Annotated in this window: 37 protein-coding genes, 1 tRNA gene, 2 pseudogenes and 1 riboswitch; of the genes and pseudogenes, 14 read left to right on the top strand and 26 right to left on the bottom strand. The window is 62.4% G+C overall.

Going from position 1 to position 40,577, the window contains the following annotated elements; all coding sequences use genetic code 11:
- The 3 genes and pseudogenes from EII23_RS07685 to EII23_RS07675 form a co-directional block, all read left to right on the top strand.
- Positions 1-149, top strand: a pseudogene (locus tag EII23_RS07685) (IS5/IS1182 family transposase); the annotation flags it as partial.
- A gap of 208 nt (positions 150-357) precedes the next feature.
- Positions 358-1,770: a Na+/H+ antiporter NhaC family protein gene (locus EII23_RS07680; protein ID WP_124792805.1), complete on the top strand. Its 1,413-nt coding sequence runs from the start codon at positions 358-360 to the stop codon at positions 1,768-1,770.
- Positions 1,771-2,023: 253 nt separating this feature from the next.
- The gene (locus EII23_RS07675; protein ID WP_124792804.1) at positions 2,024-2,683 is read left to right on the top strand and encodes a GntR family transcriptional regulator; all 660 of its coding nucleotides are present in this window, start codon (positions 2,024-2,026) and stop codon (positions 2,681-2,683) included.
- A gap of 97 nt (positions 2,684-2,780) precedes the next feature.
- Here EII23_RS07675 and EII23_RS07670 read toward each other — a convergent pair whose 3' ends face one another.
- The gene (locus EII23_RS07670) at positions 2,781-4,082 is read right to left on the bottom strand and encodes a TOBE domain-containing protein (RefSeq protein WP_260424639.1); all 1,302 of its coding nucleotides are present in this window, start codon (positions 4,080-4,082) and stop codon (positions 2,781-2,783) included.
- Between EII23_RS07670 and modA the strand changes: the two genes are divergently transcribed.
- The 5 genes from modA to EII23_RS07645 all read left to right on the top strand — a co-directional run bounded on the left by modA (position 4,081) and on the right by EII23_RS07645 (position 7,920).
- A complete protein-coding gene (modA, locus tag EII23_RS07665; RefSeq protein ID WP_124792803.1) occupies positions 4,081-4,833 on the top strand; it encodes a molybdate ABC transporter substrate-binding protein in 753 nt (250 codons plus the stop codon). The two genes, EII23_RS07670 and modA, sit on opposite strands and share 2 nt — an antisense overlap.
- A 135-nt stretch (positions 4,834-4,968) precedes the next feature.
- Positions 4,969-5,649: a molybdate ABC transporter permease subunit gene (gene modB / locus EII23_RS07660; RefSeq protein WP_124792802.1), complete on the top strand. Its 681-nt coding sequence runs from the start codon at positions 4,969-4,971 to the stop codon at positions 5,647-5,649.
- Positions 5,646-6,419 carry an ATP-binding cassette domain-containing protein gene (locus tag EII23_RS13580; protein WP_124792801.1) on the top strand — a complete coding sequence of 258 codons (774 nt, stop codon included), beginning with the start codon at positions 5,646-5,648 and terminating at the stop codon, positions 6,417-6,419. Before modB ends, EII23_RS13580 begins: the two co-directional genes overlap by 4 nt.
- A 69-nt stretch (positions 6,420-6,488) precedes the next feature.
- Positions 6,489-7,334, top strand: coding sequence for a fumarate hydratase (locus EII23_RS07650; protein WP_124792800.1), 846 nt, complete (start codon positions 6,489-6,491; stop codon positions 7,332-7,334).
- 25 nt (positions 7,335-7,359) lie between these two features.
- Positions 7,360-7,920, top strand: coding sequence for a Fe-S-containing hydro-lyase (locus tag EII23_RS07645; RefSeq protein WP_124792799.1), 561 nt, complete (start codon positions 7,360-7,362; stop codon positions 7,918-7,920).
- Positions 7,921-8,000: 80 nt separating this feature from the next.
- On the opposite strand, the gene EII23_RS07640 is transcribed toward EII23_RS07645, so the two are convergent.
- The 4 genes from EII23_RS07640 to hisI form a co-directional block, all read right to left on the bottom strand.
- A complete protein-coding gene (locus EII23_RS07640) occupies positions 8,001-8,870 on the bottom strand; it encodes a hypothetical protein (RefSeq protein ID WP_124792798.1) in 870 nt (289 codons plus the stop codon).
- Positions 8,871-9,033: 163 nt separating this feature from the next.
- Positions 9,034-9,813, bottom strand: coding sequence for a YkgJ family cysteine cluster protein (locus tag EII23_RS07635; RefSeq protein WP_124792797.1), 780 nt, complete (start codon positions 9,811-9,813; stop codon positions 9,034-9,036).
- A gap of 59 nt (positions 9,814-9,872) precedes the next feature.
- Complete coding sequence (gene hisG / locus EII23_RS07630) at positions 9,873-10,766, bottom strand: ATP phosphoribosyltransferase (RefSeq protein ID WP_124792796.1); 894 nt, start codon at positions 10,764-10,766, stop codon at positions 9,873-9,875.
- A gap of 11 nt (positions 10,767-10,777) precedes the next feature.
- Positions 10,778-11,170, bottom strand: a complete 393-nt coding sequence (gene hisI, locus EII23_RS07625) for a phosphoribosyl-AMP cyclohydrolase (RefSeq protein ID WP_124792807.1) — start codon at positions 11,168-11,170, stop codon at positions 10,778-10,780.
- A gap of 314 nt (positions 11,171-11,484) precedes the next feature.
- On the opposite strand from hisI, the gene EII23_RS07620 reads away from it, so the two are divergent.
- From EII23_RS07620 to EII23_RS07610, 3 genes are all read left to right on the top strand, one after another.
- Positions 11,485-13,119, top strand: coding sequence for a DEAD/DEAH box helicase (locus EII23_RS07620; RefSeq protein ID WP_124792795.1), 1,635 nt, complete (start codon positions 11,485-11,487; stop codon positions 13,117-13,119).
- Positions 13,120-13,185: 66 nt separating this feature from the next.
- A complete protein-coding gene (locus tag EII23_RS07615; protein ID WP_124792794.1) occupies positions 13,186-13,686 on the top strand; it encodes a hypothetical protein in 501 nt (166 codons plus the stop codon).
- 40 nt (positions 13,687-13,726) lie between these two features.
- The gene (locus tag EII23_RS07610) at positions 13,727-14,686 is read left to right on the top strand and encodes a bifunctional riboflavin kinase/FAD synthetase (RefSeq protein ID WP_124792793.1); all 960 of its coding nucleotides are present in this window, start codon (positions 13,727-13,729) and stop codon (positions 14,684-14,686) included.
- A gap of 16 nt (positions 14,687-14,702) precedes the next feature.
- On the opposite strand, the gene EII23_RS07605 is transcribed toward EII23_RS07610, so the two are convergent.
- The 12 genes from EII23_RS07605 to EII23_RS07550 form a co-directional block, all read right to left on the bottom strand.
- Complete coding sequence (locus tag EII23_RS07605) at positions 14,703-16,100, bottom strand: SLC13 family permease (protein ID WP_124792792.1); 1,398 nt, start codon at positions 16,098-16,100, stop codon at positions 14,703-14,705.
- Complete coding sequence (gene tsaB / locus EII23_RS07600; protein WP_124792791.1) at positions 16,094-16,960, bottom strand: tRNA (adenosine(37)-N6)-threonylcarbamoyltransferase complex dimerization subunit type 1 TsaB; 867 nt, start codon at positions 16,958-16,960, stop codon at positions 16,094-16,096. The genes EII23_RS07605 and tsaB overlap by 7 nt, the downstream gene beginning before the upstream one ends.
- 34 nt (positions 16,961-16,994) lie before the next feature.
- Positions 16,995-18,095, bottom strand: coding sequence for an RIP metalloprotease RseP (gene rseP / locus EII23_RS07595; RefSeq protein WP_124792790.1), 1,101 nt, complete (start codon positions 18,093-18,095; stop codon positions 16,995-16,997).
- Positions 18,089-19,432: a 1-deoxy-D-xylulose-5-phosphate reductoisomerase gene (gene dxr / locus EII23_RS07590; RefSeq protein WP_124792789.1), complete on the bottom strand. Its 1,344-nt coding sequence runs from the start codon at positions 19,430-19,432 to the stop codon at positions 18,089-18,091. The genes rseP and dxr overlap by 7 nt, the downstream gene beginning before the upstream one ends.
- A gap of 110 nt (positions 19,433-19,542) precedes the next feature.
- Positions 19,543-20,361 carry a phosphatidate cytidylyltransferase gene (locus EII23_RS07585; RefSeq protein ID WP_124792788.1) on the bottom strand — a complete coding sequence of 273 codons (819 nt, stop codon included), beginning with the start codon at positions 20,359-20,361 and terminating at the stop codon, positions 19,543-19,545.
- Entirely contained in the window at positions 20,339-21,073 is a 735-nt protein-coding gene (uppS, locus tag EII23_RS07580; RefSeq protein ID WP_124792787.1) for a polyprenyl diphosphate synthase, read from the bottom strand. The genes EII23_RS07585 and uppS overlap by 23 nt, the downstream gene beginning before the upstream one ends.
- Before the next feature lie 25 nt (positions 21,074-21,098).
- Positions 21,099-21,659, bottom strand: a complete 561-nt coding sequence (gene frr / locus EII23_RS07575) for a ribosome recycling factor (protein ID WP_124792786.1) — start codon at positions 21,657-21,659, stop codon at positions 21,099-21,101.
- 20 nt (positions 21,660-21,679) lie between these two features.
- The gene (gene pyrH, locus EII23_RS07570) at positions 21,680-22,393 is read right to left on the bottom strand and encodes a UMP kinase (RefSeq protein WP_124792785.1); all 714 of its coding nucleotides are present in this window, start codon (positions 22,391-22,393) and stop codon (positions 21,680-21,682) included.
- 128 nt (positions 22,394-22,521) lie between these two features.
- Complete coding sequence (locus tag EII23_RS07565; protein WP_124792784.1) at positions 22,522-22,851, bottom strand: DUF4911 domain-containing protein; 330 nt, start codon at positions 22,849-22,851, stop codon at positions 22,522-22,524.
- Positions 22,851-23,198 carry an AzlD domain-containing protein gene (locus EII23_RS07560; RefSeq protein ID WP_124792783.1) on the bottom strand — a complete coding sequence of 116 codons (348 nt, stop codon included), beginning with the start codon at positions 23,196-23,198 and terminating at the stop codon, positions 22,851-22,853. The genes EII23_RS07565 and EII23_RS07560 overlap by 1 nt, the downstream gene beginning before the upstream one ends.
- Positions 23,195-23,923 carry an AzlC family ABC transporter permease gene (locus EII23_RS07555; RefSeq protein ID WP_124792782.1) on the bottom strand — a complete coding sequence of 243 codons (729 nt, stop codon included), beginning with the start codon at positions 23,921-23,923 and terminating at the stop codon, positions 23,195-23,197. Before EII23_RS07555 ends, EII23_RS07560 begins: the two co-directional genes overlap by 4 nt.
- Positions 23,924-23,938: 15 nt before the next feature.
- Positions 23,939-24,241: a hypothetical protein gene (locus EII23_RS07550; protein ID WP_124792781.1), complete on the bottom strand. Its 303-nt coding sequence runs from the start codon at positions 24,239-24,241 to the stop codon at positions 23,939-23,941.
- 119 nt (positions 24,242-24,360) lie between these two features.
- Between EII23_RS07550 and mutL the strand changes: the two genes are divergently transcribed.
- Positions 24,361-26,421 (top strand): DNA mismatch repair endonuclease MutL, encoded by a 2,061-nt coding sequence (gene mutL, locus EII23_RS07545; protein WP_124792780.1) that lies wholly within the window; start codon positions 24,361-24,363, stop codon positions 26,419-26,421.
- Between the two features lie 3 nt (positions 26,422-26,424).
- Here the strand turns inward: mutL and EII23_RS07540 are convergent, their stop codons facing one another.
- From EII23_RS07540 to EII23_RS07530, 3 genes are all read right to left on the bottom strand, one after another.
- The gene (locus EII23_RS07540; RefSeq protein ID WP_124792779.1) at positions 26,425-27,441 is read right to left on the bottom strand and encodes a transporter substrate-binding domain-containing protein; all 1,017 of its coding nucleotides are present in this window, start codon (positions 27,439-27,441) and stop codon (positions 26,425-26,427) included.
- Between the two features lie 207 nt (positions 27,442-27,648).
- Positions 27,649-29,154, bottom strand: a complete 1,506-nt coding sequence (locus tag EII23_RS07535) for an APC family permease (RefSeq protein WP_124792778.1) — start codon at positions 29,152-29,154, stop codon at positions 27,649-27,651.
- A 430-nt stretch (positions 29,155-29,584) separates the two neighbouring features.
- Positions 29,585-31,297: a 30S ribosomal protein S1 gene (locus EII23_RS07530; protein WP_124792777.1), complete on the bottom strand. Its 1,713-nt coding sequence runs from the start codon at positions 31,295-31,297 to the stop codon at positions 29,585-29,587.
- Between the two features lie 136 nt (positions 31,298-31,433).
- A riboswitch (cobalamin riboswitch) is annotated at positions 31,434-31,672 on the top strand.
- A 25-nt stretch (positions 31,673-31,697) separates the two neighbouring features.
- On the opposite strand from EII23_RS07530, the gene EII23_RS07525 reads away from it, so the two are divergent.
- A complete protein-coding gene (locus EII23_RS07525) occupies positions 31,698-32,606 on the top strand; it encodes a sirohydrochlorin cobaltochelatase (protein ID WP_185702336.1) in 909 nt (302 codons plus the stop codon).
- Between the two features lie 66 nt (positions 32,607-32,672).
- Here the strand turns inward: EII23_RS07525 and EII23_RS07520 are convergent, their stop codons facing one another.
- Positions 32,673-33,956 carry a phenylacetate--CoA ligase family protein gene (locus tag EII23_RS07520; RefSeq protein ID WP_124792775.1) on the bottom strand — a complete coding sequence of 428 codons (1,284 nt, stop codon included), beginning with the start codon at positions 33,954-33,956 and terminating at the stop codon, positions 32,673-32,675.
- 247 nt (positions 33,957-34,203) lie between these two features.
- Here EII23_RS07520 and EII23_RS07515 point away from each other — a divergent pair.
- Positions 34,204-34,298, top strand: a tRNA-Ser gene (locus tag EII23_RS07515).
- A gap of 145 nt (positions 34,299-34,443) precedes the next feature.
- On the opposite strand, the gene EII23_RS07510 is transcribed toward EII23_RS07515, so the two are convergent.
- From EII23_RS07510 to EII23_RS07490, 5 genes and pseudogenes are all read right to left on the bottom strand, one after another.
- On the bottom strand, positions 34,444-35,541 hold the full coding sequence (locus tag EII23_RS07510; RefSeq protein WP_124792774.1) for a bifunctional oligoribonuclease/PAP phosphatase NrnA: 1,098 nt from the start codon (positions 35,539-35,541) through the stop codon (positions 34,444-34,446).
- A gap of 22 nt (positions 35,542-35,563) precedes the next feature.
- On the bottom strand, positions 35,564-36,376 hold the full coding sequence (gene cbiR, locus EII23_RS07505) for a cobamide remodeling phosphodiesterase CbiR (RefSeq protein ID WP_260424638.1): 813 nt from the start codon (positions 36,374-36,376) through the stop codon (positions 35,564-35,566).
- On the bottom strand, positions 36,373-37,302 hold the full coding sequence (locus EII23_RS07500) for a sulfotransferase family protein (protein ID WP_185702335.1): 930 nt from the start codon (positions 37,300-37,302) through the stop codon (positions 36,373-36,375). The genes cbiR and EII23_RS07500 overlap by 4 nt, the downstream gene beginning before the upstream one ends.
- On the bottom strand, positions 37,295-40,225 hold the full coding sequence (locus tag EII23_RS07495) for an insulinase family protein (protein WP_124792773.1): 2,931 nt from the start codon (positions 40,223-40,225) through the stop codon (positions 37,295-37,297). Before EII23_RS07495 ends, EII23_RS07500 begins: the two co-directional genes overlap by 8 nt.
- A gap of 240 nt (positions 40,226-40,465) precedes the next feature.
- Positions 40,466-40,577, bottom strand: a pseudogene (locus tag EII23_RS07490) (IS5/IS1182 family transposase); the annotation flags it as partial.

The raw sequence follows: 40,577 nt of genomic DNA, 5'->3' as shown, positions 1-40,577 counted from the left end.
AGCTTTACAAGGCCCGGCACCTGATAGAGAACGCGTTCCTCCATTTGAAGCGATGGCGCGGCATTGCGACCCGATACGCGAAAAATGCAGCCTCATTCCTGGCCGCTATTCAGATCAGATGTATCTTTTTATGGGCCTCAATCTCGTGACGACACTATCCAGGGGAACGTGAACACGCACCAGGAAGATTAGGGATAATTCCGGAGTTGCCACGGGCCTTGCAGCCAAGATACTTTTTGGGGCGTATCGCTCACAAGGACCGCGCCAACTCCTGACGATAACCACGCCGCCTGGCTTGCTACGAAAAGTGCGAAAACTTCTGGACACTACCGTAATATGAAGCGAATAGAGGTAATCATGAAAGATGGAACATTGCGTATGTATGGAGGCGCATGGGGTGGACTGATTCCTCTGGTTATCCTGGTTGCAGGACTTGTCTGGCTTTCTGTCGAAGGCCGTGGCGGCACGAAACCTTTCTGGGCTTGTGTTTGGCTGGCCCTTGCTGGGGGGCTTTTCTGCGCGCGTGACAAGAAGGAATATTGTGAAGCGGCCATGCGCGGCATGGCTGACAAGACAGGTATTGTCATTGTGACGGCGTGGTTGTTTGCCGGTGTTTTTGGCAAACTCATGGCTGCAGGTGGTCTTGTCAACGGGCTTTTATGGATAGGAATGAGCACGGGAGCCCACGGGGCCGTATTTACCCTGTGCGTTTTTCTGGCGGCCATGCTTTTTTCCCTGGGCACGGGCACCAGCACGGGAACATGCATAGCTCTGACGCCCGTGCTCTATCCGGCCGGGTACTTTCTTGGTTCCGATCCGGTCATGCTCGGGCTGGCCATTCTGTCCGGTGCGGCCTTCGGGGACAATCTCGCTCCCATTTCCGACACGACCATTGTTTCGGCCTATACGCAGGGGGCGAGCATGCGCGATGTCGTGCGCTCCCGGTTTCCACTGTCCATGAGTGCCGCTGTCCTGGCTGGTGCGGTGTTTCTTCTCTTCGGTGGAGGGAGCGGGGCGGGTACGCTGCCCGAGATACAGGCAGACCTGAATCCTCTGGGAGCACTCATGCTGATGGCGCTGGTTGTTGTGGTGGCAGCGGCCCTGCGCGGACGTCATATCATTGAGGCGCTGATCTACGGCAACCTGTCCGGAGCGTTGATCGGCTTCTGCACAGGGACGCTCAAGCCTGCGGATCTTTTTTCTGTTCCCGCCAAGGCGGGCGGATCCACGGGTATTATCCAGGCGGGCATTGACGGCGTTGTGGGCGCCATCGTTTTTGCCGTTCTCATTCTGGCCGTGACGCAGATTCTTGTGGAATGCGGCGTTATGGGAAAAATTCTTGATTTCGCGCACAAAAGTGTGGTGACCACAGTGCGGCAGGCCGAACTCTTCATCGTCGGCGTGACGATTGCCGCATCCATACCCATTTCCGCCAATGCTCCGGCCGAACTTCTGGTGGGGCCGAGCCTGGTGCGCCCCATGGGTGAAAAATTCCGTCTGGCACCCGCGCGCAGAGCCAACCTCATGGACTGCGCGGTATGCACCATCTTTTTTCTTTTGCCTTGGCATATTGTTGTGGCCGCTTGGTATGCGGCTTTGAACTCCGCTGCGGAGAGTTACGGCATACCGGCTCCTCCCATCAGCTCCGCGCTCTGTAATCCCTATTCCTGGGCCTTGCTGGGGGTACTGCTCCTTTCTGTCATGACGGGATGGAACCGTCGGTTTGCTGGCCCCGAGGAAATGCCTGCCGAGGCAAAAGTGCAGGCTTGAATCCTTTGTTTTCGGCAACAAGATTGCCCGGAGACGTAGTTGGATTCCAAGATGGGCAAGGCCTGGAGATGCAGCAACCGGGTCTTGCCCATTACTGGCAGGAGGCAGCGAGGTCTGACCAGATTGCGGTTCGCAACAGCGTGGCCAACTCTGGTCTGCCCCGTTTCAGCATTGCCGGTCTCGCCGGGCAACCCGTTGACTTTGGCCGTGTCCGGGCCTACCTACAAGGAGTAGAAACGGAGGTTGCACCCCTTTGCATCAGGTTCAGACCTATGCCGAACAGGCCATCAGTTATATCAAGCAATGTCTGCTGGACGGAACTCTTGCTCCCGGCGATCCTGTTCGTGAAGTGGAGATTGCCGAGCATCTTGGCATCAGTCGGGGGCCGGTGCGCGAAGCCTTGCAGTCCTTGCAGCAGCAGGGACTGGTGACGGGTGTGCCGCAAAAGGCGCGCTTTATCCGCCATCTGACGCCCAAGGAAATTGAGGACAGTTATTGTTTGGGCGGAACCCTGGAGGGGGCGTGCATCGTACAGTCTCTGGCATTGTGGGGCGAGGCGGCCCTGACCGGACTGGAAGAAATTCTGCACGAGATGGAACGCCAGAGCCGCACGGCCAGAGGGCTCTCGGAGATGAGCGATATTGACGAGGCCTTTCACAATGCCCTGCTGTCGCGTTGCGACAACAGGCTGATGGTCAACACCGCGCGCAATTCCTGTGCGCATCTTTCCAAATTTCTGTACTACAACTGCTGGAATACCCTTTTTTCACCGCAGGAATTTCATGAGCGGCATTGCGTGATTTTCAGGGCGGTGTGCAGCAAAAATCCCCAACGTATCGAGGCCACCCTGCGAGAGCACTATGCCGAGTCGGGACGCCGCCTTGGCAAGGTCTGCGGTCTGCACAAGGAATAAACAGCCACCGGGCGATATCCCGCCATTGTCCCACATGTGCAACGTACTTTGCCGCCGGGGACAAAACCTCTGCCGCGCGGCTTTGCCGTCCGGCGGGTCACTCCAGATTGAGGATGACGGAAAACGCCTTGAAAAACACCGTGACCTTTTGCCCCGGGCTCAGGTTCAGCGGTTCTTCCCGGTTTTTGCCGTGCAGGACGCACACTTGGCTGCCGTCGGGCAGGGCCACCAGAATTTCCGCCGCCAGTTCGTCCTCGCGCACCCGTTCCACCACCCCGCTGAAGCAGTTTTCCGCCGGGGGAGATGTGTTGGAGGCGAGCTCTCCCTCCTGAATCAGCACCCAGGGAGCCTTGACGCTGGCATTGACCAGCTTGCCCTCCTCAAGGGCAAGGGCTTTGAAGCTTTCGTCAGTGATCAGGGCGACAACGGGCAGGTTGCCCGCAGTGCGCAGCGTCACTTCCACCAGCAGGCCGCTGCCGCGCAGACGCACGATGCGGCCCTGAAAAATATTGCGCGCGCTGGTTTTCATGGGGCGTTCCTTTTGTAATTGTTCGCGCAGCAGGCGCTGGGCTTCCTTGCGGTCGCAACGCACAATGCCCGCCTGGCCGGGAGCCTCGTTGCGGCCCAGAAAAATGTCGATCACCGGCAGCGGCAGGCCCTGGCGGCTCATTTCCAGCGCCCGGTTGCGGCGCAGGGCACGGGCGCTCAGCAAACCCGCCGGTATGCCGCAGGCAGCGGCACACTGATACAGGTAGCGGCGCACATAGCTGGAGTCGCAGCGCAGAAATTCGCCTTCTGCGGGAAAAAGCGCGGGATCTTCCAGCACGCGCAGCAGACGGCGGCTCACGGTCAGGGGCAGCGGCACTTCACGTGGCTGCGCTTCGTCGGTTCCGGGCACACGGACGATGCCCTCCCGCAAATCCAGATGCGCGCGTCTGACAGAAAATACCTCCACCAGGCGCAGCCCGGCGTAGCGCAGCAGCATGAAAATGAGCCACATGCGCAGGCGCGGCTGTTTTTCGCGGGGCCTTGCGGCTTTTTCCGCATGTTCCCAGAGCCAGGATTCCGCCGCCAGAAGCTCGCTCCGGCTCAGGCCGCCCGCATTCTGCAACAATGCCTTGGAGTCATGGCGCATGAGTCTCTGCCGCAGCCAAGCCCGGTCCGAGGAGGAAAGAGTGCGCAAAAGCGCGGCCATATGTTCGCGATGTCCGTTTTTCTGCATGGTCTTGTACCGTGTCTTTTCCCTGTATACAGAAAAATTCTGCAAAAGCACAACGGTCACGGTTTTTGCAAAAATGAGGACATGTTTGTGGCGGCACAGGGCCAAGGAGTATGCTTCTTTCGGGTGTCCTGTACCGCCCGTTTTCGCCACAAACCCGCATTTTTGGGAGGTATGCATGAAAAAGAGATTTTTTCCCCGGTTGGTGATGGCCCTGACCTGTGCTCTCCTGCTGCATCTTCCCGCGCACGCGGCAGAAGTGACCGTTTCCGCCGCAGCCAGTCTGACCAATGCCTTTACCGAACTCAAAAATCTGTTCGAGAAGCAGTACGAAGGGCTGAAGATCAACGTGAATTTTGCCGCCTCCAATCCGCTGCTCAAGCAGATGCAGGAGGGTGCGCCCGTGGACGTGTTTGCCTCTGCCGATCAGGCCACCATGAACAAGGCCGTGGAGGCCGGGCTGGTGGATGCGGCCACCCGCAAGGATTTTGCCCGCAATACGCTGGTGCTCATCGTGCCCGCCGGATCCGGAAAGCCGGGCAAACTGGCAGACATTTCCTCTCTGGGGCGGATTGCCGTGGGCAATCCCGACTCCGTGCCCGCAGGCCGCTATGCGCGGGAAGCTCTGACTTCCGCCGGACTCTGGGACGGCCTGCAAGCCCGCCTTGTCATGGGCAACAGTGTGCGGCAGGTGCTGGACTATGTGGCCCGCGGCGAGGTGGACGCGGGTTTTGTTTACGGAACCGATGCCAGGCAGATGGCCGACAAGGTTGACGTGGTCATGGTGGCGGAAGGGCATGCGCCCGTGACCTATCCCGTGGCTGTGGCCCGTACCGGCAGGAATGCCGTCATGGGCCAAGCTTTTGTGGACTTTGTGCTCTCGGGTGAGGGGCAGGAAGTTCTGGCCAAGTACGGTTTTGCCAGACCTTGAGGTCTGGTAAAGACTTTTGGGCCTTTGTGTGCCATACTGGTTTGCCGCACGGCCCGCATGCCGCGCGGCAAGCTTTTTCGGGGCGCATCTGCTGTGGAGAATGCTTTCGGGATGCGCCCTTGAAAGGGGGAACGCATGGATCTGGGGGGACTTTCCGTCTGGAGTCCGCTGGAGCTGTCGGTGCGCGTGGCCGGAGCGGCCACGGCCGTCTCCTTTGTGGCGGCCACGCTCACGGCCCGGCTGCTGGCGCACAAAAGCGGCCCCATGCCCGCCCTGCTGGACTCTCTCTGCACCCTGCCGCTGGTGTTGCCGCCCACGGTTCTGGGTTACTACCTCATTGTGCTGGTGGGGCGGCGCGGTGTTTTTGGGCAGGCGCTGGCAGAATGGGGAATAAACCTGATATTTTCCTGGCAAGGTGCGGTGGTTGCGGCCACAGTGGTGGTTTTTCCGCTTATCTACAAGTCGGCGCGCGCGTCTCTGGAGCAGGTGGATCGCCATCTGGAAGACGCGGCCCGCACCCTCGGCGCTTCGGAATGGCGTGTTTTTTTCAGCATTTCCCTGCCTCTGGCCTGGAAGGGAATTTTTGCGGGCATCATGCTGGCCTTTGCGCGGGGCATGGGCGAATTCGGGGCCACCCTGATGATTGCGGGCAATATTCCCGGCAAGACACAAACCTTGGCCCTGGCCATTTACGATGCCTTTCAGGCCGGTGAAGACCACCGCGCCACCTTTCTTGTGCTCATTACCTCGGCAGCCTGTGTGGCCCTGCTCCTGGTTGCGGAATTTCTGATGAAATTCGGGAGGCGGCGGGCGTGATCTCCCTGCGGCTGGTCAAGAATTTTCACAAAGGCTTGTCACCCTTCTGTCTGGACGTGGCTTTTGACATCGGCGCGGAATACAAGAGCGCGGTGTTTTTCGGACCTTCCGGGTCGGGAAAAAGCCTGACCATGCAGTGCCTGGCAGGGCTGATCCGCCCTGACGCGGGGCATATCCGCATCGGCGGCCGCACGCTGTACGACAACGCAAAAAATATCTGCGTGCCCGCGCAGCAAAGGCGCATCGGCTACATGTTTCAGGACTATGCGCTTTTTCCGCACCTCAGCCTTCTGCAGAACGTGGCCTATCCGCGCACGGGCCTTCTGCCCTGGCGTATGTCCAGGGCAGAAAGAGACAGGGCGCAGAACATGCTGGAAAGGCTGGGCATAGGACATCTTGCGGCCAGCCTGCCCGGGCAGATTTCCGGCGGCCAACGGCAGCGGGCGGCCTTGGCCCGCGCGCTCAATTCGGACCCCCGGCTGTTGTTGCTGGACGAGCCTTTTTCCGCTCTGGATCCCCTGTTGCGCGAAAGACTGCGTGAGGAATTGCAGGAACTTGTCGCCGGGCTGACCATTCCCGCCGTGATCATCAGTCACGATCCCGAAGATGTGGACTGCTTTGCCCGCTGCCTTGTTTTGTATGACCACGGCCGCGCCCGTCTGGTGGCCGATTATGCTGCCCGGCGCGCGGAATTTTTGTCAGCGGGCCAATGCCTGCGCAGCCTGCAGGATGCCGGTGCCATGACGGGCGGCGGAGCGGTTGCGCCGTGAGCGGCAGTACCTGTTTGCCGCCCGCAAGCGATTTTTTGCCCACAAGGCCCGGAGGGGGAGGGAGATTGCATGAAGGAAATCCATGTTGACAGCATCGCCTGCGTGGTGGCCGATCTGGCTGTGCGCGCCTGTTGCCGCCTGCCCGACAGCGCGGCAAATGCCTTGCGGCAGGCGCGGGAGAGCGAGATTTCACCCGTGGGCAGGGATATTCTGGACCAACTGCTGGAAAATGCCTCCATTGCCGCCTCTTCTGCCGTTCCGCTCTGCCAGGACACAGGCCTGGCCGTGATTTTTGCCGATGTCGGCCAGGACGTGCGCATTGTGGGTGGAGGCTTTGAGGAGGCTGTCAACGAGGGCGTGCGCCGCGGCTATGCGCAAGGCTGCCTGCGCATGTCCTGCGTGGCGGAGCCCCTGTTTGAGCGCCGCAATACCGGGGACAATACTCCGGCAGTCATCCATACCCGCCTTGTGCCCGGCGACAGTCTGCGCCTGCGGTTCGCGCCCAAGGGCGCGGGATCGGAAAACAAGAGCGTGCTCAAAATGCTTGTTCCGGCCGACGGCATGGACGGCGTGCGCAAAGTCGTGCTGGATGCGGTGCTGGCCGCGGGGCCGGATTCCTGTCCGCCCTTGGTGGTGGGCGTGGGTTTGGGGGGGACGATGGAGGTGGCGGCCCTCTGCGCCAAGCGGGCCGCGGCCCGCAGCCTCGAAAGCCGCAATGCCGATCCCCGCTATGCGGCCCTTGAAGACGAACTGCTGGAACTGGTCAACAGGAGCGGCATCGGGCCGCAGGGGCTGGGCGGCCTGACCACGGCCCTCAAGGTGCATGTGGAGTGGGCGTCAGCCCACATCGCCTCGTTGCCTGTGGCCGTCAACATGAATTGTCATGCGGCGCGCCATGCCGAAGCCGTGCTGTAGGCACGCGGCACGGAGCGGAGGGAATATGGAAAACACGGTGAAAAGAATCCGTGCCCCCTTTGACGAAGCCACGGCGCGCAGCCTTGCGGCTGGCGACAAAGTGCTCATTTCGGGCCGCGTGCTGGCTGCCCGCGATGCCGCGCACAAACGTCTGGTGGAGGCGCTGGATCGGGGCGAAGAGCCGCCCGTGGATCTGCGGGGAGCCGTGATCTATTATGTGGGGCCAAGCCCGGCCCCGCCGGGGCGGGTCATCGGGGCTGCGGGGCCGACCACCGCAGGACGTATGGATGCCTATACCCCGCGCCTGCTGGGGCAGGGCATCAGGGGCATGATCGGCAAGGGCAACCGCAGGCCGGAAGTGGTGGAGGCCATGAAAAGGCACGGCGTGCCCTATCTGGCCGCTGTGGGCGGAGCGGGCGCGCTCATTGCCCGCTGCATCAGAAAGTACACGGTGCTGGCCTATGGCGACCTTGGGCCGGAGGCCCTCGCGCTTATGGAAGTGGAGGATTTCCCCGCCATTGTGGTCATTGATGCCGCGGGCGGCAATCGGTATGAGAGCGGGCAGGCGCTGTACCGCAGGCTGTAGCCCCGCCAACCGCCTGATTTCGGGCCGCTGTGCCGAGGGTCCGCAGCGTCCGGCGGTGCGTTTGTGCGGCTTCAGGGCTGCTACGAGCGCAGCCACTCGTCGTCTTCGCCGTCGTCGTACTGGTCGAGAAGGGTGCGCAGGGCGCGGGAGCCGACAGCCTCAATATCTGTCCATTCCAGTTGGGTCTGGCTTTCTTCCCAGTTCAGTTCTTTCTGGAAAAACAGACGGACGGCATATCCCTTTTCGCAACTTTCCTGACAAAACCCCAGTTTTTTCGCCAGAAAAACATGCGGCAGGGAGGAGGGCGGCGCGGCGCTGGGGGCCAGAAAGAAAAGGTAGACAGGCTTGGCGGAAAGGGGCGTGCTGGCGATTTCTCCGGGCAGGCAGGCGCAGGCCCCGCCCGCAGAAAGGTCGATGAGGTGCAGGGCCTTGGGATTTTTTTTGTAGCAGGCCGCAATCATGTCGCGCAAGTCGGCCTTGGTTTCCGGCGGGGTGGTCACAATGGTGGCGCCGGCCAGCCGGCTGCGTTCTCTGCCCCAGGGAACGCGCTTGTCGCGTCGCATCTTGCGGGTGACGAACGTGCGCGGCAGACGCAGGGAAATGAAGCGCAAGGCTTCCTTTGTGCCGCTTTTGGTGCCGAGAATGATGGCTGTGCCTTGAAAGCCCACGCGCTCCACCATCTCAGGAGAGCTTTCGTGCTCCAGACAGAAGAAAAATTCTCCGTTGCCCTCATAGCCCTTGGGCTTGTCGGGCAGGACTTTCATGTCGCGGATGAGAAACTGGGCGTCCCGCCCCTCCACGCTGCGAAAGCGGCCATAGAAGATCAGATCCGTGGGTTTTCCTTCCCAGCGCACGCAACACTTGAGACGAACCGTGACCCTCTGGCGCAGAGCCGTGGCAAAGGCGTCAAAATGGCCGGAGTTCCAGAGGGAGAATGTCGAGTCAAGCATGGAGCACATGGTTTGTGATAGTGGGGATATACCCTCCTGTCAAGGCAGGAAAGCGGGTGAGGAGTTGGATGAATGTCTCAGGAAGGTTGCCCACGGCAGGGAAGAAAAGAGGCGTATCCGCTGTGGCTGCGCCGCTGAAGCGGGGAGAGCGGCTTTGGGGTGGTCAGTCGGCCTTGGGGGCCAGCCCCTGGCTCTGCCCGAAGATGATCAACTCCATCCAGTCCAGGCCAAAGTCCAGGAGAGCTTCGTCTCCGTGCAGGCTGTCTTCCATGGCGGCTTGCCTGCGCTCTGCTGAAAGATCCAGCCGGTCGCAAACGCGCATGGCGGTGAGAAACTGGCGGAACTTGTCCATCTGGAAAAGGGCAAGAACGCACATGGTGGCCATGCGGGATTCCAGAGGGCTGCCCGTGGCCCGCACCAGGGACATGAGGCGCATGTATTTGTCGTTGGAAGCGTTGAAGGGCTGGAGTTCCTGATGGGCGAGCCACTGTGCGGCGGTGCGCTCCGTGCCTGTGTCAAAGCCGCGGCAATGGTCCTCGCGAACCACAAAAAAGCGTTCGGCCACGCCCTCGCTGGCAATTTTTGTGCCGCGTCCCAGAGGATAAAAGCGGCACGCTCCGGGGCGGTCATCGTAGACCGCGCAGCCCGCGGGCGTCACAAAGGGACAGAGTTCGTCGGGGCCGTCCAGCATGCGCAGCATGGGCAGGGGAAAGCCCGTGTCCGGAAAGGAGCGCATGGTGGCAAAAGTGCCGAGAAAAGCCTCGCTGCCCATGCCCAGATGGCGGCACAGGCGCAGCACATCGTACGGCGTGAGGGGCAGGGTCAGTTCCGCACAGCAGCGGTTGAAGCAGGGCACTTCCGGATTGCAGTCAAAGCAGAAGGTCTTGCCGTTGGGCAGTTCCGGCAGACTTTCCAGAAGCTCGCGGCTGGCATCGGTGGACATGAAGACTCCCTGAAACGGCAGCGGCCGGTACCGGTGCGCGTTGTCCGCACGTGGCGGGGTCAGATGACCTTGTTCAGCGCGTATTCGATAATGCCTTCCGCTCCGGCGGAGCGCAGGCGGGGGATGAGATCGCGCACCACGTCAATGTTCACCACCGCTTCCACCGCGAGCCAGCGCTGGTCGCGCAGGGGCGAAACCGTGGGCGAATTAAGGGAGGGCAGCATTTCAAGGATGGCGGGCAGGTTGTCGGCAGGGGCGTTCATTTTGAGGGCCACCAGATTTTCCGCCCTGAGCGCGCCTTGCAAAAGCAGATCCAGCTGGCTGATCTTGGCGCGTCTGGCGGGGTCGTTCCAGGCGTCATTGTTGGCGATGAGCACCGGATGGGAAACCATGACCTCATCAATGATGCGCAGGCCGTGGGCGCGGATGGTGGTGCCGGTTTCCGTAACCTCCACAATGCCGTCGGCCAGCCCTTCCACCACCTTGGCCTCGGTGGCCCCCCAGGAGTAGAAAACGTCCACTTCGATGCCTTTTTCGGCAAAGTAGCGCCGGGTCAGCCCCTCTATTTCGGTGGCAACGCGCTTGCCTTGGAGGTCGGCGGGCGTACGGTAGGGCGAGTCGCCCGCCACGGCCAGCACCCAGCGGCAGGGCCGGTTGGACGTTTTGGAATAGACGAGATCCGAAATCCGGATGACCATGTTTTCATGGCCTCCTTCCACCAGCCAGTCCAGGCCCACAATGCCCGCATCCAGCACCCCCGCCTGGACATAGCCCCCGATTTCCTGCACACGGCACAGGGAGGCGCTGATCTGCGGGTCATTGATGTCGGGAAAATAGTTGCGGGCATGTTTGCGGATTTTCCATCCGGCCCGCTCGAACAGGTCTATGGTGGCGTCTTCCAGCGAGCCCTTGGGCACGCCGAGCTTGAGCAGGGGTTTTGTTTCGTTGGGCATGACAGTTTCCTCTATCCGCCGTACACGTCCTTGGGGTCAAAAACGCGGGGAGAGCACTCCCGCGGGCTTCCGTCCTTCCATTCCCGGTAAAAGCAGGAGCGCCGTCCGGTATGGCAGGCGGCTCCCCCCTCCTGCTCCACCAGCAGGAGGATGGCGTCACTGTCGCAATCCAGACGCACGGAGCGCACTTTCTGCACATTTCCCGATGTCGCGCCCTTGTGCCACAACTGGTTGCGGCTGCGGCTCCAGTAGTGGACCTCTCCGGTCTGGAGCGTTTTTTGCCAGGCTTCCTCGTTCATATAGGCCAGCATGAGCACGTCACCGCTGCGATGGTCCTGGGCCACGGCGGGCAGCAGTCCCTTGGAGAAATCGGGAGCAAAAGGAGGAGTGCGGGGCACGCTCATGGAAAAATCCTCGGCAAGGAAGGTACGGCAGCTTTTTACGATAGCCGCAAGCGACGCCGGATGCAAGCCGGAAAATCCGCCCGTGCCCGCGATGTGCCGTGCACTCTGCTCGCTGTCCGATGTGGGCAAAGCCGGATTCGCGGCCTTGCGCCGAAAGTATGGGGCATCCCTGACCGTGGGGGCTCGGGGAAGCTTGCGCATCCCGGCCCGCTGTGGCATGCTTTTGTGCAGCATTTCTTTTTTTCTTCACCGCAGCCTCTGCCATTGGCGGAGCACTCCGGCGGGGATGCACTCCGGTTTTCGGGAAAGGACGTATGACAGAATCCATCCGCCAAGATGCGGACACAGGCGCGGCAGGCGAACATTTTTCTTTTTGTGAACCCCGGGATGCCCTGCCGCCGACATCGCTGGAAGCTTTGCCCGAGGGCATACGTTCTGCCTGCGCCCGCGCGGGCTGGCAAACCCTCATGCCGGTGCAGTCGCTGGCTCTGCCCTATCTGTTGGCCGGGCGCGACATCATGGTGCAGTCCCGCACGGGCAGCGGCAAGACAGGCTGCTACCTGTTGCCCCTTCTGCCCTGTCTTGATCCGGAGTTGAAGGCTCCCCAGGCTCTTGTGCTTGCCCCCACGCGCGAACTCGCCCTTCAGGTGGAGCGGGAAGCTGCGACCATTTTTGACGGAACGGGCATCCAGACCATCGCCGTATACGGCGGGGTGGGCTACAAAAAGCAGATGGACGCCCTGCGCGACGGGGCGCAGCTTGTGGTGGGCACGCCCGGCCGCGTTCTGGATCATCTGCTGCGCCGCACCCTCTGTCTGGACCGTTTGCGGGTTCTGGTCTTTGACGAGGCAGACCGCATGCTTTCCATCGGATTTTATCCGGACATGAAGGAAATCCAGCGGTATCTGCCCCAACGCCCCCTCCACACCTGTCTTTTTTCCGCCACCTATCCGCCGCATGTGCTCAGACTTGCGCAGGAGTTCATGACAGACGCGTCCATGCTCTCCCTCTCACAGAAAGAAGTGCATGTGGCCGCCGTGCAGCACCTCTTTTGCGAGGTGAAGCCCATGGACAAGGACCGCGCGCTGGTGCGCCTGCTGGAAACGGAAAATCCCGCTTCCGCCATCATTTTTTGCAATACCAAGGCCAATGTCCATTATCTGACCGGGGTGTTGCGGGGTTTTGGCTACAATGCAGACGAACTGTCGGCGGATATTTCCCAAGCGCGCCGCGAAAGTGTTCTGGAAAAAGTCCGTCAGGGCAGGCTGCAATATCTGGTGGCTACGGATGTGGCCGCGCGCGGCATTGACATTCCCCAGCTTTCGCACGTCTTTTTGTATGAGCCGCCGGAAGATCACGAAAGCTACATCCACCGCGCGGGCCGCACCGGCCGGGCCGGAGCTGCGGGCACGGTGATTTCTCTGGTGGATGTCATGCAGCGCATGGAGCTTGACCGCATTGCCCGGCACTATTCCATCGCGCTCACGCCCCTTCCCCTGCCTACAGACGAAGACGTGGCCCAGATTGTGGGCGCGCGCCTCACCGCGCTGCTGGAGGCGCGTTTCCGCACTCTTACCGGGCTGGAGCGCATGCGCGTGAGCCGCTACGGGCGGCTGGCTGCGGAACTGGCCAATGAGGAAGAGGAAGACAATCTGCTTCTGCTGGCCATGCTGCTGGACGCCAGCCATCAGGAAAGCCTGCGCGAAAGCCGCTTTCCCGACGGTGTTCCGATGGAGAAAAAGGAAGGCACGGCGGGCGGCAAAAGCCGCAGGGCCAGAAGCGGCAAGGCCAGGGAGCGGAAGCATGCGGATGTCCCGGAGGCGCCGGGTGGGGAGGCCAGGGCCGATGCCCGGCGCCCCGAAGGCGAAGCCGCGGGCCGGCGTCGCCGCTCCTCGCGTCGGCGGAACAGGGCAAAGGCGGGATCTCCGGAGGCCGCCCCACAGGAATAGGCAGGACTTTTCCTGCGCCGCCTGGCCGGACATCTCCGGCAGGACACGTTTTTCCCCCCAACGGCCATGCACAGCAGCACTCCACAGCCTGAAAGCGCACAATGTTCTCCCCTTGCGGTGTCCGCGTCCGTTGTGGACGCGGCGTTGGACAAGTTCGCGGCCCTTCTGGCAGACGCGGACTACGTGCAGGAACTGGAAATCCTGAAAGTGGGGCGGATGCACTTTCTGCGCCGCCGCCAGATGATCACGGAACTGACCGGACTGTACATGGCCCTCTGGCGGCTGGCCTTGGGGCGTTCTTTCCCGCAGGATGCCCACCGCATGTTCGAGATGTTTCTGGAGCGTTATGGCCGGGAAAATCCGGGCAGGCGTTCTGCCCATGTTCTTGAGCGGGCACGCGAATACTGGAGCATGCTCGCGCCGCAGGGCGATGCGGATTTCAGCCCCGTGGCCCGGCATCTGACCTCATTTTCCACGCGCGATGCGGCCCACGCCAAAAGCATGGATCTCAAGCTTGTTCTGCACATTCGCAAATTCTACAATCTGATTTTCGAGCGGCTCATATGACGGGGAGATGCCCCGGCGCGAGCGTTCGCGGCAGGCGAAAATGAATATCGTGCATTCGGTGGCAGCCTTGGGCGGTTTTGCGGGCACGGGCCTGACCATCGGCAATTTTGACGGCCTGCATCTGGGGCATCAGGCTCTTGTGCGCCGCACTCTGGACGTCTGCCGTCTCAAGGGCCTGACCCCGGTGGTCATGACCTTCTGGCCGCATCCGCGCCAGGTGCTTTTTCCCGACAGGGGGCATGTGCCCCTGACCAGCCGCGAGGATCGCCTGAGCCTTCTTTGGGGCATGGGCGTGCCCCATGTACTGGAATTGCCCTTCACCCGCGAACTGGCGTCACTGGATGCTGCGGATTTTGCGCGCACGCACTTTGCGCCCATGCGGTTGCGCCATCTGGTGGTAGGGCACGATTTTTCCCTGGGGCGCGACCGTGGCGGGCAGGTGCCCGTACTGCGGCAATTGGGCGGCCAGTGGAGCTTTGCCGTGGAGCGGCTGGAAGCCGTTGCCGCCGGGGAGGGGCTTGTGGTCAGTTCCACAGCCCTGCGTCAGCTCATTGCCCGGGGGGATGTGGCGCAGGCGGCGAAACTTCTGGGCCGCTGCCACAGTTTCTGCGGGAAAGTGGTGCACGGTGACGGGCGCGGCAGAACTTTGGGTTTTCCCACGGCCAATCTGCACTGCGGCGCAGTGGTCTTGCCTGCGGAAGGCGTATATGCCACCCGCGCTCATGTGAACGGGCATGTGTGGCCCGCAGCAACCAGCATCGGGCACAAGCCCAGTTTTGGCGGCACACGGGTGGGCGTGGAGACGTTTCTGCTGGAAGGCGGGCAGGATCTGTACGGCTGTACCATGCGCCTGGAATTTGTGGCGCGCCTGCGGGCAGAACGGCGCTTTGACTCTGTGGAGGCCCTTGTCCGCCAGATTGCGGACGATGTGGTCGTAGCCCGCAATGTGCTTGCTGCAAGCGAAAATGCATCAGGCACAGGGTTTCTGCCCTGCGCCTGATGCCGGAACTTCCCTTTCAGCCCACCAGCCGCCAGTAGGGCAGGGCCACCCAGGCAACAAAAGGCCCGGCCAGCGCCATGCGCAGCGCCATGACCAGCAGCATGTCCCGGAATCTGATGTAGCCCGTGCTGAAGAAGAGCAGATAGAGGGCGTATTCGTAGGGAAAGAGGATGTTGTCCAGGCCGTACTGAAAGGCGAAGTACAGGTGGTGCGGATCCATGCCCATGCGCAGGCCGAGTTCCGCCACAGGCGCGGAAAGCGTGGACACCGCCCCCAGAGGCGTGAGCACAAAGTCCGCAATGACGCCGATGAGGTAGGCATAGAACGTGGCCAGGGTCGGCCCCGCATTGCCGAACAGGGGCAGTACCAGATCGGCCAGCCAGTTGGTGACCTTGAGGTCTCCGCCCACCGCGCCGATGGACATGCTGCCCATGATGAAGAAGAGCGGGGCAAAGTTGACCGTGGAAATACGCTCCCCGTCCAGAAGGCCCACGCCGGGCAGAAAGGCGCAGGCGGTGATGAGCATCAGCACGCTGCCCGCGCTGACATGATGCCACCTGTCGGTGGCCAGCAGCAGCACCGTAAGGCCGAGCAGCAGGAGCGCGCGCTTTTGTTCGGCAGTGACCGGGCCGAGCTGCACATATTTTTCCTGCACCACGGGACGCAGATCAGCCCTGCCGCCCGGCGTGCGCAGAACGCAGAGCGCCAGCCCCATGGACATGAGCGTATAGAGCATGGCCGGCAGGCAGTTGAATTTGGCGTACTCCATCCACGACGTGCTTCCGCCCGTGACCTTGTCCACCAGACCCATGCCCATCACAAGATCGGCGCCTCCGGTCAGGTAACCCAGTTTGGTGGAGCTTACCGCCAGGCATGTGCCCAGCACAATGAGCGTGGCTTCGCGGCTCTTGGGTTTGAAATCCAGAGCGGCGCACAGGCTGAGGGCCACAGCGCAGAAAATGGCTCCCTTGCCGATGATGGACGGTACCAGCGGTGCCAGCAGGGCAGCGCCGAGGGTCATGCCCGCCAGTGCCCCGGCAAGGCTGCTGCCGGTGAGCCTGACGCAGGTCAGGGCGATGCGCTGGCCAAGCCCCGTGGCCTGGATGATCTTGCCGAGACAGAAGCCGCCAATGACAATGATGCCCACTTCGGACAGCCAGGGCGAGAAGGCCACTTTCTGCCCCACCCCGCACGCCAGAACATAAAGAATGGGCAGCAAAAGGCCCACGGCCACTTCATTGAGGGTGTTGAAGCTCCAGGCCATGATGGCCCAGAGCGTGACAGCCAGAAAGGCGATCATGGGCGTGGTAAGGACTTCGCTGCGGGGCAGGAAAAAATGGACGGCCAGGGGCAGGGCCAGGGATGCGGCCCATGTTGCCAGCATGCCTGGGGTGAAGTCGGAGGTTTTCAGCATGGGGGTTCCTGGGGCTGGAGTGAACTGCGCGGTGTGCGGCTCAGCATGTCTGCCAGCGCGTCGCGGGCCTGGTCGGCGTCCATGCCCATGCGGGGGGCAAGCCGGGGCAGGTTTGCCACGGCATCACAGGGGCGTACATAGAGCGGCTCCACATCCTTGTCTTCATATTCCGCATGGCGGGCCAGCAGGCGCAAGGCCAAAATATCGGGGACAGTCAGACGCGGCAGGGCCAGCAGGGCGACTCCGGGAGCCGGAGGAACGAGATTCATGCCGTCAAGCGACTGAAAAATATGGGCATTGCGGGCAAGACCGCTGCCGCAGACCAATACGCGTTTCTGCTTCGCGCTGTCTGTTTGCAGGCTTTGGGTAATGCGGCGCAGGGCTTCCTCCGGCGGGCAGAGGTCCGTGTCGCACAGCGGCTGCGGCGGAATTTGCGGCCCGTAGGAGAGAAAGGTGCGGCAGTGCACCAACTGCCGCCGCGCATGGGTCAGCGTCCAGACAAAGTTTCCGTAGGGCAGGTTGTGCTGCTGTGCGGCGCTGGCGGCCAGAGCCTGCATCAGGTCAAGGCCCGCTGTCTTGGCCTGCCCGGTGCGCCGCAGGGCTGCTGCGGTGGCCAGCGTCAGGCGAATGCCCGTAAAGGAACCCGGCCCGTTGACGCAGGCAATGCGGCGAAAAGCCGGGAGAGAGAGCTTCAGCGCGCCGCATATCTGGGCCAGAGCCGGAGCCAGGATTTCCGTGGCGCGGTCGGCCGTATGCCAGGACTGGGCGCAGAGTGTTTCATCGCCATCGCTGACAATGATCTGCAAAACGCCCTCGGTGGCGTTGAGAACAAGTTCTGTTCCGGTGCTTGCGCAGGTCATGGCTTCTCTGTTGCTGCGTTGTCTGTTTTTGCGGTCATTCCGTCCGGAAAATACGCACGATGTCGTTCCAGGTGGCCAGCAGCATGAGCGCCGCCAGCAGAACCAGTCCCACGCGCATGGCGTACTCCTGCACCCGCAGGTTGAGGGGACGGCGGAAAAGCATTTCCCAGAGGCAGAAAACGATCTGGCCGCCGTCCAGCACGGGAATGGGCAGCAGGTTCAGGATGCCCAGATTGATGCTGATGAGTGCGGCAAGGGCCAGCACGCCGGACACGCCCTCCTGTGCCTGTTTGCCCACCATCTGCATGATCATGATGGGCCCGCCCACCTGATCCAGAGGCACAACCCGTTCGGCCAGTTTGACAAAGCTTTGCCAGGTCAGGGAAAGCATGTCCCCGGTATGGGTCAGGGCAGCTGAGGCGGCATCGAGAAAACCGTGTTCTTCCATGCGCGTGGCACCGCTGTTGCGCACACCTATGAGCCAGGCGGTTTCTTCCTCACCGAAAATGGTTTTGCGCGTGGCGCGTTCCGGCGTCAGTTCCAGATTCAGAATCACAGGGGGTGCGCCTTCTCCGGCGTCTTTGGCCGGACGGGACAAGACAAGGGCCAAGCGTTTGCCCTCTCCTCTGGCAATGGCATCGGACATGGCCTGCCAGTTTGCCACGCTTTGCCCGTCAACGCTCAGGACGGTATCTCCGGCCAGAATGCCGGCTTTTTCCGCCGGGCTGCCGGGCGTGACGCCACCCACCTGCGGCAGGAGCACGGGGGTGCCCCAGCCCAGTGCCAGCACCCAGCAGAGCAGCCAGGCCAGAAGAATATTGGCCGCCGGACCGGCGGAGGCGACCAGCAGACGCTGCCAGGCCGGGCGCAGGGCAAAGCTTTCCTCCCTGGTGAAACCGTCGGGAATGGCTTCGGGTTCGCTTTCGCCCACAAGAGCCACATAGCCCCCCAGGGGAATCAGGGAGAGGGCGTATTCTGTTTTTCCTTTTCGGGTGGTGAGGATTTTCGGGCCGAAGCCTAGGGAAAAGGTGACCACACCCATGCCCAGGCTGCGGGCGGCCACAAAATGCCCCAGTTCATGAAAAAAGATGAGGCCGCCCAGAACAAGGGTTACGGCAAGGACTGTGGTCAGCACGAGGAACCTCCTTGGCCTGCGAGCGCAAAAACGCGTTCGCGGCTCAGGCTGTCAAGATGTTGGATGCGTTGGGCAACGGAAGCGGCCTCTGCCTCCAGAGAGGGCAAGGAAGGTGGCGGGTGGCTGGTGTCTCCGGAGGGAGCAATCTCGCCGGACAGGGCAAAAGGCTGTTGGTCCGGATGGGCCGCCCGGTGCGCGTTCATGGCGGTTTCGATGAATTGGGGGATGTCCGTGAAGGAGCAGCAGCCGGAAAGAAAAAGCTCCACCGCAGCCTCGTTGGCCGCATTGAGCACAACGCACAGCCCGTGCCGCTGGAGCAGGGCGCGCTTGGCCAGACCGAGGCAGGCGAAGGTTTCCGCATCCGGCAGGGAAAAGGTCAGAGGCGCGGCGGTGAGATCCAGTGGCGGCACGCTGACCGGGGCGCAACGGGGCCAGAGCAGGCAGGCGGCAATGGGCAGCCGCATGTCGGGCGTTCCCAGTTGGGCCAGTTGCCCGCCGTCGGAAAACTCTACCAGCGAGTGGATCACGGACTGCGGGTGGATCAGCACACGGATGCGTTCGGGCGCAAGGCCGTAGAGGTGGAAAGCCTCGATGACCTCCAGTCCCTTGTTCATGAGGGTGGCCGAATCAATGCTGATCTTGGCGCCCATGTTCCAGTTGGGATGCCTGAGGGCCTGCTGGGGACGCACCGTCCGCAGGTCCTGGCCCGACCAGCCGAGAAAGGGGCCGCCGGAGGCCGTCAGGATGATGCTGCGCACTTCCTGCCCGCGTCCGGCAAGGCACTGGAAAACGGCATTGTGCTCCGAGTCCACGGGCAGAATGGCTGCGCCGGTGCGGGCGCAGACGCTGCGTATCAGATCGCCCGCCAGTACCAGAGATTCCTTGTTGGCCAGGCAGATGACCTTGCCGGCCAGTGCCGCGGCCAACGTGCCGGACAAACCGGCTGCGCCGACCTGGGCGGACAATACGGTGGAGGCCTCCGGCAGGGAGGCCAGCGTGGCATAGCCCTCGCTCCCGGTCAGGATTTTGGGCTTGTATCCGGCGGGCAGCAGGGCGGCGAGCTTGCGGGCCGCACTGTCGTCAAGCACGGCAAGCCAGGGAGGGCGCCACTGTGCGGCCTGCCGGGCCAGCCTTTCCACATTGCGGGCGCAGGCAAAACCCACCATGCGGAAAGACTCGGGATGGTCGGCGGCCACGGCCAGGGCACTGCGTCCGATGGAGCCGGTGGAGCCCAGCAGAACAAGGCTGCGGGGCCAGGTTTCGCACCAGTCCCTGGACGGAGCGCCGGAAATGTAGTGTACGGAAGGGCCGCCCAGACCCGGCCAGAGTTGCGCCATGACGCGTCCTGTGCTTGTGGTGAAAATGCCCGCGCCGCCAGCCGGAAAATCCGCAAAAGCGGATTTTTTGCCCGAAAAGCGTCGTCAGGCTCTTTGCCCGGAGGGCGCGCTCAAAAGAAGAAAAACCATTGATCCACAACAGCCACCATGGGCATGGCGAACAGCAGGCTGTCGGCTCTGTCCAGAATACCGCCGTGCCCCGGCAGCAAATTTCCGGAATCCTTGATATTGACCGAGCGCTTGAGGGCTGATTCAAACAGATCGCCCACCTGGGCGAAAGCATTGACGGCTATGCCCAGCAGGGCAAAAGAGAACCAGCCCGTCTTGCCGTAGATTTCGCCGTAGACGGCGCAGAAAAGCACACAGGCCACCAGGCTGCCCACCGCGCCCTCGGAGCTTTTGTTGGGGCTGACGCGCGGCCAGAGCTTGTGGTGCCCGAAGCGGGTTCCCACAAAATAGGCGGCAGTGTCCGAAATGGCCACGGCGGCAATGACAAAGATGAGCTTTGTGGTGGAAAGGTAGGTGGCGGGCAGCAGCAGCAGGGGAATATAGGCCAGCCCCGCCATGAATATCCCGCTGGCGGCAAAGGCATTGTCGTCTTCAATCACGTCCCAGCGAAAAAGAAAACTCATGGACGCCAGCACAAAGCCCGCGCCGAGGCAGACCAGGGCGTCCTGCGGGCGGTGGATCCAGGTGAGGTAGAGCATGCCCCAGCCAAGAAGGATGGCGCAGATGCGGCTGGGAATACGGCCTCGTGGCCCCCAGAACAGAGAATAGAACTCCCACAGGCCCAGAGCGGAAACCAGCAGGATCATCACCAGCAGCGGCAGCCCCCTGATCCAGAGCACCAGCAGCAGCAGGGCTGCCAGGGCCAGACCCGTGGCAATGCGGCGCAGGTCAATGACGTTACGGGCGGGGGTGATGGGCATCCGTTTGCTCCTGTGTTTTGCCGAAGCGGCGGGACCGCGTGGCATAGTCGTCCAGGGCCAGTTGCAACTGTGCCTCGTCAAAGTCGGGCCAGAGCACGGGCGAGAAATGCAGTTCGCTGTATGCGCACTGGTAGAGCAAAAAATTGCTCAGGCGCAGTTCGCCGCTGGTGCGGACAAGCAAGTCCGGGTCCGGCTGCCCCGTGGTGTAGAGGCGGGCGGCCAGGCTTTGCTCGGTAATATCTTCCGGGCGCGCGCCTTCGGCCAGAAAAGAGCGGACCGCACGCACCAGTTCGGCGCGTCCGCCGTAGTTGAGCGCCAGATTGAGGGTCATCTCGCGCCCGGCTTCCGTGCTCCGCATGGCGCGGCGCAGGGCCGTGCGCTGGGGCAGGGGCAGGCCCTCCACATCGCCCAGCACCTTGAGGGCAATACCCTGCTGCACCATGCGGGGAACTTCCTGTCCCAGAAAGTCCAGCAGCAGGCCGAACAGGGCGCTGATTTCCTTTGGGGGGCGATTCCAGTTCTCGCTGGAAAACGTGTACAGGCTCAGATGCCGTATGCCCAAGACGCGGCATCTGGTCACGATCCGGCGGACGGCTTCCGCGCCCGCCCTGTGGCCCGCCTCTCTGGGCAGGCCCCTGGCCTGCGCCCAGCGGCCGTTGCCGTCCATGATGACGGCAAGATGCACGGGCAGGATACGGGGTGGATTGGTCATATGCACAGCCTGAACGCGGAGCCGATCACAGCTCCATGATTTCCTTTTCCTTGGCGGTGCATTTCTTGTCCGTCTCGGCCACAAATCTGTCGGTCAGTTTTTGCACATCGTCCGTGCCCTTTTTCTGCTCGTCCTCGGTGATGGCCTTGTCTTTTTCCAGCTTTTTCAGGCTGTCGTTGGCATCGCGGCGCACGTTGCGCACGGCCACCTTGCAGTCTTCGGTGTACTTGCGGGCCACCTTGACCAGTTCCTTGCGGCGTTCTTCGGTCAGGGGGGGCATGACGATGCGGATGATCTTTCCGTCATTGACCGGGGTCAGCCCCAGATCGGACTTGAGAATGGCCTTTTCCACCGCGGCAAAGCCGCCCTTGTCCCAGGGCTGGATGGTCAGGGTGCGGCTGTCGGGCACTGACACGGAGGCCATCTGGCTGATGGGTGTGGGGGTGCCGTAATAGTCGGCCTTGATGCCGTCCACAAGGGCAGTGGAGGCGCGGCCGGTGCGCAGTTTGGAAAAGTCGCGGTCCAGGGAGGCAAGGGCTTTTTCCATGCGGTCTTCCGCATCCAGAAGAATGCTCTCCGTATCCATATGTTTTCTCCTTGGCAGGGTCAGCCGTGAACGATGGTTCCCACAGGTTCGCCCTGGATGACGCGGCGAATGTCGCCGCCGAGCATGCGGCAGACAATGATGGGCACGTTGTTGTCGCGCACCAGGGCAAAGGCCGTGGCGTCCATGACGCCCAGGTGGCGGGCCAGAGTCTCGTCATAGCTGATGCTGTCGAATTTTTGCGCGTCCTGATGCTTGGCCGGATCCTTGTCGTAGATGCCGTCCACCTTGGTGGCCTTGATAATGGCTTCGCACTTCAGTTCCATGCCACGCAGGGCGGCCGTGGTGTCTGTGGTGAAATAGGGATTGCCCGTTCCGGCGGCGCAAATGACCACACGCCCCTTTTCCATATGGCGCAGGGCGCGGCGGCGGACAAAAGGCTCGCAGACTTCCTGCATGGTGATGGCCGAAAGCACGCGCGTGGGGTAGCCCTGTTTTTCCAGCATGTCCTGTACGGCCAGCGCATTGAGAACAGTGGCCAGCATGCCCATATAGTCCGCCGAGGAACGTTCCATGCCTTTGGCCGAGCCGGAAAGACCGCGAAAAATATTGCCGCCGCCAATGACCAGGGCCATCTGCACGCCCATCTGCAGGACGGAGCCGATTTCGGTGCAGATGGTGGCCACGGTTTCGGGGTCGATGCCGGTCTTGTTGCTCCCGGCGAGAGCTTCGCCGCTCAGTTTGAGCAGCACACGACGGTATTTGATGTCTGACATGGGGCCGCCTGTGGCGCGAAAAGTTGGTCGGCAAGACGCCAGAAACACATTGGATCGGGCTGCGGCAGGGACCGGCCTTGGCCGTCCGCCCCGCAAGCGTCATGGTCATAGCAGAAAATGCGCCCGGCTCAAAGCCTTTTTCCGCGAGCCTGTCCGCATGCCTGCCGGGGAAAGGGCCATTCTTCCACGCAAAAAGAGAGGCTCTGCCCCATTTCGGACAGAGCGGCGCGTGTTTCGGCTTCGTGCTGGGGAGAAAAAATGACCTTGAGCAGGGCTGTGCGCGGCTCAAGGACCGTGAAATAGCCCAGATTTTCATAGGCTTCAAACAGAAAGCGGAAAAATCCCGTGTCTGCCGGGGCCAGCCGCACCAGCAGGCAGGCGCTTTGGGGGGCAGGCGGGGGCAGGGGCGGCGTCCGGAAGCGGCGGCGAAGCGCGGGGGGGCAAGTGGTGTCCGGCATCAGTACAGTCCTGTCTGGCGGGCCAGAACCACAAGTCCGAGGCCGAAGGCAATGGTCAGAAAATAGTTCCGTTTCCAGAAGGCCAGAGCCAGAGAAGGCACGGCGACCACAAGAAACAGGTTGGACGGCCCGGCATTGAAGCTGCCCCCGTAAAAGAAAATGTCCGGCCCCACCAGAGCAGCCATGACGGCCACCGGCACAAAGGACAGCCAGTGGCGCAGAACGGGCGGCAGGCTGTCGCCCCTGAGGAGGGTCATGGGCAGAACCTTGGGCAACTGGGTGACCAGAACGCAGCCCAGAAGGCAGAGAAGCAGCGCGGGGTCAAGGACGGAGGCGGGCGCGGTCATGGCCGGGCCTCCCCGCCCGGAGCGGGATTCTTTTTGCCGCCGCGCAAAAGAAGCCATGTGCCCAGGCTGGCGCCCAGCACAGTGGCCAGGGCGATGTTCCACTGGCTCATGCCGAGTCCGCGCAGGGCAACCGCCAGGGTGGCGGTGAACAGGGCCACAATCACGTGCAGGCGGCTCGTACACTGGGGGGCCAGCAGGGCCAGAAACATGGCGGTGAGGGCATAGTCCAGGCCCAGGGGCTTCACGTCGCTGACCAGTTCGCCGCAGAAGGCTCCGATGGCGCTGCCTCCGACCCAGCCCAGCTGGGCTGTGTGGTTGCAGACAAAAAGGGTGGTCAGGCTGCGCCGCCAGCCCTGCTGGAAGGCCGTAACGTGCACGGCGAACGTTTCGTCGGTGAGGCCCAGGCCCAGCAGAAAGCGTTGCGCGCGCGGCAGACCGGCCATCCAGGGGGACTGGGCGGCGGACTGGAGCAGATAGCGCAGGTTGACAATGCCGACAGCGGCAATGATGGACAGAATGCCCGCGCCCGCACCCCACATGGCGGCAAAAACAAACTGCCCTGATCCGGAGAACATGAGCACGGACATGGCCACGGTCAGTCCGGGAGGAATGTTGTTTTTGACAGCCAGTACGCCGAAGGCAAAACCCACGGGCAGATAGCCCAGCACAATGGGAACGGCGCGGCGCAGACCCTCACCCCACGGCGAGGGAGAAAATGCGGGCATGGGTATCTCGGAAAGTCAGGCGTTGCCTGTCCGGGGGGGAAGGGACGCGGCCGATCCGGCGCTGACGCGAAAAATCTGGACAGTGAATTCTTTTTCGGCGCTGCACAGGGAGCAGCCGTCGGTGACCAGCAGGCAGGAGGAATCCAGCTCCAGCGCGTCAATGCCCGCCATATTCATGATCCGGGTGGCTTTGCCCGGCTCCCACATGACAGGCGCGCCGCAACGGGCGCATTCCACAAAAAGCATTTCGGGGTCATAGCCTCCGGGCGCGGGAACGCCGCGCAGGGGTTGCGTGATGGTCAGCATGCTTTCCCGCATAGGGGGCCTCCTGCCGTGACAATGTCCGTATCCGAAGATAAACCCTTGTGGGGTTTCGTCAAGTCCCTGCCCGCGTTCCCCGCGCTTGCCATACGCAGACGGCGTGCGTACAGTGCGGCATGAGCGAAAAATATCGTCACATACGCCTGCTCCCGCCGGAACTGCGCAACCAGATCGCGGCCGGAGAGGTGGTGGAGCGCCCGGCCAGCGTGCTCAAGGAACTGGTGGAAAACAGCCTTGATGCCGGTGCCGGGCAGATAGATGTGTGCCTGGAAAACGGAGGGCAGAGCCTCATCAGCGTGCAGGACGACGGATCGGGCGTGGCCCCCGAAGAACTGGAACTGGCCGTCACGCGTCACGCCACCAGCAAGATTGCCAGCATGGCGGACCTTGAGCGCATCCGTTCCTACGGCTTTCGCGGCGAGGCCCTGCCGAGCATCGCTTCAGTGTCGCGTTTTGCCATGACCTCGGCGGTGGTTGGCGCTGACGGGCAGCCCCGCGCCCAACGGGTGGTTGTGGAGCACGGCCGTCTTGTGTCTTCGGCTCCGGCGGCCCTGCACCGGGGCACCCTTGTGGAGGTGCGTGACCTTTTTTCCAACATTCCGGCACGCCTGAAATTTCTGAAAACGCCCGCCACGGAATTCAAGCGCGCCCAGGACTGGCTGGGGCGTTTGGCCCTGGCCCGTTCCCGAGTGGGTCTGACCCTCGCTTCCGGCCAGAGGGAGGTGCTGTGTTTTTTGCCGGGGCAGAGTCTGGCGCAACGTCTGGGCCAGCTCTGGCCCCGGCTGGTAGTGGAGGCTCTGCGGCCTTTTGACGGCCAGAGGCACGGCATCCGCGCCCACGGGCTGGCCGCCCTCCCCACGGTCAGTCAGCCGCGCGGCGACCGCATCCTTTTTTATGTCAACGGGCGTTCCGTGACGGACAAGGGTTTGCTGGCCGCAGTGCGCGATGCCTACAAGGGGCGTTTGACCAGCCGCGATTTTCCGCAGGTGGTGCTTTTTGTGGAACTGGATCCGGCAGAGGTGGACGTGAACGTGCACCCGGCCAAGAGCGAAGTGCGCTTTCGCGATACGTCCGCCGTATTTTCCGCTGTGTCGCGGATTCTGCGGGAAACTCTGGACGCCGCGTCCGCGGTTTTTGTTTCGCCGGTTCCGGGCAGGGAGGCTCCCCGGCCGCAGGGTTTTTGGGGACGGCTGGACAATCCCCCCCTTGTGGAGCGGCGGGAAGAGGCGGAGCCTGAAGCGGAGGACTGGGAAATTGTCCCCGGTGGGCGTGCGTGTGGGCAGAAGGCCCGGCCGGAAGACGGGGCAGAGAGCGTTCCGGGATTTTTTGCACCGGGAACGGACGTTGGGCCAGCTGCCAGAATGGACAGTGGGGCAGGCACTGGGCCAGAAGGTAGTGGGGCGGGCACCGGGCGGGGGCTGAGCCCGGCAGCGGGAACAGGCAGTACGGTGGAAGAGATTTTGCCCGCGCGGGAAAGTTTTCGTGATGCGGGAGTGCTCTTCCCCGAAGCCGGGAACAGCGGGCCGGAATGGATGCTGGCCGAACCGGCGGCGCCCTACGGCTTTGGCGAGGAGAATGCGGCGGCGTCCGCTCCCCTGCCCGCGCCCGCAAGCCGCGAAGCTTTGCGCATCGGCCCGCTGGAATATCTCGGGCAGGTGGCCCAAACCTATCTTGTGCTGCGTGACGGGGCGGGCGCGCTTCTGCTGCTGGACCAGCACGCGGCCCACGAGCGGGTCTTGTACCAGCGGCTGCGGCAGGGGGGATTTTCCGGCTCCGGGCAACTGCTGGCCCTGCCGCTGGACTTGTCCCTGCACCCGGCGGAAACCGAGCGCTTCTTTGCCCTGCGGCACCATCTTGAAGCCCTGGGCTTTGCGCTGGAAAGTACGGCAACCGGATTGCGGGTGAGCGGCACGCCGTCCCTGCTCTCCCGCGCCGAGGCCAGGGATTTTTTGCGGGAGGCTTTGGCCGGGCGCAGGGATGACCTGACGGAAATGTTTGTTTCCATGGCCTGCAAGGGGGCCATCAAGGCCGGGCAGCGCCTCACTCCCGACGAGGCTGCGGGGCTGGTGCAGCAGTGGCTGGCCACCCCTTCGCGGGAGCATTGCCCGCACGGCCGCCCCTGCGTCCTGCGTTGGGATGCGGCGGATCTGGAAAAGCTTTTCAAGCGCCGTCAGTAGGCTTCACGACAGTGTGGTATGTGTTCCGCCGTTTTTCCGGAGCGCACGGGCAACCTGTTTTTCCACCTCGTTCTGCCAGAGCCAGTTCAGGCCGAGGCAGAGCAGCAGGGATTCCAGCAGAAAGAAAAATATCCACTGGAGATGGCGCTCCTGTCCGGCAGGGCGCTCCTGTGCAAGCCACTTCCGGGCCAGCCTGTTCTGTTCCGCAGGCGTGATCTGGGCCAGTGCCGTGGAGATCACGCTGAACAGCTCCGGCTGGTCCTTGCGCACGGCAACGGCATGCCCGTAGGCGGAATCCACCTTTCCGGCAGACTGTATCTGCAAAATGCCGCCCGTCTGTATTTTTTCCAGCAGGTTGAATTCATAGTCAATAACAGCGTCCGCCTGCCCGGCGGCGACCTGTTGCAGAGCGCCCAGCGTGTCGGCCACGGGCACGGCGATGATTTCCGGGTGAAACTCGCGCAAAAAGTCGTGCCATGAGTAATTGTTGACCACGGCCACTTTTTTGCCCTTGAGATCCGCAAGACCTGCTGTGTCCAGACCGCTGCCCCGCCGTGTCATGATGATGCCCGGCATATTGATATAGGGTTCTGTGAACAACATGTATTCGCTGCGTCGTCCGGTTTTTGCCGCAGCCATGAAGACGTCAATGTGTTTCTGGCGTGCCAGTTCTTCCGTGCTGGCCCAGTCTGTCATCCTGCGCGCCCGGAAATCAAGGCCGGTCATTTTGCCCAGCAGGCGCAGGTAATCTCCGCCAAGCCCGGTGTATCTTCCCCGTTCATCAAACATTTCCAGAGGATAAAAATCGGGGTCCGCCCCAACGGTAACAACGGGATGCTCGGCAATCCAGGCCAGTTCCGCAGGGGAAATTTTGTCCAGTACGGATTTTTTCCGCTCCATCAGGGTGTCCACCACATCGGTTCTGTCGGCAAAGGCATCGGGAAAAAACGCCCTTGCCCCCAGAACGACCTGTATGACGATAATGCACAGGCCGAGGGAAAGTGTGAGCAGTAGACGCATATGGCTCTCCGCTGTTTCGGGCAGGGCGCGCGGCATCAGGGTCGGAGCATGCAACGCGCGAAGCCGCGATGGCGCCCTTGGGGCGGCTGAGTATTTTGGGGTCACATCACGGGATGCGACCGTGGCAATGCAAAAAACACATGGGCAGGCATTTTGCCTTCGTCCGGCAGTGCGTGGCAAGGCGGCAAGCGGCATTGTCCGTGATTTTCATGGCGCGGATGAAGGGGGCGTTGTCTCTTTCGCGGCCTCCCTGAACAGCACCGGATAGTCGCTTTTTCCAAACAGCAGATAGCGCAGACGGGCATGGGGAAGGTGCAGCAGCTCCTTGCTCCTGTTCAGGAAAAACAGTCCTCCCAGGCCCACCCAGATGAAGAGCATGATCCACGATGGAACGCTGATGGTTGCCGGAGATTCGGGAAACACCAGCAGGAAAAAGCAGACGACGGATGTGCCCGCGCCCACCAGGCAGACGGGTTTGCCCCAGCGCGCTTCGGGAAGGCCGGGATTTTGGGCCAGATACTTGAAAGCGGTCAGGCTGGTATACAGGTAGGCCAAGGCTGTGCCGATGGCCGACATGTCCACAATCCAGATCAGGGCGGCGCGGCCGAACCACGGTACGAGAAGGCAGAGAGCCAGAGTAAAGGCCACGCTCTTCCAGGGCGTGTTGTAGCGGGGATGGACGGAGGCAAAGAAGTCGGGCAGGAACTTGCTGCGCCCCATACTGAAAAGCAGGCGGGTGGTGGCCATGAAAAAGCCGTTCATGCCCGTCAGGATGCCCGCCAGCACCGGCACGGCCAGCGCCACGCCGCCCCAGCGTCCGAAAATCTGATCCGCCACCCAGCCGGTGGCCCAGGCATGGTTTTGGGCCAGCAATTCCTTGTAGGGGATGATCCCGGCCACACAAAGGGTCACAAGTGCGTAGATGACGGCACCGCAGAGAATGGAAAAAAGCATCAGGTCCCGTGCCTTGTGCGGGGAAAAGGTAAATTCTTCTGCTGTCTGCGGTATGGTGTCAAAGCCCACATAGAGCCACGGTGTCAGGGCCAGAACCATCAGCACGCAGGCCAACGGAGAACGTTCTTCCGCAAAAAGCGGCTCAAGATTGCCCCAGGCAGAGGTATCCGCCTGGACAGTGCCGACTGTCAACACCAGCACGCCGAGAGCCAGGGCAAAGGCCAGAAAAACCTGGAGGCTGCTGGCAGCGCTCATGCCCCGGAAGTTCATCCAGCCGAAGAGCAGCAGCACTGCGGAAACAAAGGCCAGCTCTCCGGTGTTGATGTTCCATCCGGCAATGGTATAGAGGTAGCCCACGTCAAAAACGCCGGGCAGGAGATAGCGCGTCAGCAAAATCATGGCCATGGCATTGGCCGCAATAACACAGATGTAGCTGAGGACCAGCGCCCAGCCGCAGACAAAGGCTCCCCTGGTGCCGAAACCCGCATACGCGTAAGCAAAGGCGCCGCCGGCCACGGGATAGGGCTTGATCAGAAAACTGTAGTTCAGCGCCACGATGCACTGGAACAGCGCCCCGACAAAAAAGGCGATGACGGTACCGAGAGGCCCGGCATCAGGCAGAAACCGTATCCCCGGCAGGACAAAGCACCCCCATCCGACAATGGCTCCCAGAGCCAGGGCCAGCACCTCCACAGGGCGAAGGGTTTTTTCAAGCTCCTCACGCACCTCGTCGTGAGAGTGCCTTTTTGTGTCACCCATGTACTCCTCCTGTGCGTTGTCCGGATTGGGGGCAAGGCGCCGCTGCGGCGTCTTTTTTCGTGCATCGGGCCGGGGGGCTGCTGTGCGGGCGGCCGGTGCGGTCCCTGTGCGCGGCATTTTTTTTCGCTATCTGTCAGCAATGCTTGTGCCAAATCGAACATATCGGAGTATTTTGCATGGAGGCAGCGATTTTTGGGGGCAGATCCGCATATGCGTCCGCACCTTGGGAGAGATATGACCCGATTATGACTTGTTTTTGCGATGCACCATATTTTTGCAAGTCTGTATCGGTTTGTTTTCCGGGCCTCCTCCGCACGATTGCTCCGGAGAGAACAATCAAGCGGGGCCTGCTCTCGCAGGTCCCGCTTTTCAGATTGATGACAAACCCCGCCTTGAGAGTTTGCGTCGTCCATTTTTTCAGAAAAACAGGCTAGCTGTTTTCGCTTTCCTCAAACTTCTGCTTGAGCAGGTCGCCCAGGCTCTGCCCGGCCTCCTGCGGCCCGGAGAGGAACTCCTTGGGCTTGCGGCGTTCCTCATCGTCCTTGATCTGCTTGATGGACAGGCCCAGGCGGCGCTCCTCGGCGCTGACGTGGATGACCTTGGCCTGAATTTCCTGGCCTTCCTTGTATGTTTCGGCCGGGGTCTTGACCTTTTTTCCGGACAGTTCGGAAACATGCACAAGGCCTTCAATGCCTTCTTCCACTTCCACAAAGAGGCCGAAATCGGTGATGTTGGTCACCACGCCCTTGACGGTGCAGCCCACGGGGTAGGTGGTGGGCACATGGCCCCAGGGATCGTCCATCATCTGCTTGATGCCCAGGGTGAACTTTTCGCTTTCCTGATCAACGGTGAGCACCTTGGCCTGCACGGTGTCGCCCACCTTGTACAGTTCGTTGGGATGGCGCACCTTCTTGGTCCAGGAAATGTCCGAAACGTGGATGAGGCCGTCAATGCCGTCTTCAATGCCGATGAACATGCCGAATTCGGTGATGTTCTTGATAACGCCCTCAAGGATGGTGCCTTCAGGATACTTTTCGGCCACCAGTTCCCAGGGATTGGGGCGCACCTGCTTCATGCCGAGGCTGATGCGCTTCTTTTCGCCGTCCACGCCCAGAATGACCACTTCCACCTCGTCACCGGTGTGCACCATCTGGGAGGGGTGGCGCAGCTTGCGCGTCCAGGACATTTCGGAAATGTGCACCAGACCTTCCACTCCCGGCTCCAGTTCCACAAAGGCGCCGTAGTCCACAAGGTTGGTGACCTTGCCCGTATACTTGGCGCCTTCGGGGAAGCGCGCGGAAATGTCCTGCCAGGGGTCGGGAACCAGCTGCTTCAGACCCAGAGAGACCTTGTTGTTTTCGCGGTCAAAGGAGAGCACCTTGAGGGTCAGTTCCTGACCGATGGTGATCATTTCCTTGGGATGGCGGATGCGCTTCCAGCTCATATCCGTGATGTGCAGCAGGCCGTCGAGGCCGCCCAGGTCCACAAACACGCCGTATTCCGTAATATTTTTGGCCTTGCCCTGCACGATCTGGTCTTCGGCCAGCGTGCGCAGCAGATCCTGACGTTTGGAGTCGCGCTCCTCTTCCAGAAGGACGCGGCGCGACACAATGACGTTGCTGCGGCGGCGGTTGATCTTGAGCACGCGGAACTCGAACTCCTGGCTGACCAGGGCGTCCATGTCCGGCACGGGGCGCAGATCCACATGCGAACCGGGCAGAAAAGCCTCCACCCCGCCGATGTCCACCGTGTAGCCGCCCTTGATGCGGCGCACGATGTGGCCCTTGATGACCTTGTTGCCTTCCTGCACGTCTTCCAACTGGTCAAAGACCTGCATGCGCTTGGCTTTTTCAAAGGAAAGGGTGATGGTCCCGTCATTCTCGTTCTTGCGCACAACGTAGACGTCCACCTTGTCGCCCACCTTGACGGTGATGTTGCCGGCGGGATCGCGGAATTCCGCAGCGGGGATCTGCCCCTCTGACTTGAAATTCACGTCCACCAGAACATGGTCGTCATCCACGCGGACGATTTCTCCCTTGGTGATGGAGCCTTCTTCAAGGTCGCCGAAGTCGGGATTGAGATAATTTTCAAGGGCACTTTCAAAATTGATGTCGTTTTCGTGCCCGGTTTCCATACCTGCCATAGTGTCCTGCCTCCAAACATGATTTCCCCGTGATGCCGGGAAGTCCGCTCTCATAGCAACTTTTTGCCGAAAGAACAAGACAAAATCCGCCCGGCTCACAGATTGACTTTTGCCCGTGCCTGAGGTTTGCTGCACATGGTTCTGGATCAGCCATCGCCGCCTGCGGGGCAAAGCGGGCGGCGGGCCGACAGCGGGGAATTCTGTGCAAACCAGAAACAGTCGCGCTGCGGTAAGAGGGGACAAGGCTTCCTCGCTCCGCCCCGGGGCGGAGTGCGACAACCAGTCGCGCAAGCGGTGAAGGTGAAAGCCAAGGCGCGGAGCATGCGCTCCCACAGCCCTCCAGTCCGAATACCCGCGAACCGTATCTTCAACCTGTCAACGCGCTATTGGGGAGGTTGCCGTGTTCCGTTTTTCCGTACCTGTTTTTTGGCAAAAATGTGTTCTTGTTCTGCTGCTGGCGGCATTTTTCGTGCCAGCACCTTCGTTCGCCGCCGCAGGCAAGGAAGGTATTCTGCTGGTGGCCTTTGGCACCAGCGTGCCCGAGGCGCGGCCGGCCATGGACGCCGTGAGCGCGAGCTTTCGGGAGGCTTTTCCCGGCAGCCCTGTGGTCTGGGCCTATACATCGCAGATCATCCGCAAAAAACTTGCCGCCGAGGGCAGGCCTGTGGGCAGCATCAGCGAGGGCCTGAACCGGCTGGCCAAAGACGGCGCCAAAACAGTGCGGGTTCAGTCCCTGCACATGATGGCCGGTGAGGAGTTTGCCGCACTGGAACGGGCTGTGCTCGTGTACCTGCAAAAGCATCCGGGCCGCTTTGCGGCGGTATACCTTGGGCGGCCCATGCTGGAATCGCGCGCGGATGCGGAGGAACTGGCCGGGGCCATTTTTGCGGAAACCGCGCCCCTGCGCGCCGACGGCGCGGCTCTCGTGCTCATGGGGCACGGTCAGGAACACGGGCGCGGCGATCTGGTTTTTGAAGGCGTACGGTCGGTGTTGCAGAGCAAGGATCAGAACGTCTTTCTGGCAACCGTGGAAGGGGCGCGCACCCTGGACGAACTGCTGGCCGAGCTTGCCGGAGCCGGGGCAAAGAAGGCAGTTCTTGCGCCGCTCATGCTGGTGGCGGGAGACCATGCCCGCAACGACATGGCCGGTGACGAGGAAGATTCCTGGACTTCCCGGCTGACGGCCGCCGGTCTTTCCGTGCGCAGCCACCTCAAGGGGCTGGGCGAGATGGCTGGCGCGCGGGCCATTCTGGTGCGCCATGCCAGGGAAAGCACGGACGATCTGACCAGGGAACCCAGAAAGCCGTAAGGGATTTTTTTCGGGACGCCCCACAGCTTTTGGGGGGGCGTCCCGAAATCCTTACCCCTGCGGGGCTTATGTTCTTTTGTCCACAATCCGCCGGGATTTGCTGAAGGTGCGGGGCAGGGCCGCATAGTCCGTCACGCTGACGCTGATGCGGGCCATGAGGCTCTTGTGCAGGCGTTCTTCCAGAGTGCGGGCAAGGCCTGCGTCAATGCCGCTGCTCTGGTTTTCCGCGCGTTCCACGGTCAGGGTCATGTGGTCCAGCGAGCGTTCGTCGCGGCTCAGTTCCACCTGGTATTCGCCGCCCAGTTCGGGAAAGAGGGCAATGGCCTCCACGATCTGGCCCGGATAGATGTTGACCCCGCGGTAGACGATCATGTCGTCGGAGCGGCCGAGAATGCGGTCGTGCCGGGGCATGTTCAGGCCGCAGGCGCACTGGCCGGGGAGAATCCGGGAAAGATCGTGGGTGCGGTAGCGCAGCAGGGGCGTGGCTTCCTTGCGCAGGCTGGTGACGACCATTTCGCCCACTTCGCCGTCCGGCACGGGCTGCAGAGTGTCGGGATCAAGCACTTCAATAAGGAAAAGGTCTCCCCAGTAGTGCAGGCCCGTGTGGTGCGGGCAGTCAATGGCTGTGCCCGGGCCGTACATTTCTGTCATGCCCGCAATGTCAAAACAGCCGTCAAGGCCCAGTTTGTCTTCAATGGTCTGGCGCATTTTCTCGCTGCGGGTTTCCGAACCGCAGACCATGCGCCGCAGGCGGATCTTTTGGCGCAGGCCCGCGCGCTCCACTTCTTCGGCCAGCAACAGGGCCATGGACGCTGTGGCGGTGAAGCCCGTGGCTCCCAGGTCCTGCAAAAGCTGAAGGTGTGTGTCCAGATTGCCCGGCCCCACGGGCACGGTCAGCATGCCCAGCCGCTCGCTGCCGGCCTGAAAGCCCGCCCCCGCCGTCCACAGGCCGTAACCCACGGCCACCTGCATGCGGTCGTCAGGGGTAAAGCCCGCCAGTTCGTAACAACGGGCGATCTGCAGGCTGAGCATGTCTACATCGCGTTGGGTATAGGCCAGGATTTTTTTCTTGCCCGTGGTGCCGCTGGAGGCATGGATGCGCACAACTTCGCGCGGCGGAACGCACAAAAGGGGCAGAGGATAGCCCTGGCGCAGGTCATCGGCATCCACAGTGGGCAGGCGGCGCAGATCGTCAATGCTGGCAATGTCTTCGGGGCGCGCGCCGCAGGCTTCCAGCTTTGCGCGGTACTGCGGGGACTTCCATGCCTGATGCACGGTATGGCGCAGGCCGTCCGTCTGGATGCGCAGAAGATCGTCATCGGTCAGGTGCGGGATGAAACGGTATTGCATGTCACCTCCTCGCTGTGCGGCAACGGAATGCCGTGCCCGCGCGGTCTGCTCCTGCCGTGTTTTGCAGTGGGGAAAAACAGGAACTTCCAACTATGGGGAATTTTTCTGCGGGAGGCAAGCCCGAAACTCCGCAGCAACGCCGCCGTTTCCGGTGTGTGGCGCCCTTTGTCCCCGCTGTTGACAGGCCGTGGCTTCTTGGCTATGAACACCACTTGTTCTGGCGGCAAAAGCCTGCCGGAAACACAGCGGAGAGGTGTCCGAGCCGGCCGAAGGAGCTCGCCTGCTAAGCGAGTATACGGGCTTAAACCTGTATCGAGGGTTCAAATCCCTCCCTCTCCGCCAGAAATTTTGTTCCGGAAACGTCGTTCACGAAGAACGGCCGAAAATCATTGCGACAATGATTTTCGGCCGTTCTTCGTATGCCAGGGGAAATTACATTGCGAGCGGACGCAACACGGCCACCTCTGTAATCTCCCCATTTGTGGTTTCACGCAAAAGCAGAGCCTGTGCCGCCTGTTTCAGGGACAAAAACGGCATCCTGCTTTGGGCAGGAGGGAGTGTCGGGGGCCGCGTTGGGGGCCGCTGCCGGGGAGCGGGGGCGCAGTTTGCGGTTTTGCAGCCTGTGCAGCACAAATTCGGCGGGTTTGGCGTCCGGCGGGACGGCCTCCAGGGGAAATTCCGCGCGGGCCAGTGTGCGGTGCCCGCCCGCCTTGCCCACATCGTAAAAGCAGGCATCGGCCAGGCGTCCGATATCGCGCCCGCCGTCGCCGCGAAAGATCACCACCACGGTCCTGCCCACAATGCCGCTGACGGCGATCCACTTGAGCCCGTGCACCCGTGTGAAGAAATCCGCCACAGACACCAGCAGATCCGCGCTTCTGACTTCGTTGAGGGAGGCGTGCGCGCCGGAGCCGCGGCAGTCCGTGAGCGAACGGAAGGCGCGCGAAAACAGGGGCAGCCACTCCCGCAAATACTCGCTGCGCACGATGCGCCGCAGAAGGCCGGTGTCCGCATGGCGTGAAAGCCATTGGTAGGCGCGCAGATCGCTTTCGCTGCCGGAGCGTTCAAAAGTCGCCGTATCGGTGCGGATGCCGTAGAGCAGGGCTGTTGCCAGGCGCGGCCCCGGCCGCATACGCAGGGCCTGCAGGTATTGGGTCAGGATGGTGCTGGCCGCGCCCACGCCGGAGCGCACATCAAAAAAGTCCGCGGTGTTTGCGGGAGGCGTGTCCGCAGGCAGGGGATGATGGTCTATAATGCAACTGAAGGCAATGTCCTGAAAGGCGGTGTTGTGGCCGGGTTGCGAATCCACAATGGCAAAGCGGTGGTATTGTCCGGCTTTTTCCGGCTGCCAGGGGCGGACGGGAATGCCCAGATAGCGGATCATGGCCAGATTGTCTGGGCGTGTTACCTCATTGATGCGCATGATGTCCACAGAGCGGACTTTGGGCAGCATGATGCGCTTGAGAGCCAGCGCAGAGGCCAGGGCATCGGGGTCGGCATTGATCATGATGCACCAGCGGTCTTCCCGGTTCAGGGTTTGCCGCCATTGCTTCATGACTGCCTTGCGTTCCGTTGTATCCGGCATGGTGTGTCCTTGTGGCCGCGCTTCAGCACCGTGGCGTGTCTGGCCGGGCCAGAGCGGCCAGAACGGGCAGAGAGGCGAACAGCCCTTCCTGCTGAAAAATTTCCAGAAGATGAACGGCTGTTGCGGGCAGTCTGCGCATGACGGCGGCCGCTGTCTGCCGCTGGACGGGGGTCAGTTCCGTGAGGGGCAGATGCTGGTCGCGTGCGCCCGGGGCGCTCCAGTGGGCCAGCGCGGCATCCTCCACCAGCGGTGAAGCCAGCAGGTTCTCTTGACCATAGCCCAGGAGGTGCCCCACGTCCAGACACAAGCCCAGCCCGTGCTCCCGCAGAAAGTTCTCGCCCAGGCAGGCCACATCGCAGTGCCCCACGTTTTCCAGCAGCAGGGGCACGGACGTGTGCGCGCGCCAGTGCTCCTGAAAATCCGCCAGCAGAGCCCGCTGCCCGGCCACATTGCCTTGGGGGGGGTGGAGCACGGCCAGATGGGGGCGCAGGTGGGCGGCCTTGTTCATCACGGCCAGAGCCAGAGCGGCCGCCCCGCGCGCGGGGGAGGCGGCTTTGGCGGCACGCGCTGGCCAGGGCAGATCCACCGGCAGGTGCACATGCCAGCGCAGGGGCAAAAGGGCATGCTCGCGGGGCAGGTCGCGCTGCGTATATTCCAGGCAGGAGCGTGTTTCAAAAAAGCAGAGGCCCACCTCATCCACCTTTCCGGCCAGAAATGCGGCATTGTCCGCCACCGGGGCGGGCAACACGCAGGAGGGCGCCGCCAGCCGCCCCGCCAGCGGATGCGCGCTGCAAGGAGCACCGGAGCACGGAGAAGGCGGCGCAGTGTGCGTCACGGACTTTGCTCCTGCCGCGTTGCTGCGGCAAAGTCCTGCGGAGAGATGTCGGCGCAGCGGCGTTCCAGAGAGCGGAAAAGGCGGGTCATCTCCGGCTGTTCCAAGTCCGGTGGAGAAGCATTGCAGGGGCAGAGGCGGGCGTGGAGATCCTGAGCCAGGCGCGCAAAGCTGCCCGGCGGGGCCGGAGCAGCCTTGTGCCCCCCGTCAGCCTGATGGTGGCAAAGGCCCGCATCCAGAAAGGAGGAACAGTACACGTCTTCCTCTTTCCTGTTCACGGGGCGGCAAAGGGCTGTGCCCAGGCGGCGCAACTCCTGTGCGGGAGCGCGCAGCAGGGCCTCGTAGCTGACCAGAGTCCGCTGCAATCCGGCGCTGCCCGTGACCGCGCCCAGCGTATGCGCCAGCCACAGGGCGTGGCTGTGCTCGGCGCTCATGCCGTCGCGCTGTTGCAGGGAGCGGGCGACGCTGTCGGGGTGGCGCAGGCAGATCAGACAGTGGACGTGCGCCCCCGCAGCTGCGAGTACCGGCCGCCAGAAAGGCATGAGCACGCTCATGCGCGGGTCCTTGAGGCCCAGCAGGGGCCGGGCGGCCAGCTTGTGGCGCAGAAGCTCCAGAGCCTGCGCCCCCCGAACCCCGCCAGCCAGAGGCAGCAGTTCTTCCGCCGCCGGTATGGGGAGGCTGTGCCAGCGCCGCCCCGTATCCGCCAGCAGGGCCTTGTTGAAGGCGTAGAGATGCCCGTCTTCAAAAAAGCCCTTGGGGTTGCAGGGGTGAGGGGGCAGCAGGTCTTCTCCCAGATCAAACCCGAGCACCTGCAGGGCGCGAACCCAGGCGCTGGTTCCGCTGCGGTGCATGCCCAGCACCAGCACCAGTTGTTGCTCCCGGATCACGGGCGTTCCCTGCTTTGGGGCGGGGCACGCCGGATCAGGCATGCTCCGCATCCTGAATCAGTTTTTTGACCGGCCAGCCGTGACGGGCTGCGGCGGCTTCGGCGTCCGCTCCGCCCAGCACGCAGATGCTGCCTCCGGACACTGCCTCTGCCAGAACATCGGCAAACTGCCGGAAGTGCCGTTCTGTGGTGCAGAGAATGCCCTCGCGCATGAGCGCGCGTTCCTCGTCCGTATCGTCGGTGAGCCAGCGCACCAGAGATTGCGCGCCTTTTGCGTCGGGCAGGAGGTGGCTGTCCAGATCTCCGATGGCCCCCACAATGGCCTGGGCAAGCTGGGCGGCATCCGGCCGGAAGGAGCGCAAAAATCCGGCCATGCCGTCAAAGGCGGCCAGGGTTTCGTCCACATTGGGGTCGCGGTAGGAGGCGCAGACCAGTGTGCCGCCCTGCCTGTCCAGATTGCAGAAGGCCCCGTATGCGCCCCCGCGCACGCGCACCTGCTCCCAGAGCCAGCCCATGCGCAGATAGCGCAGGATGACGCTGGCCGAGCCGTGGTAGGCATAGCCGAGGTCATACAGGTTTGCGGCCTTGCCCACATAATTGATCCGTGCCGGAGTCACAAGAACCTCCTGCGGGGGCAGATGCAGGGCGGTTTTGTCGGGATGCCCGGCGCTGCCGCCCCTCTGTGCGGGCAGGGCGCGCAGCAGGTTGCGGGCTTCGGCCTCGGCCGCAGCCAGGCCTTTTTCTTCGGCCGTGCAGTCAAAGACCGCGCCGGGGGAAGCCACAATGGCCGCGTGCAGGGCTTCCAGGTCTTCCAGAACAGACAGGGGCTGTGTGTCCATACGTTCCAGCAGGGCGCGGACGCTTTCCAGATAACTCAGGCCCGAGGTCTGTTCCGCCAGGGCTCCGGCCCTTGTATAACGCGCCCGCAGGCGGGTGCTGACAGCGGCATGCCCGGCGGCCTGCAAGCCGTGCTCAAGGCGCGCCTTGTCTTCCAGCAGCATGTGGCGGATGCGCTCCTGCAGAACTTTGGCGTCCCGCTGTGGTTCCAACAGCACTTCCGCCAGAAGGGCGAAAAAGTCGGGCAGCTTGTCGTACACGGCCTTGCCCGCGATGCTCAGGCAGCAGACGGCGTCCCGGCTGCCGCGTTTGGTGGCCAGGAGCATGTCTGCCCCCATGCCGCCGGTTTTGGCGGCCATGAGCGCGCCCAGTTCCGTAAAGTCGCGCCGCCGGGTTCCGGTTTCTGTGAGGGAGCGGGCAAAAATGGGCACAAGGGGCATGAGCCTGCCCGGCACAGCGTCCAGCGGCAGGAGCAGGGAGGCATAGGCAATGCCCTGGGTGGGCAGATCGTGAAAAAGGGCGTCCTGGGGCAGGTGCTTCACTGTGCGGGGGATGGGCGCGTTGTGGCGCGGCAGGTCTTCCAGCCCCAGAGCCGGAATGGTCGCCAAAGCCTCGGGACTGTCAGGGGTGGTCTGGGCCTCCTGCAGGGCTCGTGTGGCGGCTGCCATATCCGCGCGCGTCCGGCTGTCGGCAGCGGCCTGAATCTGATCCACGCGGGCTTTTTCTCCGGCTTCGCGGGCCGCGCCCAGTTGGGCATCGGGCAGCAGCACCACGGTGGCCCGGTGCGGATTGTCCAGAAACCATTCTCTGATGGCCTGCTCAAACACAGGCTCTCCGGCCTCGATGCGCGCCTTCAGGGCATTGAGGGGCTGCTCCCAGGCCAGGGGGGCCAGAGGGTCGCCGCCATAGAGCCAGGTGGACAGGGACTGAAGCATGGCCGCCAGCCCGCGGGGGAAACGCCCGGAATTGTTCTCGCGGTAGGCAAACTCCACGGTATTGACGGCAGCGTCCACCGTGGCGCGGTCAATGCCCTCCCGCGCCAGACGCGCCAGAACATCCATGATCAGGGCTTCAGCCTTGGGAACATCGTCGGGGTCCAGTCCCTTGAGCCCGGTGGAATAATACATCTGGCGCAGGTCTGTTTCCAGCCCGCAGCCCGTGGTGTCTTCTCCCAGACCGGAGGCGATGAGCTCCCTGCGCAGGGGAGAGCCGGGAAGCCCCTCAAGAATGTGCTCCAGCATTTCCATGAGCAGGGCCTGATGCACATCGCCGCGCTCGCCCAGCAGCCAGTTGAGCGTGAAGAGGGCGCGCTTTTCTCCCGGCGCGGAGGCGTAGGGTACCTGAACACGCCGGGGGGCGGACAGGCGCTTTTGCAGAGGCACGGCCGGTTCTGCCGGGCGGGGGGCATAGCCTTCCAGAGCCTGGGCCAGCAGGCGCAGGCGCTCTTCTTCGGGGTCATCGCCCCAGAAAAAGAAGCGCGCATTGCCGGGGTGGTAATAGCGGCGGTGGAACTCGCAGAAATCCTCGTAGGTCAGGTCGGGGATATGCTCCGGATTGCCGCCGGAATCCAGGCTGTAGAGCGTGTCGGGAAAAACGGCCTGCTGGCTTTGCTCGGCCAGCACCGAGTCGGGCGAGGAATACACGCCCTTCATCTCGTTGAAGACCACACCCTTGTAGGACCAGGGGCCGTCGGCGCTTTCGGCCTCCACATGCCAGCCTTCCTGCTGGAAGATGCTTTGGGTGATGCGCGGGTGAAAAACAGCGTCCAGATAAACGTCGATGAGGTTGTAAAAATCGCGCAGGTTGCAGCTTGCCACCGGATAGCATGTCTTGTCGGGAAAGGTGAAGGCATTGAGAAAGGTTTGCAGGGAGCCCTTGAGCAGTTCCACAAAGGGTTCCTTGACAGGATATTTTTTGGAGCCGCAGAGCACGGAATGTTCCAGAATGTGCGCCACGCCCGTGGAATCCGCGGGCGGCGTGGCGAAGCTGACGCCAAAGCACTTGTTTTCGTCCGTATTGCAGACGGAGAGCAATTGCGCCCCTGTGGCATCGTGCCGCCACAGAGATGCCGTGCCGTAGACCTCGCGCAGGTTCTGCTGCGCCACGAGGGTGAATCCGTGAGTATGCATCGCAAAAGTCCTTGATCGGGGCGCAGCTGCATGCGGAGCGCGCTCCGGGTGTTTTTTTGTTGTATGGCAGGAAAGCGCAATATAATGCCCCGCACCCCTTTTGAAAAGGGGCGCGGGAGAATTTCAAAGTCCGTAAAGCGGGGGCAGCAATCTGAGAGCAAATTTCGCTGCCTCTTCATTTTTCCAATGGTCTTATGTGCTACACAGGTTGTAAATCCCCCTTTGTTTTAGATAGTGTCGTCACGAGATTGAACCCCATAAAAAGATGCATCTGATCTGAATAGCGGCCAAGAATGAGGCTGTATTTTTCGCAATCGGGTCGCAATGCCGCGCCATCGCTTCAAATGGAGGA

Source organism: Desulfovibrio sp. OH1186_COT-070 (assembly GCF_003860215.1).
Lineage (GTDB): Bacteria > Desulfobacterota > Desulfovibrionia > Desulfovibrionales > Desulfovibrionaceae > Desulfovibrio.
Note: the sequence above shows the minus strand (reverse complement) of the source record. Positions and strands in the feature narration are given on the sequence as shown.

What these genes read in the sequence shown, in the direction of transcription:
- modA (WP_124792803.1), top strand. Translation starts at nt 4,081, where the DNA reads ATGAAAAAGAGATTTTTTCCCCGGTTGGTGATGGCCCTGACCTGTGCT.
- tsaB (WP_124792791.1), bottom strand. Translation starts at nt 16,960, where the DNA reads ATGACCTGCGCAAGCACCGGAACAGAACTTGTTCTCAACGCCACCGAG.
- EII23_RS07500 (WP_185702335.1), bottom strand. Translation starts at nt 37,302, where the DNA reads ATGCCTGATCCGGCGTGCCCCGCCCCAAAGCAGGGAACGCCCGTGATC.
- hisG (WP_124792796.1), bottom strand. Translation starts at nt 10,766, where the DNA reads ATGCCCAACGAAACAAAACCCCTGCTCAAGCTCGGCGTGCCCAAGGGC.
- EII23_RS07605 (WP_124792792.1), bottom strand. Translation starts at nt 16,100, where the DNA reads ATGCTGAAAACCTCCGACTTCACCCCAGGCATGCTGGCAACATGGGCC.
- EII23_RS07635 (WP_124792797.1), bottom strand. Translation starts at nt 9,813, where the DNA reads ATGTCCACCGATGCCAGCCGCGAGCTTCTGGAAAGTCTGCCGGAACTG.
- EII23_RS07650 (WP_124792800.1), top strand. Translation starts at nt 6,489, where the DNA reads ATGAAGGAAATCCATGTTGACAGCATCGCCTGCGTGGTGGCCGATCTG.
- mutL (WP_124792780.1), top strand. Translation starts at nt 24,361, where the DNA reads ATGAGCGAAAAATATCGTCACATACGCCTGCTCCCGCCGGAACTGCGC.
- EII23_RS07615 (WP_124792794.1), top strand. Translation starts at nt 13,186, where the DNA reads ATGCACAGCAGCACTCCACAGCCTGAAAGCGCACAATGTTCTCCCCTT.
- EII23_RS07670 (WP_260424639.1), bottom strand. Translation starts at nt 4,082, where the DNA reads ATGCATACCTCCCAAAAATGCGGGTTTGTGGCGAAAACGGGCGGTACA.
- EII23_RS07520 (WP_124792775.1), bottom strand. Translation starts at nt 33,956, where the DNA reads ATGCAATACCGTTTCATCCCGCACCTGACCGATGACGATCTTCTGCGC.
- EII23_RS07585 (WP_124792788.1), bottom strand. Translation starts at nt 20,361, where the DNA reads ATGCCCATCACCCCCGCCCGTAACGTCATTGACCTGCGCCGCATTGCC.
- EII23_RS07540 (WP_124792779.1), bottom strand. Translation starts at nt 27,441, where the DNA reads ATGCGTCTACTGCTCACACTTTCCCTCGGCCTGTGCATTATCGTCATA.
- frr (WP_124792786.1), bottom strand. Translation starts at nt 21,659, where the DNA reads ATGGATACGGAGAGCATTCTTCTGGATGCGGAAGACCGCATGGAAAAA.
- uppS (WP_124792787.1), bottom strand. Translation starts at nt 21,073, where the DNA reads ATGACCAATCCACCCCGTATCCTGCCCGTGCATCTTGCCGTCATCATG.
- EII23_RS07620 (WP_124792795.1), top strand. Translation starts at nt 11,485, where the DNA reads ATGACAGAATCCATCCGCCAAGATGCGGACACAGGCGCGGCAGGCGAA.
- hisI (WP_124792807.1), bottom strand. Translation starts at nt 11,170, where the DNA reads ATGAGCGTGCCCCGCACTCCTCCTTTTGCTCCCGATTTCTCCAAGGGA.
- EII23_RS07640 (WP_124792798.1), bottom strand. Translation starts at nt 8,870, where the DNA reads ATGCTTGACTCGACATTCTCCCTCTGGAACTCCGGCCATTTTGACGCC.
- dxr (WP_124792789.1), bottom strand. Translation starts at nt 19,432, where the DNA reads ATGGCGCAACTCTGGCCGGGTCTGGGCGGCCCTTCCGTACACTACATT.
- EII23_RS07550 (WP_124792781.1), bottom strand. Translation starts at nt 24,241, where the DNA reads ATGCGGGAAAGCATGCTGACCATCACGCAACCCCTGCGCGGCGTTCCC.
- EII23_RS07560 (WP_124792783.1), bottom strand. Translation starts at nt 23,198, where the DNA reads ATGACCGCGCCCGCCTCCGTCCTTGACCCCGCGCTGCTTCTCTGCCTT.
- modB (WP_124792802.1), top strand. Translation starts at nt 4,969, where the DNA reads ATGGATCTGGGGGGACTTTCCGTCTGGAGTCCGCTGGAGCTGTCGGTG.
- pyrH (WP_124792785.1), bottom strand. Translation starts at nt 22,393, where the DNA reads ATGTCAGACATCAAATACCGTCGTGTGCTGCTCAAACTGAGCGGCGAA.
- EII23_RS07565 (WP_124792784.1), bottom strand. Translation starts at nt 22,851, where the DNA reads ATGCCGGACACCACTTGCCCCCCCGCGCTTCGCCGCCGCTTCCGGACG.
- EII23_RS07555 (WP_124792782.1), bottom strand. Translation starts at nt 23,923, where the DNA reads ATGCCCGCATTTTCTCCCTCGCCGTGGGGTGAGGGTCTGCGCCGCGCC.
- EII23_RS07510 (WP_124792774.1), bottom strand. Translation starts at nt 35,541, where the DNA reads ATGCCGGATACAACGGAACGCAAGGCAGTCATGAAGCAATGGCGGCAA.
- EII23_RS07495 (WP_124792773.1), bottom strand. Translation starts at nt 40,225, where the DNA reads ATGCATACTCACGGATTCACCCTCGTGGCGCAGCAGAACCTGCGCGAG.
- EII23_RS07645 (WP_124792799.1), top strand. Translation starts at nt 7,360, where the DNA reads ATGGAAAACACGGTGAAAAGAATCCGTGCCCCCTTTGACGAAGCCACG.
- EII23_RS07610 (WP_124792793.1), top strand. Translation starts at nt 13,727, where the DNA reads ATGAATATCGTGCATTCGGTGGCAGCCTTGGGCGGTTTTGCGGGCACG.
- EII23_RS07535 (WP_124792778.1), bottom strand. Translation starts at nt 29,154, where the DNA reads ATGGGTGACACAAAAAGGCACTCTCACGACGAGGTGCGTGAGGAGCTT.
- EII23_RS07530 (WP_124792777.1), bottom strand. Translation starts at nt 31,297, where the DNA reads ATGGCAGGTATGGAAACCGGGCACGAAAACGACATCAATTTTGAAAGT.
- EII23_RS07680 (WP_124792805.1), top strand. Translation starts at nt 358, where the DNA reads ATGAAAGATGGAACATTGCGTATGTATGGAGGCGCATGGGGTGGACTG.